This is a genomic window from Acrocarpospora catenulata (genome assembly GCF_018476525.1).
Classification (GTDB): domain Bacteria; phylum Actinomycetota; class Actinomycetes; order Streptosporangiales; family Streptosporangiaceae; genus Acrocarpospora; species Acrocarpospora catenulata.
The window spans coordinates 1-57,671 of record NZ_JAHCST010000029.1 but is presented as its reverse complement, the minus strand read 5'-3'; the positions used below and the strand labels follow the sequence as shown (position 1 = coordinate 57,671).

General features: G+C 70.7%; 49 protein-coding genes and 1 pseudogene (1 of these 50 running past the window's edge). 20 read left to right on the top strand and 30 right to left on the bottom strand.

Annotated elements, in window-relative coordinates:
* The 3 genes from KIP79_RS26515 to KIP79_RS26505 form a co-directional block, all read right to left on the bottom strand.
* Nucleotides 1-4,178 carry the 5' portion of an NAD-glutamate dehydrogenase gene (locus KIP79_RS26515; protein WP_214107635.1) on the bottom strand. The gene continues 688 nt to the left of window position 1, outside the view, so 4,178 of the gene's 4,866 nt are visible here — the first part of the coding sequence; it begins with the start codon at nt 4,176-4,178; its stop codon lies off the left edge, out of view.
* Between the two features lie 416 nt (nt 4,179-4,594).
* On the bottom strand, nt 4,595-4,789 hold the full coding sequence (locus KIP79_RS26510) for a zf-HC2 domain-containing protein (RefSeq protein ID WP_214107634.1): 195 nt from the start codon (nt 4,787-4,789) through the stop codon (nt 4,595-4,597).
* On the bottom strand, nt 4,789-5,358 hold the full coding sequence (locus tag KIP79_RS26505) for a sigma-70 family RNA polymerase sigma factor (RefSeq protein ID WP_443611860.1): 570 nt from the start codon (nt 5,356-5,358) through the stop codon (nt 4,789-4,791). The genes KIP79_RS26510 and KIP79_RS26505 overlap by 1 nt, the downstream gene beginning before the upstream one ends.
* A 137-nt stretch (nt 5,359-5,495) precedes the next feature.
* Between KIP79_RS26505 and KIP79_RS26500 the strand changes: the two genes are divergently transcribed.
* From KIP79_RS26500 to KIP79_RS26480, 5 genes are all read left to right on the top strand, one after another.
* Nucleotides 5,496-6,086, top strand: coding sequence for a DUF4142 domain-containing protein (locus tag KIP79_RS26500; protein WP_214107633.1), 591 nt, complete (start codon nt 5,496-5,498; stop codon nt 6,084-6,086).
* A 35-nt stretch (nt 6,087-6,121) separates the two neighbouring features.
* Nucleotides 6,122-7,414 carry a DUF1996 domain-containing protein gene (locus KIP79_RS26495; RefSeq protein WP_250213871.1) on the top strand — a complete coding sequence of 431 codons (1,293 nt, stop codon included), beginning with the start codon at nt 6,122-6,124 and terminating at the stop codon, nt 7,412-7,414.
* Between the two features lie 68 nt (nt 7,415-7,482).
* Entirely contained in the window at nt 7,483-8,268 is a 786-nt protein-coding gene (locus KIP79_RS26490; protein ID WP_214107632.1) for a hypothetical protein, read from the top strand.
* Nucleotides 8,265-9,722: an NADH-quinone oxidoreductase subunit NuoF family protein gene (locus KIP79_RS26485; protein WP_250213870.1), complete on the top strand. Its 1,458-nt coding sequence runs from the start codon at nt 8,265-8,267 to the stop codon at nt 9,720-9,722. The genes KIP79_RS26490 and KIP79_RS26485 overlap by 4 nt, the downstream gene beginning before the upstream one ends.
* 126 nt (nt 9,723-9,848) lie before the next feature.
* Nucleotides 9,849-11,312, top strand: a complete 1,464-nt coding sequence (locus tag KIP79_RS26480) for an FAD-binding oxidoreductase (RefSeq protein WP_214107631.1) — start codon at nt 9,849-9,851, stop codon at nt 11,310-11,312.
* Here the strand turns inward: KIP79_RS26480 and KIP79_RS26475 are convergent, their stop codons facing one another.
* The 12 genes and pseudogenes from KIP79_RS26475 to KIP79_RS26420 all read right to left on the bottom strand — a co-directional run bounded on the left by KIP79_RS26475 (nt 11,313) and on the right by KIP79_RS26420 (nt 23,151).
* Nucleotides 11,313-13,214 (bottom strand): P-loop NTPase, encoded by a 1,902-nt coding sequence (locus KIP79_RS26475; protein WP_214107630.1) that lies wholly within the window; start codon nt 13,212-13,214, stop codon nt 11,313-11,315.
* Between the two features lie 61 nt (nt 13,215-13,275).
* Complete coding sequence (locus KIP79_RS26470; RefSeq protein WP_214107629.1) at nt 13,276-15,168, bottom strand: acetoacetate--CoA ligase; 1,893 nt, start codon at nt 15,166-15,168, stop codon at nt 13,276-13,278.
* A 77-nt stretch (nt 15,169-15,245) separates the two neighbouring features.
* Nucleotides 15,246-16,001: an HAD family hydrolase gene (locus KIP79_RS26465; RefSeq protein WP_214107628.1), complete on the bottom strand. Its 756-nt coding sequence runs from the start codon at nt 15,999-16,001 to the stop codon at nt 15,246-15,248.
* 43 nt (nt 16,002-16,044) lie between these two features.
* The gene (locus KIP79_RS26460; RefSeq protein WP_214107627.1) at nt 16,045-16,677 is read right to left on the bottom strand and encodes an HAD family hydrolase; all 633 of its coding nucleotides are present in this window, start codon (nt 16,675-16,677) and stop codon (nt 16,045-16,047) included.
* A 13-nt stretch (nt 16,678-16,690) separates the two neighbouring features.
* Nucleotides 16,691-17,209, bottom strand: a complete 519-nt coding sequence (locus tag KIP79_RS26455) for a DUF6912 family protein (protein WP_214107626.1) — start codon at nt 17,207-17,209, stop codon at nt 16,691-16,693.
* A 64-nt stretch (nt 17,210-17,273) separates the two neighbouring features.
* Nucleotides 17,274-17,933 (bottom strand): HAD family hydrolase, encoded by a 660-nt coding sequence (locus KIP79_RS26450; RefSeq protein WP_308169900.1) that lies wholly within the window; start codon nt 17,931-17,933, stop codon nt 17,274-17,276.
* A 15-nt stretch (nt 17,934-17,948) separates the two neighbouring features.
* Complete coding sequence (gene nagZ / locus KIP79_RS26445) at nt 17,949-19,235, bottom strand: beta-N-acetylhexosaminidase (RefSeq protein ID WP_214107625.1); 1,287 nt, start codon at nt 19,233-19,235, stop codon at nt 17,949-17,951.
* Between the two features lie 100 nt (nt 19,236-19,335).
* Complete coding sequence (ptsP, locus tag KIP79_RS26440; RefSeq protein WP_214107624.1) at nt 19,336-21,021, bottom strand: phosphoenolpyruvate--protein phosphotransferase; 1,686 nt, start codon at nt 21,019-21,021, stop codon at nt 19,336-19,338.
* Nucleotide 21,022: 1 nt separating this feature from the next.
* Entirely contained in the window at nt 21,023-21,286 is a 264-nt protein-coding gene (locus KIP79_RS26435; RefSeq protein WP_214107623.1) for an HPr family phosphocarrier protein, read from the bottom strand.
* A gap of 63 nt (nt 21,287-21,349) precedes the next feature.
* On the bottom strand, nt 21,350-21,826 hold the full coding sequence (locus KIP79_RS26430; RefSeq protein WP_214107622.1) for a PTS sugar transporter subunit IIA: 477 nt from the start codon (nt 21,824-21,826) through the stop codon (nt 21,350-21,352).
* A 15-nt stretch (nt 21,827-21,841) separates the two neighbouring features.
* A pseudogene (locus tag KIP79_RS26425) lies at nt 21,842-22,081 on the bottom strand (PTS sugar transporter subunit IIB); the annotation flags it as partial.
* Nucleotides 22,082-22,113: 32 nt separating this feature from the next.
* Nucleotides 22,114-23,151, bottom strand: coding sequence for an SIS domain-containing protein (locus KIP79_RS26420; protein WP_214107620.1), 1,038 nt, complete (start codon nt 23,149-23,151; stop codon nt 22,114-22,116).
* A 106-nt stretch (nt 23,152-23,257) separates the two neighbouring features.
* Here KIP79_RS26420 and KIP79_RS26415 point away from each other — a divergent pair, with 106 nt between their 5' ends.
* The 3 genes from KIP79_RS26415 (at nt 23,258) to KIP79_RS26405 (ending at nt 25,978) form a co-directional block, all read left to right on the top strand.
* Complete coding sequence (locus KIP79_RS26415) at nt 23,258-23,995, top strand: GntR family transcriptional regulator (RefSeq protein WP_214107619.1); 738 nt, start codon at nt 23,258-23,260, stop codon at nt 23,993-23,995.
* 103 nt (nt 23,996-24,098) lie between these two features.
* Nucleotides 24,099-25,400 (top strand): PTS transporter subunit EIIC, encoded by a 1,302-nt coding sequence (locus tag KIP79_RS26410; protein WP_214107618.1) that lies wholly within the window; start codon nt 24,099-24,101, stop codon nt 25,398-25,400.
* 179 nt (nt 25,401-25,579) lie between these two features.
* Nucleotides 25,580-25,978, top strand: a complete 399-nt coding sequence (locus KIP79_RS26405; RefSeq protein ID WP_250213869.1) for an Rv3235 family protein — start codon at nt 25,580-25,582, stop codon at nt 25,976-25,978.
* Nucleotides 25,979-26,039: 61 nt separating this feature from the next.
* Here KIP79_RS26405 and secA read toward each other — a convergent pair whose 3' ends face one another.
* The gene (gene secA, locus KIP79_RS26400; protein ID WP_214107617.1) at nt 26,040-28,853 is read right to left on the bottom strand and encodes a preprotein translocase subunit SecA; all 2,814 of its coding nucleotides are present in this window, start codon (nt 28,851-28,853) and stop codon (nt 26,040-26,042) included.
* A 229-nt stretch (nt 28,854-29,082) separates the two neighbouring features.
* On the opposite strand from secA, the gene KIP79_RS26395 reads away from it, so the two are divergent.
* Both KIP79_RS26395 and KIP79_RS26390 read left to right on the top strand, forming a co-directional pair.
* The gene (locus KIP79_RS26395; RefSeq protein ID WP_214107616.1) at nt 29,083-29,376 is read left to right on the top strand and encodes an HGxxPAAW family protein; all 294 of its coding nucleotides are present in this window, start codon (nt 29,083-29,085) and stop codon (nt 29,374-29,376) included.
* A gap of 73 nt (nt 29,377-29,449) precedes the next feature.
* On the top strand, nt 29,450-30,658 hold the full coding sequence (locus KIP79_RS26390) for a winged helix-turn-helix domain-containing protein (RefSeq protein WP_308169899.1): 1,209 nt from the start codon (nt 29,450-29,452) through the stop codon (nt 30,656-30,658).
* A gap of 19 nt (nt 30,659-30,677) precedes the next feature.
* On the opposite strand, the gene KIP79_RS26385 is transcribed toward KIP79_RS26390, so the two are convergent.
* From KIP79_RS26385 to mtrA, 6 genes are all read right to left on the bottom strand, one after another.
* Nucleotides 30,678-31,391 (bottom strand): response regulator, encoded by a 714-nt coding sequence (locus tag KIP79_RS26385; protein ID WP_308169898.1) that lies wholly within the window; start codon nt 31,389-31,391, stop codon nt 30,678-30,680.
* Nucleotides 31,392-31,667: 276 nt separating this feature from the next.
* Nucleotides 31,668-32,330 carry a ribosome hibernation-promoting factor, HPF/YfiA family gene (gene hpf, locus KIP79_RS26380; protein WP_214107615.1) on the bottom strand — a complete coding sequence of 221 codons (663 nt, stop codon included), beginning with the start codon at nt 32,328-32,330 and terminating at the stop codon, nt 31,668-31,670.
* 570 nt (nt 32,331-32,900) lie between these two features.
* A complete protein-coding gene (locus tag KIP79_RS26375; RefSeq protein WP_214107614.1) occupies nt 32,901-33,590 on the bottom strand; it encodes a ComF family protein in 690 nt (229 codons plus the stop codon).
* 34 nt (nt 33,591-33,624) lie between these two features.
* The gene (locus tag KIP79_RS26370; RefSeq protein ID WP_214107613.1) at nt 33,625-35,373 is read right to left on the bottom strand and encodes an LpqB family beta-propeller domain-containing protein; all 1,749 of its coding nucleotides are present in this window, start codon (nt 35,371-35,373) and stop codon (nt 33,625-33,627) included.
* A complete protein-coding gene (gene mtrB / locus KIP79_RS26365; RefSeq protein ID WP_214107612.1) occupies nt 35,363-37,105 on the bottom strand; it encodes an MtrAB system histidine kinase MtrB in 1,743 nt (580 codons plus the stop codon). Before mtrB ends, KIP79_RS26370 begins: the two co-directional genes overlap by 11 nt.
* Nucleotides 37,106-37,125: 20 nt before the next feature.
* The gene (gene mtrA, locus KIP79_RS26360) at nt 37,126-37,803 is read right to left on the bottom strand and encodes an MtrAB system response regulator MtrA (RefSeq protein WP_155339034.1); all 678 of its coding nucleotides are present in this window, start codon (nt 37,801-37,803) and stop codon (nt 37,126-37,128) included.
* Nucleotides 37,804-38,128: 325 nt separating this feature from the next.
* On the opposite strand from mtrA, the gene KIP79_RS26355 reads away from it, so the two are divergent.
* The 5 genes from KIP79_RS26355 to KIP79_RS26335 are packed head-to-tail and all read left to right on the top strand — an operon-like array spanning nt 38,129 to nt 43,418.
* Entirely contained in the window at nt 38,129-39,394 is a 1,266-nt protein-coding gene (locus KIP79_RS26355; protein WP_214107611.1) for a DUF7847 domain-containing protein, read from the top strand.
* The gene (locus KIP79_RS26350; RefSeq protein WP_308169897.1) at nt 39,394-40,017 is read left to right on the top strand and encodes a DUF4129 domain-containing protein; all 624 of its coding nucleotides are present in this window, start codon (nt 39,394-39,396) and stop codon (nt 40,015-40,017) included. Before KIP79_RS26355 ends, KIP79_RS26350 begins: the two co-directional genes overlap by 1 nt.
* Nucleotides 40,014-41,138, top strand: a complete 1,125-nt coding sequence (locus tag KIP79_RS26345; RefSeq protein WP_214107610.1) for a DUF4350 domain-containing protein — start codon at nt 40,014-40,016, stop codon at nt 41,136-41,138. The genes KIP79_RS26350 and KIP79_RS26345 overlap by 4 nt, the downstream gene beginning before the upstream one ends.
* A complete protein-coding gene (locus tag KIP79_RS26340; protein WP_214107609.1) occupies nt 41,135-42,088 on the top strand; it encodes an AAA family ATPase in 954 nt (317 codons plus the stop codon). The genes KIP79_RS26345 and KIP79_RS26340 overlap by 4 nt, the downstream gene beginning before the upstream one ends.
* Nucleotides 42,089-42,095: 7 nt before the next feature.
* Nucleotides 42,096-43,418: a DUF58 domain-containing protein gene (locus KIP79_RS26335; RefSeq protein ID WP_214107608.1), complete on the top strand. Its 1,323-nt coding sequence runs from the start codon at nt 42,096-42,098 to the stop codon at nt 43,416-43,418.
* Nucleotides 43,419-43,435: 17 nt separating this feature from the next.
* Here the strand turns inward: KIP79_RS26335 and KIP79_RS26330 are convergent, their stop codons facing one another.
* Complete coding sequence (locus KIP79_RS26330; RefSeq protein WP_214107607.1) at nt 43,436-44,428, bottom strand: stage II sporulation protein M; 993 nt, start codon at nt 44,426-44,428, stop codon at nt 43,436-43,438.
* Nucleotides 44,429-44,455: 27 nt separating this feature from the next.
* On the opposite strand from KIP79_RS26330, the gene KIP79_RS26325 reads away from it, so the two are divergent.
* A complete protein-coding gene (locus KIP79_RS26325) occupies nt 44,456-45,325 on the top strand; it encodes an RDD family protein (RefSeq protein ID WP_214107606.1) in 870 nt (289 codons plus the stop codon).
* Between the two features lie 325 nt (nt 45,326-45,650).
* Here the strand turns inward: KIP79_RS26325 and KIP79_RS26320 are convergent, their stop codons facing one another.
* Complete coding sequence (locus tag KIP79_RS26320) at nt 45,651-47,054, bottom strand: LVIVD repeat-containing protein (RefSeq protein ID WP_214107605.1); 1,404 nt, start codon at nt 47,052-47,054, stop codon at nt 45,651-45,653.
* 487 nt (nt 47,055-47,541) lie between these two features.
* On the opposite strand from KIP79_RS26320, the gene KIP79_RS26315 reads away from it, so the two are divergent.
* From KIP79_RS26315 to KIP79_RS26305, 3 genes are all read left to right on the top strand, one after another.
* Nucleotides 47,542-48,156: a DUF305 domain-containing protein gene (locus KIP79_RS26315; RefSeq protein WP_308169896.1), complete on the top strand. Its 615-nt coding sequence runs from the start codon at nt 47,542-47,544 to the stop codon at nt 48,154-48,156.
* A 66-nt stretch (nt 48,157-48,222) separates the two neighbouring features.
* A complete protein-coding gene (locus tag KIP79_RS49655; protein WP_214107603.1) occupies nt 48,223-50,142 on the top strand; it encodes an alpha/beta hydrolase in 1,920 nt (639 codons plus the stop codon).
* Entirely contained in the window at nt 50,143-50,661 is a 519-nt protein-coding gene (locus KIP79_RS26305) for a hypothetical protein (RefSeq protein WP_214107602.1), read from the top strand. It begins immediately after the preceding gene.
* On the opposite strand, the gene KIP79_RS26300 is transcribed toward KIP79_RS26305, so the two are convergent.
* Both KIP79_RS26300 and ahcY read right to left on the bottom strand, forming a co-directional pair.
* Nucleotides 50,658-51,890: an adenosylhomocysteinase gene (locus tag KIP79_RS26300; RefSeq protein ID WP_308169895.1), complete on the bottom strand. Its 1,233-nt coding sequence runs from the start codon at nt 51,888-51,890 to the stop codon at nt 50,658-50,660. The genes KIP79_RS26305 and KIP79_RS26300 overlap by 4 nt on opposite strands.
* 25 nt (nt 51,891-51,915) lie before the next feature.
* Complete coding sequence (ahcY, locus tag KIP79_RS26295) at nt 51,916-53,343, bottom strand: adenosylhomocysteinase (protein WP_214107601.1); 1,428 nt, start codon at nt 53,341-53,343, stop codon at nt 51,916-51,918.
* Between the two features lie 160 nt (nt 53,344-53,503).
* Between ahcY and KIP79_RS26290 the strand changes: the two genes are divergently transcribed.
* Nucleotides 53,504-53,836, top strand: coding sequence for a MerR family transcriptional regulator (locus tag KIP79_RS26290; RefSeq protein WP_214107600.1), 333 nt, complete (start codon nt 53,504-53,506; stop codon nt 53,834-53,836).
* 9 nt (nt 53,837-53,845) lie between these two features.
* Here KIP79_RS26290 and KIP79_RS26285 read toward each other — a convergent pair whose 3' ends face one another.
* The 4 genes from KIP79_RS26285 to KIP79_RS26270 are packed head-to-tail and all read right to left on the bottom strand — an operon-like array spanning nt 53,846 to nt 57,450.
* Nucleotides 53,846-54,781 (bottom strand): cation diffusion facilitator family transporter, encoded by a 936-nt coding sequence (locus tag KIP79_RS26285; RefSeq protein WP_214107599.1) that lies wholly within the window; start codon nt 54,779-54,781, stop codon nt 53,846-53,848.
* A 34-nt stretch (nt 54,782-54,815) separates the two neighbouring features.
* Nucleotides 54,816-55,922 carry an SIS domain-containing protein gene (locus KIP79_RS26280; RefSeq protein WP_214107598.1) on the bottom strand — a complete coding sequence of 369 codons (1,107 nt, stop codon included), beginning with the start codon at nt 55,920-55,922 and terminating at the stop codon, nt 54,816-54,818.
* A gap of 5 nt (nt 55,923-55,927) precedes the next feature.
* Nucleotides 55,928-56,101: a Trm112 family protein gene (locus KIP79_RS26275; protein WP_214107597.1), complete on the bottom strand. Its 174-nt coding sequence runs from the start codon at nt 56,099-56,101 to the stop codon at nt 55,928-55,930.
* Entirely contained in the window at nt 56,098-57,450 is a 1,353-nt protein-coding gene (locus tag KIP79_RS26270) for a phosphomannomutase/phosphoglucomutase (protein WP_214107662.1), read from the bottom strand. The genes KIP79_RS26275 and KIP79_RS26270 overlap by 4 nt, the downstream gene beginning before the upstream one ends.
* Nucleotides 57,451-57,671: the final 221 nt, after the last annotated feature.

Sequence of the window (57,671 nt, the reverse complement as noted above, 5' to 3'; positions counted from 1 at the left end):
ACCTGGCCGTCCAGCGCCTCCACCTGCCGCCGGAAGGAGGCCAGGTCGAAGACCTCCCTGGCGACCAGGTAGGCGCGGGCGATGTCCGGCAGGGAGGCCCCGGTCTCCTCGATGAACCGGTAGACGAAGGTGGTCCCGCTGAAGTTGATCATGTCGTTCACCACGCCGGTGGTGATGATCTCCCGGCGCAGCGGGTGCGCGTCCATCGAGGTCCGGTACCGCTCGCGCAGCGCCGACGGGAAGTACGACACCAGCCAGCCACGCAGCGCCGGGTCGTCCGGCAGGTCGGAGGCGAGCAGCTCGCGGTCCGCCAGCAGCTTGGTGTAGGCGAGCACCACCGACAGCTCGGGCGAGGTGAGCCCGAGGCGGGCCTGCCGCCGCTCGGCCAGCGCCTTGTCCGAGGCCAGCGCCTCCAGCTCCCGGTCGATCAGCCCGGCCCGCTCCAGCCAGCGCAGGTACCTGGCGTGGATGTGCAGCATCTCCGGCGCCTGCTTGCGGGCCGCCGCCAGCACCACGTTCTGCGCGTGGTTGTCGCGCAGCACCAGCTCGGCCACCTCGTCGGTCATGTCGCGGAAGAGCTCGTTGCGCTGCTCGGCGGTGAGCTCGCCGTCCCGGACCACCTGGTTGAGCAGGATCTTGATGTTCACCTCGTGGTCGGAGGTGTCCACCCCGGCCGAGTTGTCGATGAAGTCGGTGTTGATCAGGCCGCCGCCGAGTGCGAACTCCACCCGGGCCCGCTGGGTGAAGCCCAGGTTGCCGCCCTCGCCGATCACCCGGCAGCGCAGGTCGGCGGCGTTGACCCGGAGCGCGTCGTTGGCCTTGTCGCCGACGTCGGCGTGCGACTCGGTGCTGGCCTTGGCGTAGGTCCCGATGCCCCCGTTCCAGAGCAGGTCCACCGGAGCCTTGAGGATGGCGCTGATCAGCTCGGTGGGGGTGAGCGCGGTGACCCCTTCGGGGATGCCGAGGGCCGCCCTGACCTGGAGGGAGATCGGCACGGACTTGGCGGTGCGCGGCCAGACACCGCCGCCCGCCGAGATCAGCTCCGGCGCGTAGTCCGCCCAGGAGCTGCGCGGCAGCGCGAACAGGCGGCGCCGCTCGGCGAAGCTCGCCGCGGCGTCGGGGTCGGGGTCGACGAACACGTGCCGGTGGTCGAAGGCGGCCAGCAGCCGGATGTGCGGGGAGAGCAGCATGCCGTTGCCGAACACGTCTCCGGACATGTCGCCGATGCCGGCCACGGTGAAATCGGTCGTCTGCACGTCCACGCCGAGTGTGCGGAAGTGGTACTTCACCGACTCCCAGGCGCCGCGCGCGGTGATGCCCATGGCCTTGTGGTCGTATCCGACCGAGCCGCCGGAGGCGAAGGCGTCGCCGAGCCAGAAGTTGTGCTCGGCGGCCACCTCGTTGGCGATGTCGGAGAAGGTGGCGGTGCCCTTGTCGGCGGCGACCACCAGGTAGGTGTCGTCGCCGTCGTGCCTGACCACGTCGGTCGGGGGCACGACCTGGCCGCCGACCAGGTTGTCGGTCAGGTCGAGCAGCCCGGAGATGAACTGCCGGTAGCAGGCGATGCCCTCGGCGAGCAGCTCGTCCCGCCCGCCGGCCGGCGGGCGCTTGACCACGAACCCGCCCTTGGAGCCGGTCGGCACGATCACGGTGTTCTTCACCATCTGCGCCTTGACCAGCCCGAGGATCTCGGTGCGGAAGTCCTCCATCCGGTCCGACCAGCGCAGCCCGCCCCTGGCCACCTGGCCGAACCGCAGGTGCACGCCCTCCACCCGGGGCGAGTAGACGAAGATCTCGAACTTGGGCCGGGGCGGCGGCAGCACGCTGATCGCCGTCGGGTCGAACTTCAGCGCCAGGTACGGCTTGCGCCGCCCTTCCGGCCGCTGGTAGTAGCTGGTCCGCAGGGTGGCGGTGATGGTCTCCAGGTAGGCCCGCAGGATCCGGTCCTCGTCCAGCGAGGCCACCTCGTCCAGGGAGGCCAGGATCTCCTCGCGGAGCGCCGCGCAGAGCTCCTCCCGCACGTCGGCCCCGCGCCCCGGGTCCAGCCGCGCCTCGAAGAGGCCGACCAGCAGCCGGGCCAGCCGCACGTTGCCCAGCAGCACCTTCTCGATGTACTCCTGGCTGAACGTGGTCCCGGCCTGGCGCAGGTACTTGGCGTACGCGCGGAGGATCTCGGCCTGCTCCCAGGTGAGCCCGGCGGCCAGCACCAGGGCGTTGAAGCCGTCGCACTCCACCTCGCCCCGCCAGAGCGCGGCGAAGGCGTCCTGGAAGAGCCGCTTGAAGTCGTCGGGGTCGACCTCCGCGGACGGGGCGCAGCGCAGGCCGAAGTCGTAGATCCAGGCGTCCTTGGTGGCGGGGTCGTTGTCCCGGTCCACCTCATGCGGTCGCTCGTCCACCACCTCCACGCCCATGCGCTGGAGCAGCGGCAGCACGTGGCTGAGCGAGACGGGGGCGCCCAGGCGGTAGAGCTTGAGGCGGCGTTCGCCCTCGGCGGCGCCCGCCGGCTCGTACAGGTTCATGGCGATCGCGTCGGGGTCGTCCTCGGAGAGCCCTTCGAGGACCGTCAGGTCGGCGACCGCGGTGGCCGGGAGGAAGTCGGCCTTGTAGCCCTCCGGGAAGGCCGTGAGGTAGCGGCGGACGAGGGCGGGGGCCTGCTCCTCCGGGCAGAGCTCGGCGATGGCGGCGGACAGGCCGTCCTCCCAGGAGCGCGTGGTGTCCGCGACCCTGGCCTCCAGCTCGTCCAGGTTCGCCGGGAGCGGGCCGAGCGGCCTGCCCCGTTCGCCGCGGACCACCACGTGCACGCGGGCCAGCGAGGACTCCCCGACCATGGCGCTGTAGTCCACGGTGGTGCCGCCCAGCGCCGTGCGCAGCAGCTCCTGCATGCGCAGCCGGACCTTGGTGGTGTACCGGTCCCGGGGCAGGTAGATCAGGCAGGAGATGTACCGGCCGTAGTCCTCGCGGCGGAGGAAGAGCCGGACCTGCCGCCGCTCGCGGAGCCGGAGCACGCCCAGCGCGATCGGCAGCAGCTCGTCCACCGAGATCTGGAAGAGCTCCGAACGCGGGTAGGTCTCCAGGATCTCGATCAGGTCCTTGCCGTCGTGGCTGTCCGGCGAGAGCTGGGCCCGGGTCAGCACCTCGGCCAGCTTCCTGCGGAGCACCGGGATGCGGGAGATCGACTCGTGGTAGGCCACGTAGGTGAACAGGCCCAGGAAGCGGCGCTCGCCGGTCACCTCGCCGTCCGGGCCGAACAGCTTGACCCCGACGTAGTCGAGGTAGGCGGGCCGGTAGACGGTGGCCGTGCTGTTGGCCTTGGTGATGATCAGGATCTGCTTCTCCCTGGCCTTGGCCCGCAGCTCGGGCGGCATGGCGGAGAAGCTGTCGGACCCCGGCCGGTCGGCGCGCAGCACGCCCAGGCCGGTGCCGGGCACGGCGGTGAGGGTGTCGTCGGCCTCCAGCCGGTACTCCCGGGAGCCGAGGAACAGGAAACGCTCGTCGGCCAGCCAGCGGAGCAGCTCCCCGCTCTCCTCCACCTCGGCGGGGTCCAGCGGCGGCGGGTTGCCGACCAGGTCGTCGGCGGTCATCAGGGCCAGCGCGGACATCTTGGAGCCGTCCTCGACGGCGTCCCGCACGTCCTCGAGCACCCGGGCCAGGTCGGCCTCCAGCCGGCCCAGCTCGGCGGGGTCGCCCTGCCGATCGATCTCGATGTGCATCCAGGACTCGGTCAGCACCAGACCGGTGACCTCGGCGTCCTCGGCGCCCAGCAGGCGCCCGGTCAGGTCCCGGCGGACCCGGAGCTGGGGGTGCACCACCAGGTGGATGCCGAGCTGGTGCCGCTCCAGCTCGGTGGTGACCGAGTCGAGCAGGTACGGCATGTCGTCGGTGACGATCTGGACCACCGAGTATCCGGGGTCCCAGCCGCTGGCCGCTAAGGTCGGTGTGAAGGCCCGGACCAGGGCCCGGCCGTGCGGCCGCACGGCGGCCAGGTCGCGGTGCGCCAGGGCGGGACCGCAGATGTTCACCGGGTCGCGGTCGCTCAGGTCGTCGGGCGGAACGTTGCGGTAGTACTCCCGCAGAACCGGGAACGTCTCCTCGACGTCTCCCGTGCCCTGGACGGTCACGCAGGCCGCGGCCGCGGTGCGGAGCAGATCATCCATCGCCTCAGCCGTGTCGAGCGGCATTTCGGAACTCACTCCCTTGTGAGGTGGTGCTGGGTCGAGACCGGGAGAGGAATGGTTGGGTAAGCGTTCCTACCCACTTCACCGACTGGGGAGACCGCGTCCGGGACGATGGCGTTTCCGTGCCCGCTCCAGCTCGCGCAGGAGAGGTGTGAACCAGAGCTCGTGGACCTGGTGCCAGGTGATGAAGGAGAGTTCGTCACTGGCCCCCGACTGGGGCTCCTGGTCGAAGAGCTGGGGCAGGCTTCGGTAGTCGCCATCGATTCAGCCGCGCGCCGTCCTCACCAGTGTCCGGCGAGTCGGTACGGCTCTTGCCTCGGACATCCCGAACTCCCTCGGCGGCGGGTGTCCCTCAGGTCCCCATTGACCTGGGTTCGCCACCGACCCCGATCCCATCCGAAATCCGGCCGGGCGTCAACTCACTGGCGGGTTCGGTGTGACTCGGACTTGACCTCGTCGAGCAGCCCTGGGAGCTCACGGAGCTCCTCAAGCTCGACCCGGCACTGGGCACACGCGGCGAGGTGGAGTTCGAAGCCCTGAACGTCTTCGAGGTCCAGCACCCCGAGGGCGTAGGCCGCCACGTCGTGGTGTGCGGACTCCCCGAAGACCGACATCAGTTGGCCACTCCCCTCTCTTTCAGAACCGCCCGCAGTGCACGCAACGCATAGTAGAGCCTGGACTTCACCGTACCCGGTGGTATCCCCAGTATCTCCGCCGCCTCGTTAACTGTGCGGTCCCGTAAGTATGTCTGTTCTATAACTTCCCTGTGATCTGGCGACAGGCCGCGTAACGCCTCGGCGACCACAATGGACGCCAGCGTGCGGTCGGCCGTGTCGGGGACGGCGATGCTGTCCGCCTCGGGGGGTTCCACCTCCCGGGGACGGACGCCTCGCCGGCGACGGCCGTCGATCACGATGCGGCGAGAGACGGTCAGGAGCCAGGCCCAGAGCAGCCCTCGCTCCCACGTCAGCTTCGGCGCGTTACGCCAAGCGCGCAGGAGCGTCTCCTGGACGACGTCCTCAGCCCACTGCAGGTCGTTGCCGGTCGTCTGCCTGACCTGACGGAGCAACGGACCACCGAACTCCTCATACAGCTCTCTGATCAGACGATCATCCCGATCAGGTTCGTCGTCGGGGTCCAGCCGCTCGAACCGGGTGTCGAGTTGTCGGCGCACGAGGCACATAGTGGCACCCGGCTTTGTGTGATGTACACAACTACCGTAACTCCAGTCATTTCTGACTATGCGCTGAAGGGCCCGAAAAATGAGCTGAACCGCCTCCCGGACACCCGCGTACCTCCCACCGAAAGAGAGGAGGCGCCATGCGGTTCCGGTTTGGGGAGCTCGTGGTGTTCGGAGTCTTCCTGTTCGCGGCGGCGGTGGCCGTCATCGTGGTGGTGCCGCAGAGTCAGGCGGCGCAACAGGAGGGCTGGACCCAGACGCGGTGGGGCCCGCTGGGTCCGGCCGACCGAGATCTGCTCATCAAGGTGCGGTGGGCAGGCCTCTGGGAGATCCCCGCCGGCCGCTGGGCGCAGGAGCGCTCGACGAACGCCAAGGTCAAGGAGACCGGCCAGCACCTGGTCAGAGATCACGCCCAGCTCGACGAGGACGTCCGCGCCGAGGCGCTGGAGCTCGGGGTCTCGCTGCCCGACGAACCCAACGCCGACCAGCAGCGCTGGCTCGGCGAGCTGTCCAGCACGACCGGCGCCCAGTTCGACCAGATCTTCGCCGACCGGCTGCGCGCCGCGCACGGCAAGGTCTTCTCGGCCATCGCCGCAGTTCGCGCGGGCACCAAGAACGACAAGATCCGCGACTTCGCCACGAAGGCCAATGCGGTCGTCCTCAAGCACATGACGCTGCTTGAGGAGACGGGCCTGGTGGACTACGCCGCGCTCCCCACCCCACTGCCTTAGCTAGTCAGTTCGTACTAGTTCCAAGAGGAGAATCCATGCGAAAACGCTCTATAGCGGTCGCTGGCGTCCTACTGGCGGGGTCGCTCGCCGGGCTTCCCGGGTCCCCCATCCCCATCCTCGCCGGGCCCGCCTTCGCCAACGAGCAGTTCGGGCCCGTGCTCAGCGACTTCGTCGACATCCGGCGGGTTCCGCCGGGGAACACCGGCGTCCGCGCCGGTCGCGGTTCGTTCACCTCGCAGTGCGGCCGCAACCAGAACGGGCATCGCAACTCCGACAACCACATCGTGGCCCCCGGCGTGACCAACGGAGCCCACCACGTGCACGACTACGTGGGCAACCTGACCACCAACGGGTTCTCCACCGACCAGAGCCTGGCGGCAGGCGGGACCACCTGCCGGTTCGGCGACAAGTCCGCGTACTTCTGGCCGGTGATCCGGAGCAGGCCTGACCTCCTCCAGGAGCTCAACCAGCAGCAACAGCAGAACCGGCGCAACCAGCAACAGAACCAGCAGCAGCAGAACCAGCAGCAGAACAACAACCAGAACCAGCAACAGGGCCAACAGCAGGGCCAGCAACAGAACCAGCAGAACCAGCAGGGCCAGCAACAGAACCAGCAAGGCCAGCAAGGCCAGCAGGGTCAGCAGCAGGACCCCAACCTTCAGGACCAGCAGAACAACCAGAACAACCAGCAGAACCAGCAGCAGGGGCAGCAGCAGAACCCCGTCAACCCGACGCCGTCGCAGGAGCCCCAGCAGATCCGGCCGCCGGCCCCCGGTGAGGACGGTTCCGAGCTCGGCGGGGCCGCCGACGGCAACATCGGCACCATCCTGCGCCCGCGCCAGGTCGTGCTGGAGTTCCGCGGCAACCGGGCCAGCCGGGTGGTGGCCATGCCCAGGTTCCTCCGCCTGATCACCGGTGACGCCAAGGCGGCCACCAACGGCGGCGCCAACGCCCGGGCCATGTGGAGCTGCACCGGCTTCACCAACCGGTTCACCACCCAGTACCCGCTCTGCCCACGCGGCAGCCTGCTCCTGCGCGTCCTGGACTTCCCCAGCTGCTGGGACGGTCAGAACACCGACAGCGCCAACCACCGCACGCACGTGGTGTTCCCCGACGGGAACGGCGCCTGCCCGTCCGGCACCCAGGCGGTCCCGCAGCTGCGCATGACCCTGGTGTACCAGGTGCCGCAGGGTCCCTCGTTCGCGGTGGACGCCTTCCCCGAACAACGGCACAGCCCGATCACCGACCACGCGGACTTCCACAACGTGATGTCCAACCAGCTCATGAACTTCGTGGTCCAGTGCATCAACCGCGGACGCCGCTGCTGACGTCAACGGTTCGGCACGCCCCGAGCCCCAGCACCCCCCAAACAAGAGTCCCCCTCCCGGAGGAACGAGTGTCCAAAAGACGGGCTCACCGCCGTGCCGGCACCCCGCTCAACCTGCAGAACAGGGCCGTCCGGATCTCCCTGGGCACCCTGGTGATAATCGTCATGCTCGGTTCCCTGCTCGCCGCCAGAAGCGGGCTGAGCGCCGGGCTGATGCTCGCGGCGCAGGAGTTCCTGACCTTCTACGCCGGTGTGTTCTCCCTGGTCGCCCTCACCGCCACGGTCGGCCTGGGCCTGCTCGCCTCCGAACGAGTGATCATGTCCATCCCCTGGCGGGTGCGCGCCCAGCTCGTGCACCGCGCGGCCGCGCTCGTCGGGGTGGGGTTCCTGATCACCCACATCGGGATGAAGCTCGCCGCCGGACTGGTCCCCCCCTGGGGATCGGTGCTCCCCACGACGAACCTGGCCATCGGGGCGGGGGCCATCGCCTCCGACCTGATGATCGTGGTCGTCGCCACCGGCGTGATGCGCGGCCGGTTCGCGCAGGCCGAGCGCCCCTGGCTCTGGCGCGGCCTGCACGACCTGGCCTACCTGGCCTGGCCCGTGTCGATACTGCACGGCCTGGCCGCCGGCCGTACCCCGGCCGAATGGGTCACCTGGTGTTACGTCGGCTGCCTCGTGGCGGTCGGCACCGCACTCCTCCTCCGGGTCGTGGCCTCGCTCCGCCCTGCGGCGAGCATGGCCGAGGACCTGGAAGACCTCCCGATGCCCGAAGTGGCGCCGCAGTCGGTGCCTGAACCGATCAGCATCGTGGGCCGCGAACGCACCTCCTCCAAACTCCGGAGAGTCGTATGATCCCCTACCGCGTCTCCAAGATCCGCAGAATGGGTCCGGCCCGGCTCACCGCCGGGCTGGACGACCACCGTCGTCTCGACCTGGACGCCCACTACAGCGTGCACCGGCAGCTGGACGGCGAGACGGTGGACTCGCTCATCTCGCTCGCGGAGGAGGTGGACCTGCGCGGCCGCGGCGGGGCCGCCTTCCCCTTCGCCCGCAAGCTGCGCGCGGTCGCCGCGCACACCCGAACCTCCGACACGGTGGTGCTGGTCAACGCCGCGGAGGGCGAGCCGGCCAGCATGAAGGACAAGATGCTGCTGACCCGCTCGCCGCACCTGGTGCTGGAGGGCGCGCTGCTGGCGGCCAGCGCGCTGGACTCCAAGGAGGTGGTGGTGGCCACCCCCGCCGGGGAGCTGGCCGAGGGCTCCATGCTGGCCGCCGTCGCCGAGCGCGGCCTGACCGGGTACGTCCGGGTGGTCGGCATCCAGGAGCGGTTCATCTCCGGCGAGGGCGGCGCCCTGGTCAAGGCTGTCAACGGCGAGCTGGGCATGCCGTCCGGGCGGAAGGTCAGGTCCAGCGACAGCGGGGTGAACGGGCTGCCCACGCTGCTCTCCAACACCGAGACGTTCGCGCAGCTGGCGCTGCTGGCCGAGCTCGGGCCGCAGGAGTACGCGTCGGTGGGCACCGCGCAGGAGCCGGGCACCATCCTGCTCAGCGTGAGCGGCTCGGTGGTGGCCCCCTCGGTGGTGGAGGTCACCCCCGGCCTGCCGCTGGCCGCGGTGCTGGACCTGTGCGAGGCCAACGTGGGCGACGGCCTGCTGGTCGGCGGCTACCACGGCAAGTGGCTGAGCGCGGCGGACGCCTACGGCGCGATCGTGTCCCGCCGGGGCATGTCCCAGTCGGGCGGGGAGCTGGGCGCGGGCATCATCGTCCCGCTGGGCCCGGACACCTGCCCGCTCGGCGAGACGGTCCGGGTGGCCGCCTACCTGGCCGCGCAGTCGGCCGGCCAGTGCGGCCCCTGCCGGATCGGCCTGCCGTCGCTGGCCAGGGCGCTGGCCGAGCTGACCGTGGGCACCCAGGGCGCGCTGGACCTGGTGCAGCAGGCGGCCACCGCGGTACGCGGCCGGGGCGCCTGCTTCCACCCGGACGGAACCTCCAGGTTCGTGCTCTCCGCGCTGGAGGCGTTCAAGGACGACGTGGAGGAGCACCGGCTGAACGGCACCTGCGGGCGGCCGGTCAAGGAAGTGCTGCCGCTGCCCATCGTGGACTCCACCGACGTCCGGCTGGTGGTGGACTGGACCCGCTGCCAGGGTCACGGCCTCTGCGCGCACCTGGTTCCCGAACTCGTGAAACTGGACCACCATGGCTATCCCGTGTTCATCGACAGCCCGGTCCCGGCCTGGGCCAAGAGCGAGGCCCAGCGCGCGGTGGAGATGTGCCCGGCCCTGGCCCTGCGCATCGGACAACGATGATCTGACCCGACGCTCCAACCAAAACCCCATATCGCGCGTCTCATGGGATAGCTCCACTCTCGGGGAGAGACCATGCGATACCCACCTTCACCTCCCACCCTGCTAGGGCGGCGGGGTTTTCTGGCGTTGGCGGCCCCGGTCGGCCTGGCCGCCATCGCCGGACCATCTCTGACTTCGGCAACAGCCACGGCACCGGACTGGCGCGCGCTCGGCCGCGGCCTGGACGGCCGGCTCGTCCGCCCGTCGGACGCCGTGTACGACCGGGCGCGCCGCCTGTTCAACCCGGCCTTCGACAAGATCCGGCCGGCCGGGATCGCGTACTGCGCGAGCCCGGCCGACGTGGCCGAGTGCGTCTCCTTCGCCCGCCGGTACGCCCTGCCCATCACCGCCCGCTCCGGCGGGCACAGCTACGCGGGCTGGTCCACCGGCACCGGCCTGGTGGTGGACGTCTCCCCGATGGCCACCGTCCGGTACGCGGCACCCCCGCCCACCGGCAGCGCCTTCGCGACGGGCCTGGCCACCGTCGGCGCCGGCGCCAAGCTCGTGGACGTGTACGCCAAGCTCGCCAAGTCCGGCGTGAGCATCCCGGCCGGTTCCTGCCCGAGCGTCGGCGTGGCCGGGCTCACCCTGGGCGGCGGCATCGGCGTGGTCTCCCGCCAGTACGGCCTGACCTGCGACGCCCTCACCGAGCTGCGCATGGTCACGGCGGACGGCAGGCAACTGGTCTGCTCGCCCACCAGCAACCCCGACCTGTTCTGGGCGTCCAGGGGCGGCGGTGGCGGAAATTTCGGCATAGCGACCTCGTTCACCTTCCGCACCCACCCCATCCGCGAGGTCACCGTCTTCTTCCTGCACTGGCCGTGGTCCCGGGCGGCCGCCGTGCTCCACGCCTGGCAGGCGTGGGCGCCCACGGCCCCGGCCGCGCTCTGGTCCAACCTGCACCTGAGCCACGACCCGGACCTGGACGTGACCGTCGGCGGGCTGTACCTGGGCTCCAAGTCGGCCTGCGAGCGCCAGTTACAACGGCTGGCCGACCGGGTCGGCCGCGACCCGGCCAGCCGGTACGTGCGGCAGACGCCGTACCAGCAGGCCATGATGATCATGGCGGGGTGCTCGTCCTACTCGGTCTCCCAGTGCCACCGCCCCGGGTCGTTACCGGGCGAGACCGGCGACGGCAAGCTGGTGCGGGACACCTTCAGCGCCAAGTCGCACTTCGCGTACGCGCCGCTCACGGACGCCGGGATCACCGCCCTGTTATCCCAGGTCGCCAAGTCCGGGCGGCACACCGTGCTGCTGGACGCCTTCGGCGGCGCGATCGCCAGGGTGGCCCCGGACGCCACCGCCTTCCCGCACCGCAAGGCCCTCTACAGCGTGCAGTACTACGCGCACTTCGCCCAGGCCAAGGCGTGGACCCGGGCCGCGCACGCGGCGATGCGCCCGTTCTTCGGCGACCACGCCTACGTCAACTACGTCGACCCGGAGCTGACCGGCTGGCGGCAGCAGTACTACGGCGCCAACGCCGCCCGGCTGGCCCGGGTGAAGGCCGCCTACGATCCCGGACGGCTGTTCCAGCTCCCGCAGAGTGTGTGATCAGCGTGCCCGCCGCCAGAGCAGCTCGGTGAACCGGGCCTCGGCGGCGGCCAGGTGCCGCCGGTAGGTGGTGGTGGGCAGCCCGAGCAGGTCGGCCGCGTCGGCCTGGGTTCTGGCCGGGCGCAGGAACGTGTGGTGCAGGGCCCGGTACACCTTCAGGTCCCGTGGCGAGGCGGCCAGCTGGGCGGCCACCTCCTCGAAGACAGCCCGCAGCCCGGTCGCCGGATCGCCCTCGGGCAGCGTCAGCATGCCGAGCAAGGGCGAGTCGCGCAGCCCATCGGCCCGGCCGTAGGCGCGCAGCGCGTCCCGGACCGCCTGCCCGAACTCCTCCTCCGACAGTGCACGGCGCGGCACCGTGACCGGCTCGATCAGCGCGTCCCGCTCGGCCAGCCGGGTCACCCAGACCTCCGGCGGCACCGCCCGCCAGTCGTGCTCGAACACCGCGAAAGTCTGCTCCCCCACGGTGAAGTCGGCCTCCGGCGCGCGGTGGAAGCCCACGTGCGCGCACCCCTGCTCCCACGGCTCGGCCTCGGCGAAGGTGAGCAGCGTGCGCCCGGGGACGTCCTCGGTCAGGTACGAGCGGAACAGATGGGTGGTGATGAACAGCTGGACCGGGGAGGGCTCCTGGTAGTGGCGGCCGTCCATCCAGAACCGCACCATCCGGGTGTGCCCGGGGGCGAGGTCCCGGGTGGCCGGGTCCTCCGGATCGGCGGCCACGTCGATGAGCAGGTAGAAGCCGACCGCCGTGCCGTCGGCGTCCCTGATCACGGTGGGCGGCTGCCGGGCCAGCCAGCGCTCGCAGAGCCGGGCCGACTCCTCGCCCTCGTGCTTGCGCACCCAGGAGACGACGGTGCCCAGCTCGGCGCCGGTGGGCCGGTCCGCGGACAGGCCGCTGGTCTGCGGGTAGCCGGTGACGAACGGGCCCAGCACCGAGGTGGCCCGGTGCAGGTAGACGTAATCCAGCAGCACCGGGGGCCCGGCCGCGAAAAAGCTGCGCCGGTAGTAGGCGGCGGCCCGGCGGCGGATCTCGGCGCAGCCGTCCGGGTCCCGCCAGCCGAGTTCGGCGGCCAGCGCGTCCCTGGCCAGGTCGTGCGGGAACAGGCCGCGGGAGCCGTACTCGACGATGGACAGGCCGCGCAGCCAGGCGAACAGCTCGCTCGCGTCGTCCAGGCCGAGCAGGGCCGCCAGCAGGGGTTCGGTGGTGGCCAGCACCAGCGCGCAGGCCTCCAGGGCCTGGCGGTGCAGGGAACTGGGCACGGTCTCCACGAAGCCGCGCAGCAGCTCGCCCAGCACCTCCTGAGCGGAGACGGCGGAGAAGCGGCGCTGCGCGGAGACGTCGGCGACCAGGGCCAGCGCCAGCGGGTGGCCCCGGGTGAACTCCAGCGCGGCGGCCCGCTCCTCCTCGGGCACGCCGCGCGCGGCCAGCAGCGCCAGACCGTCCTCGTGGCCGAGGTTGCCGAGCGGGAGAATGCGGACCAGCTCCCGCCAGCCGGGGTCGGCCCGCCAGACCGGGTCGGGCCGGTCCCGCCCCGCGATGACCACGGCCGCGTCCCCTGGCAGGCGTGGGATGAGCTCCTGGCGGAGCCGCCGGGCCAGGCCTGGCACCTGCTCGACGGCGTCCACCAGCAGGACCAGGCCAGGCCTGTCGGCCAGGAGTTCCGGGTCACGGGAGTCCGGGTCGTGGCCGTCCAGCCAGGCGATCGGGCGGCCGGCCTGCCCCGCCTGCCAGGCGTACCGGTGCAGCAGCGCCGTCTTGCCCACCCCGCCCGCGCCGTGCACGAGCAGGATCTGGGTCGCGCTGCCCGGGTCCAGCAGGTCGTGGAAGGCCGCCAGCTCGCGCCGCCGCCCGACGAAGCCCCGCTGCCGCGCCGCGTCGAGCCGGTCGCCCAGACGTGTGGACATGACACCTCACTCCGTTGCGAGGGCCCCGCACCGGATTGTGCGCCCGCCCCCGGGTCGCCGGCTAGGGCGCCGCCCGGAAGTGACTGAGGACCTCTGGATTGGCCATCGCGTCCGGATTGGCCGCCTTCTCGACCGGTACGCCGAGCAGGATCTTCCGCACCGGGACCTCCAGCTTTTTACCGGAAAGGGTGCGGGGGATGCCGGGGACCTCGATGATCTCGTCGGGCACGTGGCGGGGCGACAGCTCGCTCCGCAGGGTGGTGCGGAGCCGGGCGATGAGGGACTCCTCCAGGTTCGCGCCCTCGGCCATGGTGACATAGAGCAGCAGGCGCCCCTCCTGGCCGAGCTGCCCGGTGTCGATGACCAGGCTGTCGGCCACCTCCTCGAAGCGTTCGACCACCCGGTAGAACTCGCTGGTGCCCATCCGCACGCCGCCCCGGTTGAGGGTGGAGTCGGACCTGCCGTAGATCACGCAGCCGCCGTCGGGCAGGATCTTGATCCAGTCCCCGTGCCGCCAGATGCCCGGATAGTCGGCGAAGTACGACTCGTGGTAGCGGGTGCCGTCCGGGTCGTTCCAGAACATGACCGGCATCGACGGCATCGGCTGGGTGAGCACCAGCTCCCCGACCTCGTCGATCACCGGCCGCCCCTCGGGGTCGTACGCCTCGACCTTGGCCCCCAGGCACCGGCAGGTGATCACCCCGGCCCGGATCGGCAGCGTCGGCACCGGCCCCACGAAGCCCGTGCACACGTCGGTGCCCCCCGAGAAGGAGCCCAGCTGCACGTCCGGCTTGACCGTCGAGTAGATCCAGGCGAACCCCTCCGGCGGCAGCGGCGACCCCGTGGACCCCATGCCGCGCAGCCGGTCCAGGCCGGACGGACGCACGTCCGCCTTCATCGAGGCCACGATGTATGGCGCGCCGGTGCCGAAGTAGGTGACGCCCTCCTCGGCGGCCACCCGCCAAAGCGCGTCGGTGCCGGGATGGGCGGCGGAGCCGTCGTACAGCACCACGGTGGCGCCCGCCAGCAGGCCGCCGACCAGGTAGTTCCACATCATCCAGCCGGTGGTGGTGTACCAGAAGAACACCTCGCCGGGGCCCAGGTCCATGTGGAAGGAGAGCGCCTTGAGGTGTTCGAGGACCACACCGCCGTGGCCGTGCACGATCGGCTTGGGCAGGCCGGTGGTGCCGGAGGAGTACAGGATCCAGAGCGGATGCCCGAACGGGACCGGTTCGAAGACCGGCTCGGCGGACTCGGCGCGCAGTTCCTCCCAGCCGGGGCCGCCGAGCCAGACGGTGGTGGCGTTCAGCGGGGCGGCGATGTCGGCCACGACGTTCCGGCGGTCGAAATACTTGCCGCCGTAGCGGTAGCCCTCCACCGCGAACAGGACCTTGGGTTCGATCTGGGTGAACCGGTCGATCACACTGGGGGCCCCGAAGTCGGGCGAGCAGGAGGACCAGATCGCGCCGAGACCGGCGGTGGCCAGGAAGGCGATCAGCGCCTCCGGGATGTTGGGCACATAGGCGGCCACCCGGTCGCCCGGGCCGACGCCGAGCCGTACCAGACCGGCCTGCACCCGGCCCACCTCGGCGCGCAGCTCGCCCACCGTGTAGGTGCGCCGCTCGCCCGTCTCGTCGCGGAAGATCACGGCGAGGCGGTCGGCGTCGCCGCGCAGCGCGTTCTCCGCGTAGTTGAGCGTCGAACCGGCGAACCACTCGGCCCCGGGCATCGACCCGGTGAGCACCGGCCCGTCCGCCCGGGAGCCGATCACCTCGAAGTAGTCCCAGATGGAGGTCCAGAACTCGGCCGGCTCGTCCACCGACCACTGCCACAGCTCGTGGTAGTCGCCGGTCCGGCCCAGCCACTCCTGGTACCGCGTGATCTTCGCAGCCTGCACGGTCTCCGCCGTGGGCGCCCAGAGGGGGGCGCCTTCCGCAACGCCTTCTTCAAGCATGGCCCCATCCTTCAACCTGCTCATCCTGCACCGGACAGCGGGCTCGAAGATAGCGCGAAGCCGCAGGTCGGGACAGATCAGCGGTTTGCTGGGGTGGTCAGGCGGGCCACCGCGGCGACCACCTCGGAGGGGTTGGTCAGGTCGGGGAGCACGATGTCGGCCCCGGCCTCCAGGAGCTCGCTCTCCCGGGAGCGGCCGGAGGCGACCGCGATCATGGCGGCTCCGGCGATCTTGGCGGCCTGCACGTCGCGGGTGGAGTCGCCGATCAGCACGGTGTTGCCGATGTCGAAACGGTGACCGTACTTCTCCTTGGTCCGGCCCTGGGCGACCTGGAGCAGGGTGGCCTTGGGGTAGACCTCCTCGCCGTACCCGCCGACCTCGAAGTCCACCCACTTGGTGAGGCCGAAGGCGGCCAGTTTGTGCACGGCGTTGGTCTTGATCGTCCCGGTCAGCACCGACTGCACCACGCCGTCCAGCCGGGACACCGCCTTCAGCGCGTCCTTGGCGCCGGGCATCATCCTGCCCTCCTTGTCCAGGCGCCGCCGCTTGTCGGCGAAGGCCACCGCGAGCGCGTCGATGAACCTGGGCAGGTGGTAGTCCTCGACCTGGATGCCGTTGATGGCCAGGGTCTCGAAGATGATCTCCGAGTCCGGCCGCCCCATCGCGACGGCCAGCTTGACCAGCGGCCGTCCGGTGACCATGCGGAAGGCGTCGGCGTACGCGTCACGGGTGACGATGGTGACGTCGACCAGCGTGAGGTCGATGTTCCAGAGAACGAGGCGGCGGTTAATCGTGGCCTCCGGGGGGAGCGGGGAATCCCAGGGTACGGCCATCGCCCCCAGGTTGCCCCATCCGATGCCGGATGGTTTGCCCTGATTAGATGTGCTCCAGTGCCGTGGCCAGCGAGTCCACCACCGGAACGCCTTCCTGTTCCAGTTCCGCCCGCCGGGTCATGCCACCCGTGTAGAGGATCGCCCGCGCCCCTACGTGCTTGGCCGCGTGCGCGTCGTCCACGCTGTCGCCGATCAGCACCACGTTGGCCGGATCCAGGTCCAGCGCCCGCAGGTGGGCCACCAGGTGTTCGGCCTTCGGCCCGCCGGAGCCCGAGCGCAGCCCGTCCACCCTGGCGAAGTGCCCGGCGATCCCGAACTCGCCCACCTTGGGAACCAGCCGTTCGTGTTGCCACATCGACAGCAGGGACTGGGTGCGCCCGGACCGCTCCCAGGCCAGCAGGCTGTCCCTGGCGCCCTGGGCCAGCTGGCAGGCGAGCATCAGCTGGTGGTAGTGCTCGTGGAAGCCGTGGTCGAGGTGCTCCCACTCGCCCTCGTTGAGCGGCCGGCCCATGATGCGTTCGTAGGCCACCCAGATCGGCCGGGTGTAGACCGCCCGGAACCCCTCCAGGTCGAAAGGGCCCAGCCCGTACGGCCGGAAGACCTCGTTGGTGGCGTCCACGACGGCGTCGGTGTCGTGAAAGAGCGTGCCGTTCCAGTCCCAAACAATGTGCGTCATAGCGCAGCACAGTCTAGCCGGGCGGCTCTTCCAGCAGATCGGGGATCTCCTGGGTGGCGTACCAGAGCAGTTCGTGCCCGTCCGCGCCGTCCACCGTGAACTGGGCGTCGTCGTCGCCCGCGTCGGCGGCCGGCAGCGCGGCGACGGCCTCGGCGATCTCCAGGGCCGCGGCCGCTTCGTCCACGTGCACCGAGGCCAGGTCGGCCAGCGGCACCGAGGCCAGCAGCCGGACCCGCCCCCGGTCGTCCAGGTCGGGACTGACCAGCACCGCCGTGTCCGGGACCTCGGCGGCCACCACCACCCGGCGGGCGGGGACGGCGACGCCGTCGGCCACGTCGGCGGCGAGCATGCGCAGGGAGGCCTTGGCCGCCTCGCTCAGCGCCACGTACTCCAGTTCCTCGGTGTCCCCCGAGGCGTACCACTCGACCAGCGCGGGCGTCACCGCGAAACCGGTCAGCGGGGCCGGGCCCAGCTCCCCCGTCGCCACCGCCCTGGCCAGGGCCGGCAGCGTGCTCGGCAGGTAGACACGCATGGGATCCCCAAAGTGAGTGCTCGGAAGGCCTGATCGCCTCACGAGTGTGCCAGCACCACAGGGGTTACGGCGAGAACCCCGGTCGCAGCGGCGTTCCCAGCAGGCGTTCCAGCTCGGTGATGGTGGCGTCGGCGTGGGTGTGGTGCAGCCCGGCGATGCCCAGGCTCCGGGCGGCCGTGACGTTGGCCTCGATGTCGTCGATGAACACGCACTGCTCGGGGGCGAGCGCGACCAGGCCGAGCGCGTGCGCGAAGATGCGCGGCTCGGGCTTGCGCATGCCCACCTCGCCGGAGATCACCACATGGTCGAAGATCTCGTCCCAGCCCTGGCGCGGGTAGTGGTTGCCCCAGGAGTTGGAGAGCAGACAGGTGGTGAGCCCGGCGGCGCGGGCCCGGCGGAGCATCTCGTACATCGTCTCGACCGGGCGGAACCGGGCGAACATCCGGGTCAGCAGCCCGTCGGCGATCGGCCTGCCGCCGTCCAGCGTGACCAGCCGGGCGGCCAGCTCCTCTTCGAAGACGGCCGCCGTGATCTCGCCGCGTTCCAGCGCGTGGATGGTGTTCTCGCCGTCGCGGACACCCTCGTAGGCGTGCAGGATCAGATCCCGCATCACCTCGCGGTAGGTGACCGCGTCGATGCGGTCGTCCTTCAGCCACTCCTCGATGGAGTCGGCCATGCTGGTGGTGAGCACCCCAGCCCAGTCGATCAGCACGCCCTTCAGCACGGTCCTCAGCGTAGGTCACCCCGTGTCGGCGGTCACCGCGCGGGCGACTTTGGCGTGTTCGGGAGTTCTGACCAGGGTGGCGGCCTTGCTGGGGTCGGGGAAGAAGTCCTTGGCGTACAGGCCGCGTTTGGTCTTCATGGCCAGGATGCGGCGGACCGACTGGTTCAGCCGGCTGGCGGAGATGCGCCCGGACTCCACCGCGTCCACCACCGCCTGGTACGCCTTCGGGAAGTCGGGTGGCATCAGCAGGATGTCGGCCCCGGCCAGCACGGCCCGCACGGCCACCTCGCCGTCGCCGTACTTCTTCCGCACGCCGTCCATGTTGAGCGCGTCGGTGATGATCACGCCCTTGAAGCCGAGTTCCTCGCGGAGCAGGCCGGTGAGCACCTTCCGGGAGAGGGTGGCGGGGTCGCCGGAGGAGTCGAGTTTGGGCATCACGATGTGGGCGCTCATGATCGCGTCCACGCCGCTCTTGATGGCGGCCCGGAAGGGGGGCGCGTCCAGACGCTCCCACTGCGCCCGGGTGTGGTGGATGACCGGCAGCGCGGTGTGGCTGTCGGTGGCGGTGTCGCCGTGGCCGGGGAAGTGCTTGGCGGTGGCGGCGATCCCGCTCTGGTGGAAGCCCTTGACGGCGGCGCTCACCATGTCGGCCACCAGTTTGGGCCTGGCGCCGTACGCGCGCGGGCCGATCACCGGGTTGCGCGGGTTCACGTTCACGTCCGCGACCGGCGCGAAGTCCAGCGAGATGCCGAGGGCGCGCAGTTCCTCGCCGGTCGCCCGGGCCACGATGCGGGCTTTGTCCGGGTCGCCGGTGTCGCCGATGGTCTTGGCGCCCGGCAGCTTGGTGATCACGTCGCCGAGCCGGGAGACCAGGCCGTTCTCCTGGTCCACGCCGATCAGCAGCGGCGTCTTCGGGGAGGCGGCGCGCAGCCCCGCGGTCAGCCGGGCCAGCTGGCGGGCGTCGACGATGTTGCCGGTGCCCGGGAAGAGGATCATGCCGCCCAGCTGGTACTTCTTGATCACCTGGGCGGGGGTGGCGACGCCGTACCTGGCCTGGTTCTCCTGGTGGGCGGTGTCGACGCGGGAGCCGTACAGGACGGGCATGAAGAGCTGGCCGACCTTCTCGCGCAGGCTCATCCCGGTCAGGGGGTCCGCGGCGGCGGTGGCCTGGACCACGGCGGTGGACGGCGCGGCGGACGGCGTGGCCGGTGGAGCGGCGGTCGGCGTCATCGCCGAGGGGGTGGAGCAGGCCGCCACGGCAAGCAATGCGCCTACGGAAGCGGCCCTTCGGTGCCCGAGCATCCCATCACCGTAGCCTTCCAGGCCCCTCCGTGATGGTGCGTGCGGCTCCTCTCCCAGGAGAATCACCCGGAAGAGGACCCGCACGCGAGTCTCAGGGGCCTCAAAGGCCTAGTTCGGCGAGGCCGGGCAGCGCGCCGCGGGCCGCGTCCTTGGCCTGGGTCGCGGTGGTCGCGCCCCGGGCCGCGACGGCGGCGGCACGGCACTGCTCCACAGTATGCCGCGCCAGTGCCGCGCGGACCCAGGGCAACGCGGGAGCGCCCATCGACAGCGAGGTCACCCCGAGCCCGGTCAGCACGCAGGCGAGCACCGGGTCGGCCGCCGCCTCGCCGCAGACCCCGCAGGGTTTGCCCGCCGCCGCCGCGCCCTCGGCGGCCAGCGCGATCAGGTCGAGCACCGCGGGATGCCACGGGTCCTGGAGCTCGGCGACGGCACTGACCTGGCGGTCGGCGGCCAGCGTGTACTGGGTGAGGTCGTTGGTGCCGATGGAGAAGAAGTCCACGGCGGCGGCCAGGTCGCGGGCCCGGAGCGCGGCCGAGGGCACCTCGATCATGATCCCGGCGGTGGCCAGCCCGGCCTGGTGGCACGCCTCGGCGAACCAGGCCGCCTCCTCGACGGTGGCGACCATGGGGGCCATCACGTACGGCAAGGCGGTGGTGCCCGTCACGGCCCGGGCCAGCGCCCCCAACTGGCTCGCCATCATGTCCGGATATCTGCGGAACATTCGGAGCCCCCGCTCGCCCAGCGCCGGATTGGGCTCCTCGCCCGGCGGCGGCAGGAAGGCCAGCGGCTTGTCGGCCCCCGCGTCCAGCGTGCGCACCACCACCCGGCCCCCGGGGAACGCCTCGAACACCGCGCGGTAGGCGGCCTCCTGCTCGACCTCTGACGGCGCCTCCGCCCGGTCCAGGAACAGGAACTCGGTGCGGTACAGCCCGACCCCCTCCGCGCCGTGCGCCAGCGCCGCCGCCAGGTCGCGCGGCCCGCCGATGTTGGCCAGCAGCGGCACCGCGAACCCGTCCGCCGTGGCCCCCGGCCCGGTCGTGGCCGTCAGCGCCGCCTGCCGGGCCGCCGCCGCGCCGAGCACCGCGTCCACCCGCTCCCGCGCGGGCTCCACGGTGACCGTGCCGGCGGCCCCGTCCACCAGCACCCGGTCACCGGCCACCAGCCCGGTCGCCCCGGCGCACCCGACCACCGCGGGCACCCCCATCGCCCGGGCCAGGATCGCGGTGTGGCTGGTCGGCCCGCCCTCCTCGGTGACGAACGCGGCCACCAGGTCCCGGTTAAGCACGGCCGTGTCGGCGGGCGCCAGATCCCGCGCCACCAGCACGTACGGCTCCGCCGCGTGTTCCGGCACCCCGGGCATCGGCAGCCCGGTGAGCACCGCGATGGTCCGGTCCCGGATGTCGTCCAGGTCGGCCACCCGCTCCGCCAGGTACCCCCCGACGGCGGCCAGCAGCTCCCGGTACCGGCCGAACGCCTCGAACACCGCGCGCGGCCCGGCCGTGCCCGTGTCGACCAGTTCCGCCACCCCGACCTCCAGGCCGGGGTCGCGGGCCATCATGGCCTGCGCGGAGAGCACGTCCCGGGCGGTGCCCCCGGCGCGTTCGCCGCGCGCCTCCAGGTCGTCGGCCACCCGGGCCAGCGCGGCGGTGGCCCGCTTCTTCTCGGCCACCGCGTCCCCGTCGTGCCGCTGTCCGGCGGGCGGTTCGGGGATGGCCCCGGCCAGCAGGTACACCGGGCCGTACCCGGCGCCGGGGCTCACGCCTGAGCCGCGCAGCACGGCGCCCATGTCAGGGCACCGAGACGATCTCGACGAGCTGGTCCAGGACCGCTTCCGCCCCGTCCCCCTCGGCGCTGATCACGATCGTGTCGCCGTACCGGACGTCCAGCGCGAGCACCGACAGGATGCTCCTGGCGCTCGCCACCCGCCCGTCCCCGCCCACCTTCCGCACCGTGACGTCGACCGGCGCCCGGGTCGCGGTCTGTACGAACGTCGCGGCGGGGCGGGCGTGCAGGCCCACCTCGGACTCGACGGTGACCTTGCGTTCGGCCACGGCGCACTCCCCTCTGGGTGGCTGGTCCAGACCAACCTTTGTCGCAGCTTGTCCCGTATTTACTTATACATCCCGGGAACGGTCTGGACCGGTTTCTGTCCACTGGAAGAGCTCGTCCCCGGCCCGTACCTCACCCTCGGCGACCGGGCCGACCGCGCCGGACGTGGCGTCCAGGGCCACCACCGGGCAGAGCGGGGAGCGGCCCCCCGCCTCCACCATGCCCGGGTCCCAGGCCACCACCGGCTGCCCCGCCCGGACCATCTCGCCCTCGGTGGCCAGCAGCTCGAAGCCGGCCCCCTTCAGTTGCACCGTGTCGATGCCCAGGTGCACCAGCACCCCGCGCCCGTCGCCGCCCACCACCACGTACGCGTGCGGGTGCAGCTTGACCAGCCGTCCGGCGATCGGGGCCAGCGCCCTGCCGGGCCGCCTGGGCGGGTCGATGGCCGCGCCCGGGCCCACCATCGCCTGCGAGAACACCGGATCGGGCACGGCCGAGAGGGGGACGACCGCGCCGTCCACCGGGGCGAGCACCGTCGTCACCTACATCCCCCGAAATCAGCCGATGAGGTCCTCGATGTCGCTGGCGATGACATCCGCCTGCGGGCCGACGATGACCTGCACCACGTTGCCCGCGGCCATCACCCCGTGCGCTCCCGCCGCCCGCAGCGCCCGCTGGTCGACCCGGGAGGCGTCCCGCACCTCGGTCCGCAACCGGGTGACGCACGGCTCGATCTCGATGATGTTCTCCGCACCACCGAGCCCAGCGATGATCGCCCGCGCATCCGCCACCATCTCGACCTCCTCGTTACGGTTCCGTGATCGGAACCCTAGTCGGTCTGGGTGACCTTGTTCAGGCCTCGCGGCGAGTCAGGATCCACGCCAAGCCGCCGGGCCAGCGCCTCAGTGAGCAACTGGCCTGGCACGATCAGGCCGAGCGGCGCGACCCACTCCGGCAGGTCGGGGCCGTTCAGCGCGGCCGTGGCCACCGCCGCCAGCCGCCCGCCGCCGCCCACCCCGTACGCGGCGGCCCCGGCGCCGGTCACCCGCTCGGCCAGCGCGACCAGGCCGGGCAGCGTGGGCCCATCCCCGGCCGCGACCAGGATGGCGGGGGTGTCGGCGTCCACCACCGCGATCGGCCCGTGCAGCAGGTCGGCGTAGGACAGGCCCATGGCGTGCAGGTAGCACGCCTCCTTCAGCTTGAGCGCCAGCTCCAGCGCGGTGGAGAAGGCCAGGCCACGCCCGGAGACCACCACGCCCGGCTTGTCCGCCAGGCCCTCCACCAGCGCGTCCAGGTCGCCGGGGTTCTCGATCAGCTTCTCCACCGCGTCCGGCACCCGGTCCAGGTCACTGGCCGGCACGTCGGCGCCCAGGCCCAGCGCGAGCACCGCCATCGCGGCCAGCTGGGTGGTGTAGGTCTTGGTGGCCGGGACCGCCTTCTCCTCCCCCGCCACCGTGCACAGCGCCAGGTCGGCGGCCTGCGCCAGCGGGCTCTGGTCGCCGCCGTTGGTGATCGCCACGGTACGGGCGCCGCAGTCCTTGGCCCATTCCAGGGTCTCCACGATCTCCTCGGTCCGCCCCGACTGGGAGACCGCCACCGCCAGCACCCCGTCCAGATCCAGCCGCCGCCGGTAGGTGGTCGCGATGGAGGGTGCGCCCAGCGCGCACATGCGCCCGGCGTGTGCCTCCACGAGGTAGCGGCCGTACACTGCGGCGTTGTCGGAGGTGCCGCGCGCGATGAAGAGCAGTTGCCGGGTCCGGTCCGCCAGCGCCCGTACCTCCCCCGTCCGGGGGAGCAGGGCGTCCAGGGTGGCCCGGAGGGCGGCGGGCTGCTCGGCGATCTCGCTACGCATCTTCGTCGTCGTCATCAGGCATTCCCGTGGTCGGTCCGTACGTTGACAGGTTTTCCCGGCCTGTGGTCTAGTCCGGACTAGACCAGTACGAACCATACCTAATGCGAGAGGGGAGGCAACAGTGGCCCAGATCGACCCGGACAGCCCGGTGCCGAAGTATTTCCAGCTCCGGGAGATTCTGCTCGATCTGATCGAGAGCAACGAGCTCCCGATCGGCGCGGCGATCCCCTCGGAACGCGAGCTCTGCCAGCGCTTCGGCCTGTCCCGGATGACGGTGCGGCAGGCCGTGGATCACCTGGTCTCCGAGGGACGGCTGCACCGCGTCCCCGGCAAGGGCACCTTCGTCGCCCGGCCCAAGATCGAGCTGGCCCTCCAGCTCACCTCGTTCAGCGACGACATGCGAGCCCGCGGTCTGGCGCCCGGCTCCCGCGACCTGGACCGCCGCGTGGTCCGGGCCAGCGCCCACCTGGCCAGGGAGCTCGGCATCCCGCCCGGCGACGCGGTGCACTTCATCGAGCGGCTCCGCACTGCCGACGGCGAGCCGCTCTGCATCGAACGGGCGCACATCCCGGTGGCCCTGGCGCCCGACCTGGACACCTACGACCTGTCGGGCCGTTCCCTCTACGCGCTGCTGGAGTCCCGGTACGGCCTGGTGCTGGACGCGGGCGAGCTGACCATCGACGCCGGCATCGCCGACCCGAGCGACGCCGACCTGCTCAAGCTCCCCCGCGGCGGGGCCGTGCTGCTGCTCCAGCGCCGCTCCTACACCGGCGGCACCTGCGCGGAACTCGGCGTCTCCACCTACCGCGCGGACCGCTACCAGCTGCGTACCCTTTTGGAGCCACGGCGGGCTCAATGAGAAAGGCGTGAGCTGGACAGCCACCGCGGCGAGTCGCCTGGTCGGAGGTGATGTGGCTGTTCATGGAACGGTTTTCTCATTGATAGTCAGCGGAGGACCACCGATGACCACGACGCGGGTAGCCGGACTGGTGAACGTGTTACAGCGGCTCGGCCGGTCGCTGATGTTGCCGATCGCGGTGCTCCCGGCCGCCGCCCTGCTGCTCCGCTTCGGCCAGCCCGACATGCTGGGCGCCAACGGCCCGGCCCCGGGCGGCCTGGCCGACGTGCCGGGGTTCGGGTGGATGGCCAACGTGGCCAAAGTGCTGGCCAACGCCGGTGACGTGCTCTTCGCCGCGCTGCCGCTGCTGTTCGCGGTCGGTGTGGCGGCCGGGTTCGCCCGCAGGTCCGACGCCTCCACGGCGGTGGCCGCCCTGGTCGGCTACCTCATCTTCGACCGCGTGTCCAAGGGCCTGTTCTTCGACGCCCCCGCCGCCGACGTGGTGCACCAGCGGGTCACCCAGACCGTCGTCGGCCCGGACGGCGTCCCGACCCAGGTGATCAACTGGTCGGCCGGGAACCCGACCGGGGTGCTCGGCGGCATCCTCATCGGCCTGACGGCCGCCCTGCTCTGGCAGCGGTACCACCGCATCCAGCTTCCGGCCTGGCTGGCCTTCTTCGGCGGACGGCGCTTCGTCCCGATCGTCACCGCCTTCGCGGCCGTGGTGCTCGGCGTGGTCTTCGGCCTGATCTGGCCGCCCATCGGGGAGGTCATCAACGACTTCGGCTCCTGGCTGGCCGAGCACAACGAGGTCGGCGCCGGCGTGTACGGCCTCGCCAACCGCCTGCTCATCCCGCTCGGCCTGCACCACATCATCAACTCCATCGTCTGGTTCCAGGTCCCCGGCTGCACGGTCGGCGGCGCCCAGTTCACCGGCGACCTGACCTGCTACCTGCAGGGCGCGGACGGCGCCGGATCCTTCATGGCCGGGTTCTTCCCGGTCATGATGTTCGGCCTGCCCGCCGCCGCCGTCGCCATCTGGCGGGCCGCCCCCGCGCACCGGCGCCGCACCGTGGGCGGCATCATGATCTCGGCGGCCCTGGTCTCCTTCGTCACCGGCATCACCGAGCCGATCGAGTTCGCCTTCATCTTCGTGGCGCCGGTGCTCTTCGCCGTGCACGCGATCCTGACCGGGGTGTCGATGGCCCTGGTGGCGGCGCTCGGCGGGCGGCTGGGGTTCGGCTTCTCCGCCGGGGTCACCGACGCGCTGCTCAACCTCGGAAAGGACAACACCCACCGCTTCTGGCTCATCATGGGCATCGGCCTGGTGTACGCGGTGCTCTACTACGTGATCTTCAGTTTCCTGATCCGGCGACTGAACATCATGACGCCCGGCCGCGAACCGGAACCGGACGTGGACCTGTGACATTGGGCCCGCCTTCGGCAGGCCGGCCCGGCCTGGCGAGGGGATTGCGGCCGACCGGTAACCGGATGCTGGGGTTCCAGTCCGGGGCGAATCACCGTAAAAGGCCGACAGCCGTATCCGGGCGGCGGGCCGGAACCTCTGGGTAGGCGTCCGACTGTCCTACCCCTCCCGGAGACGCGATGTACGACCTTCCCCCCGTCCATGGCTCGCTGGCCCTCGCCCACCGACCCGTACGGGCCCGCGGCCCGCTCATCCTCGGCAGCACAGGGAACGCGCCCGAGGAGCGGCGGCTGCGCTGGCTGGGACAGGCGCTGGCCGAGATCCTGGCCGGGCGGCGACCGCCCGAGTCGGTGCAGGAACGGCTGACCGAGCGGGCCTACGCGGAACTGGTCCGGGCCGGAAAGATGATCGACACCAGCCGCCCGCCCCTGGCCGGGCCGCCGCACGTGCAGTCCCCGCGCGAGGGCGCGATCGAAATGTGCCTCCTGGTCCACTGCGGCCACCGCAGCCGGGTACTCGCCGTCCGCCTGGAGCGGTACGGCGTGCAGTGGCTGGTCACCGACGTGGAGACGGCCTGAGGAACGCCGGAGGGCCCCCGCGCGGTGCAGGGGCCCCTCGGATTACTTCGTATTACTTCGGTTACGCGTTGGCGTGCTTCGGGTCGCCGTGGCAGCGCTTGAACTTCTTGCCGGACCCGCACGGGCAGGGCGCGTTCCGCTCCACGTTGCCGTAGGCGGCCCGCTGCTCCGGCGTCGAGCGCACCCGGCTGACCTCGACCTCGCCACCCTCACCGGGCGCGGAGTAGATCATCTCGGTCGGCCGGGACGGCTGGCGGAGCGCCCTGGCGATGATCGAACTTGTTTCGGCCACCGCCTGGTCGGCCTCGTTCGGCTCGGCCCCGGCCTCGTAGCTGATCGGGTTCTCCTGCACCTCGACCTGGAGGTTGAACAGCCAGCGGGTCGACTCCTCCTTGATGCCGTCCAGCATCGCGGAGAACATCTCGAAGCCCTCACGCTGGTACTCGATCAGCGGGTCCTTCTGGGCGTAGGCCCGCATGCCGATGCCCTCCTGGAGATAGTCCATCTCGTAGAGGTGCTCGCGCCACTTCCGGTCGATCACCGAGAGGATGACCCGGCGCTCCAGCTCCCGCATGACCTGGGAGCTGAGCTCGGCCTCCCTGCGGTCGTAGGCGGCCAGCGCGTCGGCCTTCATCCGGGTGCCGATGAACACGGGGTCCAGGTCGTCGCGGGAGCCGCCGGCCTCCTCGACCAGCTGCTCCACGGTGATGCCGACCGGGTAGAGCTCGCCGTAGGCCTTCCAGAGCTTGTCCAGGTCCCACTCTTCGGCGAAGCCCTCGCTGGTGGCGGCCTTCGCGTACCCGTCCACCACGTCGGACACGAAGGTGCGGACCTGCTCGTGCAGGTCGGCGCCCTCCAGCACGGCCTGGCGCTCGGCGTAGATCACCTTGCGCTGGCGGTTCATGACCTCGTCGTACTTGAGGACGTTCTTGCGGATCTCGAAGTTCTGCTGCTCGACCTGGTGCTGCGCGGAGGCGATGGCCTTGGAGACGATGCCGGACTCGATGGGCTGGTCGTCCGGGATGTTCAGCCGAGTCATGATCATTTCGACCCTGGCCGAGTTGAACAGCCGCATCAGGTCGTCCTCAAGGGACAGGTAGAAGCGGGACTCGCCGGGGTCGCCCTGGCGGCCGGACCGGCCGCGGAGCTGGTTGTCGATGCGCCGCGACTCGTGCCGCTCGGTGCCCAGCACGTAGAGCCCGCCGATCTCGACGACCTCCTCGTGCTCGGCCTTGACCGCCGCCCTGGCCTTCTCCAGAGCCTCCGGCCAGGCCTTCTCGTACTCGTCGGGGGTCTCCACCGGGTCCAGACCGCGCTGGCGCAGCTCGACGTCGGCGCGGAACTCGGGGTTGCCGCCGAGCATGATGTCGGTGCCTCGACCGGCCATGTTGGTGGCCACGGTGACCGCGCTCTTCCGCCCGGCCTCGGCGATGATCGCCGCCTCTCGGGCGTGGTTCTTCGCGTTCAGCACCTCGTGCCGGATGCCCTGGTGCTTCAGCATGCGGGACAGCCGCTCGGACTTCTCCACGCTGGTGGTGCCGACCAGGACCGGCTGGCCCTTCTCGAACCTGACCTTGATGTCGTCCACACAGGCCTGGAACTTGGCGTCCTCGGTCTTGTAGACCACGTCGGCCTGGTCCTTACGGATCATCGGCCGGTTGGTCGGGACCGGGACCACGCCCAGCTTGTAGGTCTGGTGGAACTCGTTGGCCTCGGTGGCCGCGGTGCCGGTCATGCCGGAGAGCTTGGAGTAGAGGCGGAAGTAGTTCTGCAGGGTGATCGTGGCGAGCGTCTGGTTCTCGTCCTTGATCTTCACTGCTTCCTTGGCCTCGATGGCCTGGTGCATGCCCTCGTTGTAGCGGCGGCCGTGCAGCACGCGCCCGGTGAACTCATCGACGATCAGGACCTCGCCGTCGACGACGATGTAGTCCTTGTCCTTCTTGAACAGTTCCTTGGCCTTCAGGGCATTGTTCAGGAACTGCACCAGGTGGGTGTGCTCCGGCTTGTACAGGTTGTCGATGCCGAGCAGGTCCTCGACCTTCTCGACGCCCGTCTCCAGGATGCCGACCGTGCGCTTCTTCTCGTCGACGACGTAGTCGCCGGTGCTCTCCTCGCCGTCCTTGCCCTCGGCGCCTCGGCGGAGCCTCGGCACGATCTTGGCGAACTCCGTGTACCACTTCCCGGACTGCTCGCCGGGGCCGGAGATGATCAGCGGGGTCCTGGCCTCGTCGATGAGGATGGAGTCGACCTCGTCCACGATGGCGAAGTTGTGGCCGCGCTGCACGCACTCCTCGATGGAGCCGGCCATGTTGTCGCGCAGGTAGTCGAAGCCGAACTCGTTGTTGGTGCCGTAGGTGATGTCCGCGTTGTACTGCTTGCGCCGCTCGTCCGGCGGCATGTTGGCGAGGATCACCCCGACTTCCAGCCCGAGGAAGCGGTGCACCCGGCCCATCGTCTCGGCGTCGCGCTTGGCCAGGTAGTCGTTGACGGTGACCACGTGCACGCCGTTGCCGGACAGGGCGTTCAGGTAGGCCGGGAGCGTACAGGTCAGGGTCTTGCCCTCACCGGTGCGCATCTCGGAGATGTTGCCCATGTGCAGGTTGGCGCCGCCCATGAGCTGCACGTCGAAGTGCCGCTGACCGAGCACCCGGCGGGCGGCTTCGCGGACCGTCGCGAACGCCTCGGGAAGCAGGTCGTCCAGGGTCTCACCCTTGGCGTAACGCTCCCTGTACTCTTCGGTCAGCGCGCGCAGCTCGGCGTCGGAGAGGCTCTTGAAGTCCTCCTCGATGGAGTTGACCTGCTCGGCGAGGCGCTTGAGCTTACGCAGAGTCTTTCCTTCGCCGGCCCGAAGGATCTTGTCGAGAATGGCTGCCACTTTTAGTAAAGCTCCTCGCAGGTCTACCCCGGCGCATCCACCGTGGTTTGAGGACGAGACATACTTCCCCACGGCCATGGTAGGCCGTTCTGCCACCTGGCACAGCCACCCAAGAACAGGCGGGAGCGGCGCGGCGGGCAAGGGGGCATGTCGATAGGCTCAACTCTGACAAACGTTCGAGCGAGGCCCCCGGTTCCGGTCCGAGGGCGAGTCGGGTAGGTAGGCGGCAATGGCAGACACGACACACCAGAGTCACGCGGGCAGCCCGACGTCCTGGCTGGCGGTCTCGGTCATCCTGATCGGTTTCATCGTCGGCGGCGTGGCGCTGACCGGCCTCGGCGGCGGCGTGAACTGGCTGATGTTCTGGATCGGGGCCGGGATCAGCGCGGTGGGCGGCCTGCTGGCGCTGGTCTTCGACATCTTCTCCGACGTCATCGTGGACGCCCCGCGCGTGCTGGCGGCCAAGGAGCACCACTCGCCGGTGGAGCACAAGGACGTCACGCAGCGGGCGCTGGAGGCCTGACCCCCCGTTGGGCGTGAACCGGTGATTAACCGGCGTAGCCGTTTTGTCGGTGGCTGCCTCTAGCATCGGCGCTGTGACGGATACGGTTCAGGACCTCACGGCCGACGAGGCCCGGCGGCTCATCCTCCGCGCCCAGGGTTTCCTGGGTGTGGAAGGCCGTCGTGGCGGCGCCCCCGCCATGCTTCGCCGCCTGGGCGCGGTGCAGTTGGACACCATCTCGGTGCTGGCCCGCTCCCACGAGCTGGTGGCCTACGCGCGGCTCGGCCCGATCGGCCGCGACCGGGTGGAGCGCGCCTACTGGGGCGGCGACGCCTTCGAGTACTGGTGCCACGCCGCCTGCGTCCTCCCGATCGACCACTGGCCGCAGTACGGCTTCCGCCGCCGCGAGTTCCGCGAGCGCAGATACCGCTGGCACGAGGTCCCGCCCACGGTGGACAAGGTGCTGGAGCGGGTGCGCGCCGAGGGCCCGGTGACCACCACCGACATCGGCGGCGCCAAGAACGGCGGCCCCTGGTGGGACTGGTCCGACTCCAAGATCGCCATCGAGTTCCTGCTCGACATCGGCGAGGTGGTCTGCGTCAAACGGGTCGGCTGGCGGCGCGTCTACGACCTGGCCGAGCGCGTCGTCCCCGCCGAGTTGCTGGCCGCCGAGCCTGACGACGCCGAGTGCGTGACCCGGATGGTCCAGGTGGCCGGGCGCTCCCTGGCCGTGGCCACCCGAGCCGACCTGGTCGACTACACGCGGGTCCGGGCCAAGCACGCCGCCCTGCTGGACGAGGCCCTGCTGAGCGGCGCCGCCGGGCTGGTCCCGGTGCACGTGGCGGGCTGGCCGCCCGCCAAGTCGGTGCGCGGGACCCCGGTGCCGGTCACCGGCGCGCACGGCAGGGGCCACGCCCCGAACGCCTGGGCTGACCCGGCCGCGCTGGCCGCGGGCGAGCCCCGGGGGCGGCACCGCACCACGCTGCTGTCGCCGTTCGACTCCCTCATCTGGGACCGGGCCAGGACCGAGCGCGTCTTCCACATGACCCACCGGCTGGAGGCGTACGTGCCGAAGCCCAAGCGGGTGCACGGATACTTCGCCATGCCGGTGCTGTCCGGCGGGAAACTGGTGGCCCGGGTGGACCCGGCCAGGGAGAACGGCACGCTGGTCGCCCGGCAGGTCACCCTGGAGCCCGGGACCAGGAACAACGACGCCAAGAACCTGGACGCGGTGCACCTCGCCCTGCAGGAGGCGGCCTCCTGGGTCGGGTGCACCGACATCCGGATCGAGCGGGTGGTCTGATCAGGCCCTGGGCGATCTCCTAGGTGATCTCCAGCAGGCGCTCCCGGACCGCGTACACCACGGCCTCCATCCGGGAGTGCAGCTGGAGCTTCTCCAGGATGTTGCGGACGTGGTTTTTGACCGTGTTCTCCGAGATGAACAGTTCCTTGGCGATCTCGCGGTTGTTCATGCCCTTGGCGACCAGGCGGAGCACTTCCATCTCGCGGTCGGTGAGCCGGGGCACCGGCAGCTGGGGCGGCCGCTCGGCCTCCTTCCGGCTGATGCTGGCGAACTCGGTGATCAGCTTGGTGGCCATCGCGGGGTTGATGAAGGACTGGCCGCCGTGCACGCCGCGCACCGCGTCCGGCACCTCGTCGATCTGCACGTCCTTGAGCAGGTAGCCGGTGGCGCCGGCCTTGAACGCCTCGAAGAGGTCCTCCTCCTCGTCGCTCGCGGTGAGCATGATGATCCTGGCGCTCGGCATGCTCTCCTTGATGCCGCGGGTGGCCTGGATGCCGTCCCGCCGGGGCATGCGCACGTCCATCAACACGACGTCGGGCAGCAGGCGCTCGGCGAGCTCGACCGCCTCCTGGCCGTCACCCGCCTCGCCCACGACCTCGATGTCCGGCTCGGCGGCCAGGGCAAGCTCAAGGCTGCGCCGGATCAACGAATGATCGTCGACGATCAGCACACGGATGGGTTCACCACGACCAGCGGAGCGGGGCGTCTCGTCTCGCTCGCTGCGCTCACTCACAGTTTGTTCCTCCCCACGGGGGACCAGGGACGCCGGATCGCCATCATTACACGCTTGTTCGAAATTGGGGGTGACACTTGCCGCGCCTCCGACACCGTCTTACCGTGCCCGTGCCGCCCAATGTCGCGGCCCGGCCGCGCCGGTGTCTGGACTGAGTGGAGGGAGCGCCAGCGACCGGAGGGAGGGAAGACACCGGCTGCGAAGCGGCCGGGCCCGGCCCGCCGGAGGCGGGCCAAATGTCACAGCGGGCCCGCCGTGCCGGAGGCGCGGCCGATGTCACGGTTCGACTAGGCGGAGTACGCCGTAGTCGTAGCCGCGGCGGCGGTAGACCACGCTGGGCTGGCCGCATTCCTTGTCACGGAAAAGGAAGAAGTCGTGGCCGACCAGTTCCATCTCCAGGAGGGCCTGGTCGATGGTGATCGGGTCGGACTGGTGGAACTTCTCCCGGACCACCAGCGGGCCGTCGCCGTCCTGTTCGATCGGGATGACGGGCTCGGTGTATCCGTTGGTGGACCTGCGTGGCGGTACGTGCTCGTACGTCGCTTCGGGTTCGGCGGAGGCGGTAAGGGTTTCCTGGTTCACGTCGGCGAGGACCGCGGTCAGTTCGGCCACGGACGGGGGGCAGTTCTTGCCGTGATGGATCTTGCGCCGGTCGCTGATCCGGCGTAGGCGGGACTCCAGCTTTCCGAGGGCCATGTCGAGGGCGGAGAACCGGTCGTCGGCCGCCGCCTCGGCCCGGATCGCCGGGCCCTTGCAATGGATGGTGAGTTCCACCCGTTCGCGTTGATCGCTCAGTCGCGGGTTACGCTCTTTGGACACCTCCACATCCACGCGGATGAGTTTGTTGTCCAGACGCTCGATTCTGGCCAGCTTGGATGTCACGTGATCCCGGAAACGGTCACTCACTCCGGTGTGCCGTCCCTTGACGATGATGTCCACGCAAAGCCCCCCTTCGCCTCTCGACTGACATGAAGGAGCACCCGTCCGGCCGACCTGGTCTTCGTCCCCACATCCGCCTGCTGAGGGGTTCGCGGCTCTTTGCCACTACTGCCCTTCTCTTCTGGCGGGGGACATCTGGACCCCCGGGAAGGCAGGACTTACCTCTAAGCCGCACCGTGATCGGTCGACCAAGAGTCGCCTTACGTGGGCCGTTTCGCCTGCGGCTGGCATCGGCTAGCCAGGCCGAATCCCGGGCCACACCCACGCTTGCGGGGGGCACGGAAAACGGTCCGGTGCAACCACGGACCCGAACGGGTGCCATGTCCTGAACGCTAGTCGCTGCCGGGCCGAATGTCAGCCGCGAGCTCCGCCAAAAGATCACGTTCGGTGATTTTCCGTGCCGAAGCCGGGGGTGATCGATTGGGTGTCAGGGGAGGTCATTCGGCTTACCGAACGGTGTTCGTGCATGCTGAGCAGGGCTGGGGCACCGGCCAGGACATGGAGGTGTGACCCTGCGGCCAGGCCGTTATTTAATTGTTCCTTTACTCAATGTGACTTTTCGCATTCTGATCATCCCGGGCGTGTCGCGTTGCGGACACGCGCCCCAGACCGTTCTTTCGCCGTGGCCGCCACGGTGATCGCGAGCGGGACCGCGACCCCCGCCGCGCGCAGCGCCGCCGCAGCCGCGGCCAGCGTCGCCCCTGTGGTGACCACGTCGTCCACCAGGACGGCCACCGCCGGGCGCGGCGGCTCTCCCGCGAGCACATAGGCCCCGGCCAGGTTCGCGGCCCGCTCCGGCGCGCTCAGCCCCGCCTGGTCGGCCACCCGCCGCCGCTGCCGCACCACCGGCGCCAGGACGACCGGCCACCCCGCCAGATCCCGTACGGCCGCCGCCGCCATCCGCCGCACCGGATCATGACCACGGCGGCGCAGAGCCGCGCCGGAACTGGGCACCGGCACCAGCAGAACGGGGCTGCGCGGCGTCAGGGCAGCCCGCAGGGTCGCCGCCAGGCACGCCCCGAGGGCGGGGGCCAGGGCGGTCCGGCCGTGCTCCTTGTGCGCGAGCAGCAGGCGCCGGGCCACCCCCGCGTACGCGGCCCCGGACCAGACCTCGGGCAGCCCGGGCGGCGGGTGCTCCGGGAGCCGGGGCGACGGCACGCCGCGCAGCCGGGCCGTACAGGACGGGCAGACCAGAACGCCGGGGCGGCCACAGCCGGCGCAGCGCGGCGGCAGGAGCAGGTCGAGCAGGGCGGCGAGCACCCGCACAGCATGCCGACCGCCACCGACAGAAGGCTCAGCCCAGCGGGTAGAGCGCGTACGTGACGCCCGACTTGATGGGTGTCGCCCACTTGGTGCCGTCGGAGGAGCGGAGCGCACCGTCCTCGTCGGCGGCCAGGATCTGGCCGGGGGCCGCGCTCATCGAGTTGACCCGCTGGTCCACGCTGGGCGTGTCCGGCCCGTCCCCGTCCGCGATGGAGTACACCAGCAGCGACTGCTGCTTGGCCTTCTCGGTCAGCACCAGCAGCGTGCTGTCGTCCTGCCAGGCGATGTCCACGATGGTCCGGTCCTGCTCGGGCGGCACCAGTTCCTCCAGGCCGCCCATCCGGTAGTCGCCGAGCCGGACGATGACGCCGATCTGCACGCTCTCCCCGGCGCCGCTGTCGGCCACCACCGCGGCCCGCACGCCGTTCCTGGCCACCCGGAACGCCTTCACCCTGGCGGCGTCCAGGCCGGGGGCGCTGACGGGGAACGCCTGGCCCTCGCGGGCCCGCCACACCCGGGATCCCCCCTCGGGGAGCTGTTCCACCGACCAGAGCTCGCCGTACCGGTCCCAGGAGGGCGGGGTGAGCCGGTCGCCGGTGATCCAGCGCTGCCACTGGCTGCCGTTGGCCAGGTCGGCCACCCAGATACCGGGTTCGGGGCGGAGCGCGGCCACCCGGTTGTACGGGATCTCGGCGATCGCCGGGTGGTCGAAGGCCTGGTTGGGCTGGCCGGCCGCGCCCGGCACCGGCAGCGACTCCTCCCAGGTCCTGCCCTGCTTCATCAGCGTGCCGTTGTGCACGAAGTAGGCGAGCGCCTCGTGCGGCAGCACCGCGGGGTCGAAGGCGGTGTACTCGCGCTGCTGGAACGGCAGGCCGCCGCCGGGGAACGGCTCCCCGTTCACGGTGATCACGATCGGCAGCTGGGCCACCGCCGCGAACGTCCAGGCCAGCTGGGCCTTCAGCACCCGCAGGCGCTCCGGGTAGGCGGACAGCTGGGCGAGCTCGCCGGTGAAGTCCATGACCACCGCGTCGTCCTCGACCCGGATGCCGCGCAGCTTGGTGTTCTTCGGGAACATGTTCTGCACGCCGTCGGCCAGCGGCGCGCTGGGGCCCAGCAGCAGCCGCCGGATCAGCGACTCGGCGAACCCCCGGCCGGGGTCGATGGCCAGCCGCACCCGGTCGGTGACCAGACCGGCGCCGGTCACGTCCGGGTAGTAGAGGTCCACCGACCGGTACGCCCTGGCCAGGTCGGCCGGGCGGAGCAGCAGGCCCGGCGGGGGCGTGGCGATGCGCCACTGGCCGTTCAGCTTGACCAGCGTGATGTTGTCCACCAGCGGCGCCCCCTCGGAGTCGGCGGGAGCGCTCAGGTACCGGCCCTGCGGGTCGATGGTGGCGATGCGCTTGCCCTTGATGGGCAGCACGAACTCGGCCACGTCCGCCTCGGGCAGGTTGGTCACCCCGAACCTGCAGTCGCAGACCACCGCGTCGGTCTCGGCCGGATTCCACTTCGCCTGCGCCTCGGGGGTAAGGTACTGCTTGGCGATCTTCTGGCTGGTGGCGTCGAAGCCGGTCATCGCCGCCTGGAAGCCCTGCACGATCTCCACGGGAGTGGCGCCCTGCTTGGGCGGCGAGACGATCACCCGCACGTACGGCTGGCTCATCGGATCGCTGCCGGCGTCCTCCTTGCCGACCGTCGTCGGGTTGCCGCTGGAGGGCACGATCGTGCAGGCCGAGGCGGCGCTGAGCGCGACCAGTCCCGTGACGAACCGCCTAGTCCCCATCGAACCCCCCCGATTCGCCCGCCGCGGCTGACAGCACCGGGGTCACCTGCCCGCGCCAGGACCGGCGCATCTCCACTTCCGGCGGCACCAGCGGCAGCGGCGAGCCCTTCAGCTCCGTCCCCGCCAGGCGCGGCAGCGAGAGCCGGAACTGGGTGCCCTCGCCGGGGGCGCCCCACGCCTGGAGCCAGCCGCCGTGCAGGATCGCGTCCTCGCGGGAGATGGCCAGGCCCAGACCGGTGCCGCCGATGGTCCTGGCCCGGGACGGGTCGGCCCGCCAGAACCGGTCGAAGACCATGTTCTCCTCGCCCTGCCGCAGGCCCACTCCGTGGTCCCGGACCGCGATGGCCACCGCGTCCCGGTCGGCGCCGAGGATGACCGCGATGTCCTTGCCCTCGCCGTGCTCGATCGCGTTGAAGAGCAGGTTCCGCAGGATGCGCTCCACCCGGCGGGTGTCGCACTCGGCCATGCAGGGCTCGTTGGGCAGCCGCAGCTCGAACCGGGTGGCGTGCCGCTCGGCCAGCGCCTCGGAGTCGCCGACCGCGCGGAGCACCACGTCCCGCATGTCCACCGACTCCAGGTCCAGGGTGGCGGCGCCCGCGTCGTACCGGCTGATCTCCAGCAGGTCGGCCAGCATGGACTCGAAGCGCTCCAGCTGGTTCTGCATCAGCTCGGCCGAGCGGGCCGCCATCGGGTCGAAGTCCTCCCTGGCCTCGTAGAGCAGGTCGGCGGCCATCCGCACGGTGGTGAGCGGGGTGCGCAGCTCGTGCGAGACGTCGGACACGAACTGGCGCTGCACCTGGGAGAGCTCCTCCAGTTGGTGGATCTTGACGGCCAGGTTGGCGGCCATCTCGTTGAAGCTGGTGGCCAGCCGGGCCAGGTCGTCCTCGCCGCGTACCTTCAGGCGTTCCTCCAGGCGGCCGGAGGCCAGGCGTTCCGCGGCCTGGCGGGTCAGCCGTACGGGGGTGACGACCTGGCGGGTGACCAGGGAGGCGATGGCGGCCAGCAGCAGCACCAGGCCGGCTCCGACGATGACCAGCAGCTGGAGCACCGAGGACAGGGTCTCCTCCTCTTCCTGGAGCGGGAAGAGGTGGTAGATCTCGTAGACCCCGTCGCTGCCGTAGACCAGAGAGCCGACCGCGAAGCCGATCTGGGCGGGCCTGGCGTTGTCCAGGTAGCGCAGCACGGTGGGCTGCCGGGTGATCTCCCTGGTCTGCTTGAGGTCCCGGCGGAGCTTCTCCGGCACGCTGCTGGCGTCGATGTTGCCGGTGGCCCGGTCCTGGCCGACCAGGCGGTCGTTCCTGATGACCACGTTGTACCGGGAGCCGGCCCGCTCGGCCAGGTCCCTGGCGGCCAGCTCCACCGGGGTCATGGTCAGCGCGACCTGGTCCTTGGGCACGTCGTTCTGGGAGACCGAGAAGTATCCGGCGACGCTGGACACGTTCGCCTTGGCCTCGGCGGTGGCCGCCCGCACCCGCCCGGCGATCATGGCGTCGGTGATCGACTGGAAGAGGAAGACGCCCAGCACGGCCACCACGACCATCGAGATGACCAGCGTGCTGGTGACCACCCGCAGCTGGAGCGAGCGCCGGTAGGCGCCGCGCAGCCGCCCGGCCAGCCGCCGGGCCCGCCGCCGCACGCCGCGCGCGATCTGCCGCGGGGTACGGCGCTTCTTCACGCGCGGCTTGGCGGCGGAGCCCGGAGGGTTCCGCCGCGTCGCCGTGGGGGATGGCATGGGGGTACGGCCGGTACGGCTTAGGCGGGGCCGGCCTTGTACCCGACGCCGCGCACGGTCACCACGATCTCCGGGTGCTCGGGATCCTTCTCGATCTTGGCGCGGAGCCGCTGCACGTGCACGTTGACCAGCCGGGTGTCGGCCGCATGCCGGTAACCCCAGACCTGCTCGAGCAGCACCTCCCGGGTGAACACCTGGCGGGGCTTGCGGGCCAGCGCGACCAGCAGGTCGAACTCCAGCGGGGTGAGGTTGATGGTCTCGTCCAGCCGCTTCACCGAGTGGCCCGCCACGTCGATGGTGATGTCGCCGATCTGCAGGATCTCGGGGGTCGGCTCGTCGGTGCGGCGCAGCCGGGCCCGCACCCGGGCGACCAGTTCCTTCGGCTTGAACGGCTTGACGATGTAGTCGTCGGCGCCGGACTCCAGGCCGAGCACCACGTCGATGGTGTCGCTCTTGGCGGTGAGCATCACGATCGGCACCCCGGACTCGGCGCGGATGCGGCGGCACACGTCGATGCCGTCGGCGCCGGGCAGCATCAGGTCGAGAAGGACCAGGTCCGGCCGGGTGTCGCGGAAGGCGTCGAGCGCCTTGTCACCGTCTGAGACGAACGACGGCTCGAACCCCTCCCCGCGCAACACGATGCCGAGCATCTCGGCGAGAGCGGCATCGTCGTCGACGACCAGCACGCGTCCTTTCATGGCCCCTCATTCGTTACTCAGCGCAGATCGGGAGATCGGGAGATATCGGCGGATATATCGGGATTATCGGAAGGTTACCCGCGACCACCCCGTGGGCGATACGCGACCAGGACAGTGGGTGGAGTTTAGGCGCATGTGAGGGAACGCGCGATGATCTGACCAGATAAGGCCGAGTTCCTGGAAACTCCATGGTGTGGTCACGTTCCAAGTCTGCGCTGGAGCGACCGGATTCTGCCATCCCCGGGCCAAGGAACCTGCGGGATTTACCCAGGGAATCCCCAGGGCAGGGACGCCGCTGAGCCGTACATCGTGCCAGGATTAGGACATGACAGACGGCCCAGGTCCCTACGAGCCCCCGGTCCCGCCGCCCGGCTGGGCGGCCCAGCAGCCTCCCCCGTACGGCACACCGGCGCACTGGGCCGCCCCCGGTCAGCAGCCGCCCCCGCCGCCCGCCCCGCCCGGGCAGTACTACGGCTACAACCCCTACAACCCTTACGGCAACCCGTACGGGGGGATGAAGCCGGGCATCATCCCGCTCCGCCCGCTCCAGCTGGGCGACATGTACAACGGCGCGGTCCAGGCCATCCGGTCCAACCCGCGGGCCACCCTGGGCCTGGCCGCCGCCGTGGTCACCATCTCCGAGCTGGTCGCCCTGGCCATCCAGCTGCCGCTACTCCAGCCACTGCTGGGGCGGCTGACCGACCCGTCCTTCATCCAACAGGGCAACGCCGAGGACCTGATCGCCCCGCTCTTCGGCTTCCTGGGTGGCACCCTGCTCGGCGCGGTGCTCTCGGTGATCGCGACGGTGGTGCTGACCGGCATGCTCACCAGCGTGGTGGGCCGTGCGGTGTTCGGCGAGTCGATCACGATCGGCGAGGCCTGGCGGCAGACCCGGAGCCGGGTGCTGCCGCTGCTCGGCCTGGGCCTGCTGCAGACCCTCATGATGCTCGCCGTCATCCTCATCCCGGTCGTGCTGATCGCCGTACTGGCAGCGTCCACGTCCGGCCCGGCGGTGGTGCTGGTCGGCTTCCTGCTGACGGTCGGCGCGGCCATCACTGCGATCTTCCTCTACGTCAAGATGAGCCTGGCCGGGCCCGCGGTGGTCCTGGAACGGATCGGCGTGTTCGCCGCGATCGGGCGTTCGTTCCGGCTGGTCAGCGGAGACTTCTTCCGGGTGTTCGGCATCCTGCTGCTGACCGCGGTGATCGTCTTCTTCATCTCGCTGGCGGTGAGCGCGCCCTTCTCGGTCTTCAGCTCCTTCGGCAGCACGACTCCCGACAGCCTGGACGGGGGCTTCGTGATGTCGATGGTGCTCGGCACGCTCGGCGCCATCATCGCCGGAACCATCACCAGTCCGTTCTCGGCCGCCGTCAACGCGCTGCTGTACGCCGACCGCCGGATGCGCGCGGAGGCCTTCGACCTGGTGCTGCAGACCGAGGCGGTGGAGCGCCAGCGGGGCGGGCAGCCCACCGGGCCACTGGACCTCTGGCACCCGGCGTACGGCTCAGGGGCGCCCAGGGGATACCAGCAGCCCCCGCAGTACGGCTCCCCCGGATACGAGCCGCCGCCCCCGGGCCCCTGGCAGCAGTAGTGATCGTCTTCTCCGACGTCCCGGTCGAGATCGGCCGGGAGGCGGCCAGAGACGCGGCCATCCGGGAGTTGGCCGACTCCATCTACCCGAAGGAGTCGTGGCTGGACCGGCTGAGCGACCGGTTCTGGAGCTGGCTGAACGACCTGATCAACTCGGCCGCCGGGCTGGACGGGGGCTGGCTGGCGCTGGCCGTGCTGGGGCTGATCCTGCTGGCTCTTGCCCTCCTGCTGCTCCGCGCCGCCAGGAAGGCCACCCGTGCGGCGGGCGAGGCGGGCGCACTCTACGGGGAACGGCGCGCGAGCGCCGCCGAGCACCGGGCCGCCGCCGAGCGGCACGCCGCCGCCGGGGAGTGGGCGCCCGCCATCCGGGAACGGCTCCGGGCCATCGCGCGTGACCTGGAGGATCGGGCCGTGGTGGAACCGCTGCCCGGCCGTACCGCGGCGGAGTTCGGGGCCGAGGCCGGGGCTGCGCTGCCGGAGTTCGGCGGCGCGCTGGCCGCCGCGGCCCGGCTCTTCGACGACGTGACCTACGGCGACCTGCCCGGCACCGCCGACGGGTACGCCACGCTGGCCGCGCTGGACGAGCGGCTGCGCACGGCCCGGCCGGTCCCGGTGGTGTCGTGAGCACGCCGGTCTCCCCCCGGGTCAGGGACCGCTGGCGGACCTGGCGCGCCCCGCTGGCCGTGCTCGCCCTGATGCTGCTGCTGGCCACGGTGATCGTGCTGCTCGGCCGGCCCCGCCCTGGCGGCTATCTGGACGCCGAGGCCACCACCCCGCAGGGCGCGCACGCGCTGGTGGCCCTGCTGGGGAACGAGGGCGTCGTCGTCGAGCAGGTCCGCACGGTGGACGAGGCGCGCGCCGTCGCCGACCCCGGCACGCTGCTGGTGGTCGCCCGTACCGAGTACCTGAGCGGCGCGGACCTGCTCGCCCAGATCGCCGCGCTGCCCGGGGACCGGCTGCTGGTGGAGCCGCTGACCGAGGCCCTGGAGGCGCTGGCCCCCGGCGTGACCGCGGGCGACTACCAGTCCAGCACGGTCCGCGTGCCCGGCTGCGGCCTGCGGGCGGCCACCCTGGCGGGGAGCGCGCTGACCGGCGGGGAAGGCTACCAGGCCACCGGCGCCACCACCTGCTACGAGGGCACGCTGCTGCGCCACCAGCGGGACGGGCGCACGGTCACCGTGCTCGGCTCCGGCGAGTTCCTGAGCAACGCCCGGCTGGCCGAGGACGGCAACGCCGCGCTGGCCATGAACCTCACCGGCGCCCATCCCCGGGTGGTGTGGTTCGTCCCGGTCAGCGTGCAGGGCACCGGCGAGGGCACCGCCACCCTCGGGGAGCTCATCCCCGGCCGGGTCTCCTGGGCGGTGCTGGCCCTCGTCCTGGCCGTCGTCCTGGTCGCCCTCTGGCAGGGCCGCCGCCTGGGCCCGGTGGTGACAGAACGCCTCCCGGTGGTGGTCCGCGCCGCCGAGACCGCCGAGGGCCGCGGCCGCCTCTACCGGGCCCGCCGCGCCCGCGACCGGGCCGGCCACGCGCTGCGCGCCGCCGCCCTGAACCGGCTGGTCCCCCGCCTCGGGCTCACCGCCACCGCCACCCCCGACGCGATCGTCTCGGCGGTGGCGGCCAGGATCGGGCAGGATGCCGGGCAGATCCGTGCCATCCTGTACGGCTCCGCCCCCGCCGACGACGCCCGGCTGGTCGCGCTGGCCCGCAATCTCGACATCATCGAAAGGCAGGTACGAGACTCGTGACGACACCTGACGGCTCCCGGGAGGCGCTGGCGGCGCTCCGCGCGGAGGTCGCCAAGGCGGTGGTCGGGCAGGACGCCGTCGTCACCGGCCTGGTGATCGCCCTGCTCTGCCGGGGGCACGTGCTGCTTGAGGGCGTGCCGGGGGTGGCCAAGACCCTGCTGGTGCGCACCCTGGCCGCCGCTCTCTCGATGGACTTCAAGCGGGTGCAGTTCACCCCGGACCTGATGCCGGGCGACATCACCGGTTCGCTGGTGTACGACGCGAAGACCGCCGCGTTCGAGTTCCATGAGGGCCCGGTCTTCGCCAACCTGCTGCTCGCCGACGAGATCAACCGCACCCCGCCGAAGACCCAGGCCGCGCTCCTGGAGGCGATGGAGGAGCGCCAGGTGAGCGTGGAGGGCACACCTCGACCGCTGCCCGACCCGTTCATCGTGGCCGCCACTCAGAACCCGATCGAGTACGAGGGCACCTACCAGCTGCCCGAGGCCCAGCTGGACCGGTTCCTGCTCAAGCTGACCGTGCCGCTGCCCCCGCGCGACCAGGAGATCGCCGTGCTGGACCGGCACGCCCGCGGCTTCGACCCGCGCGACCTGACCGAGATCAAGCCGGTGGCCACCGCCGCCGATCTGGCGGCCGGGCGGCAGGCGGTCAGCCAGGTGCACGTCGGACCCGAGGTGCTCGGCTACATCGTGGACATCGCCCGGGCCACCCGCCAGTCGCCCGCGCTCCAGCTGGGCGTCTCGCCGCGCGGTGCCACCGCGCTGCTGGCCGCCGCGCGGGCCTGGGGGTGGCTGTCCGGCCGGTCGTACGTGACGCCCGACGACGTCAAGGCGCTGGCCCGGCCGGCCCTGCGGCACCGCATCCAGCTGCGTCCGGAGGCGGAGCTGGAGGGCGCCACCCCGGACGGGCTGTTGGAGGGCGTCCTGGCGGCCGTCCCGGTCCCCCGGTGAGGCTCGCGTGGCGCTGACCGGGCGGGCCGGGCTGATCGCGCTGGTCGGCGTGGTGCTGGTCCTGCTCGCGCCCCGGCCCGGGCTGGCCTTCGCGCTGCTGGTGCTGGTGCTGGTGGTGCTGGTCGCGGTGGACCTGGCGCTGGCCGGGAGCGTACGGCTGCTGCGCTTCCAGCGGCTCGGCGACCGGGCGGCTCGGCTGGGCGAGACCGTCGAGGTGACCCTGCTGGTGGAGAACCCCGGCCCCCGCCGGGTCCGGGGGCGGCTGCGGGACGCCTGGGCGCCCAGCATGCGGGCGGTCCCCCGGGAGCACACGCTGGACGTGCCCGCCGGGGAGCGGCGGCGGATCGTGACCACGCTCCGGCCGCTGCGCCGGGGCGACCACCGGGCGGCCACGGTGACCGTACGGGCGGTGGGGCCGCTGGGTGTCGCGGCGCGCCAGGGCGGGCACCAGGCGCCCTGGACGGTCCGGGTGCTGCCGCCGTTCCTGAGCCGCCGCCACCTGCCGTCCCGGCTGGCCCGGCTGCGCGAGCTGGACGGCCACAACCCCGTGCTGGTACGCGGCCAGGGCACCGAGTTCGACTCGCTGCGGGAGTACGTGGCGGGCGACGACGTGCGCTCCATCGACTGGCGGGCCACCGCGCGGCGGAGCGAGGTGGTGGTGCGCACCTGGCGTCCCGAGCGGGACCGGCGGGTGCTGATCGTGCTGGACACCGGGCGGACCTCGGCGGGCCGGGTGGGCGTGGACCCGACCTCCGGCGACCCGGCCGGGTGGCCGCGCCTGGACTGGTCGATGGACGCCGCGCTGCTGCTGGCCGCGCTGGCCGCCCGGGCCGGCGACCGGGTGGACTTCCTGGCCCACGACCGCGCGGTGCGGGCCTGGGTGTCCGGGACCTCCCGTACCGAGGTGCTGGCCGCGCTGGTGAACGCGATGGCCCCGCTGGAGGCCGAGCTGGTGGAGGCGGACGCGCCCGGCATGGTGGCCGCGGTGCTGGCCCAGGCCCGGCGCCGCTGCCTGGTGGTGCTGCTCACCGACCTCAACCCCGCCGCCCTGGAGGAGGGCCTGCTGCCCGTGCTGCCCCAGCTGGCCGGGCGGCACCAGGTGCTGCTCGCGGCGGTCGCCGACCCCCGGGTGGCCGAACTGGCCGCCCGCCGGGACTCGGCCGAGCAGGTCTACGACGCCGCGGCGGCGGAACGGCTCCGCGCCGACCGGCACCGCATCACCGCCCGCCTCCGGCGGCACGGCGTCGAGGTCGTGGACGCCCTCCCGGAGGACGCCGCCCCAGCCCTCGCCGACGCCTACCTGGCTCTGAAAGCGGCAGGACGCCTCTAACTCATCTCGCCTCTGGCTCAGCTCGCGGGAGCGTAGTCGGGGGCGTCCTCGATGTCGCCGATCTCGCCCGCCCTGGCCGCCCGGCGGCCGAGCACGATCACGTACGTCAGGAAGACCGCCTCAGCCAGCACCCCGATGCCGATCCTGGCCCAGGTCGGCAACGACGACGGGGTGACCAGCGCCTCGATCAGACCGGCCACCAGCAGCACCACGACCAGGCCGATGACCACGGTCATCACAGCCCGGCCCTGCTCGGCCAGCACCTGGCCGCGCGGCCGGTGCCCGGGGGCCACCACCGCCCAGCCGACCTTCATCCCGGCCCCCGCCGCCAGGAAGACGGCGGTCAGCTCCAGCAGCCCGTGCGGCGTGATCAGGCCGAAGAACACGTCCGCCCGGCCGGCGTCGATCATCAGGCCACCGATGAGCCCCACGTTGGCGGCGTTCTGGAAGAGGATGTACGGGATCGGCAGCCCCATCAGCGCCGAGAACACCACGCACTGCGCCGCCACCCAGGCGTTGTTCACCCAGACCAGGGCGGCGAACGAGCCCGCCGGGTTCTCGCTGTAGTAGTCGGCGAAGTCGTGGTCGACCAGCTGCCTGATCTCCTCGGGGGTGGCCAGCGCCGTCCGCACCGCGGGATCGCCGATCACCCAGGCCGCGATGAGCACCGCGACCGCCGTGGAGGCCACCGCCGCGCCCAGCCACCACCGCCAGGACCGGTAGGCCACCACCGGGAAGGAGACCGTCCAGAACCGCAGGAACTCCCGCCAGGCGGGCGCGTGCGCCCCCGTCACCACCGTCCGGGCCCTGGCGACCAGCACCGAGAGCCGCCCGACCAGCTGGGGGTCGCGGGAGGCCGAGCGCACGATGGACAGGTGGGTGGCCACCCGCTGGTAGAGCTCCACCAGCTCGTCGATCTCGGCGCCGTCGAGCCCGCGCCGCCGCCGTACCAGGTGCTCCAGGCGGTCCCAGGTGGGCTGGTGTGCGGTGACGAATGCGTCGATGTCCACGATCGGGAGCCTAGTAGGGTTCGGGATGTGTCCGATGTGGTGACCGGCGACGCCGTCGTGGTCGATGTCCAGATCGCCCAGCTGCCCATCCGGGCCGGGGCGCGGCTGATCGACGGGCTCATCCAGGTCGCGCTGCTGCTGGCCGGGGGCTTCGGGCTCGCCATGATCGGCGGGCAGCTGGATCCGGACACGGCCATCCTGAACGCCCTGGTGATCCTAATGATCGTGCTGGTCACGGTGGGCTACCCGCTGGTCTTCGAGGCGCTCACCCGGGGGCGTACGCCGGGGAAGATGGCGCTCGGCCTGCGCGTCGTCGCCGACGACGGGGGTCCGGAACGGTTCCGGCAGGCGCTCTACCGGGCGCTGTCGGGTTCGGTGGAGATCTACATCCTCAGCGCCGCCCCCGCCGTGATCTGCTCGCTGCTGCACCCCAGGGGCAAACGCCTCGGCGACGTCTTCGCCGGCACGGTGGTGATCAGCGAGCGTGGACCGCGCCGGACCGCGCCGCCGCCGGTGATGCCGCCGATGCTGGCGGCCTGGGCCGCCACTCTGGAACTGTCCGGGTTGACCGAGGAACTGGCCGCGATGGCCCGGCAGTACCTGGCCCGCCTGCCCCAGCTCAACCCCGCCGCCCAGTACGAGATGGGCCGCCGCATCGCCGCCCAGGTCGCCACTGTGGTCGCCCCGCCGCCCCCACCGGGCGTGCCGCCACACCTGTACCTGGCCGCGGTCCTGGCCGAACGCCGCCACCGCGAGTCGGCCCGACTGGCCCAGGCGATGCGCGCCACCGCCGCCCCCGCTGTGGAGCCCTACCAGCCGCCTCCGGCCCCTGCCCCTACCCCCGCCCCGGAGTCCGCGCCGGGTGTCACCCCAGGCGGCTTCGCGCCGCCCGCCTAGGAGGCGGGTACGTCCGGCGCGCAGAGGGAGGTGACGCACCGGGCGCACCCGCCCGGAACGCATCCGGTTCAGGTGACTGGCCTTGGTAAGGAACCGGACGCGGGTAAATGGGGTTCCAGCCAGTCGTACTCGCGGAGCGGGCCACCGGCAACCCGGTGCGTCCCACCCAACCCGACAGGAGCATGGCTGTCACCACCTGGTTACGGAACCGTTGACTCCGTGCCGCCGGTCAGTGATAGCGGCCCGGCACGGAATCATCACATGATCGACATGAGACGCGGAAGGCCCTCGCCCCTCGCGGGGACGAGGGCCGCCGCTAACGGCTTCAGCCGCCAGGCTGCCCGTTGCCCTTCTCCTTGTAGGAGGGCTGGGTCTGGACATTGAAGATGTCCATCTTGACGCTGTTGGCCTGGTTGGTACGCGGGTCATTGATCTTCAGGACGTCGAGTCCCTTGGAGAACTCGGACCCGTAGATGTAACCGTTGTAGTAGTAGGCCGACCAGTAACCGTCGAACAGGGTCGCACCGGGACCGCGCTCGAAGTAGCCGATCTCGTGCGGGTTGGTCGAGTCGGTGAAGTCCCAGATCGAGACGCCACCCTGGTACCAGGCCTGAACCATGATGTCGCGGTTCTTCACCGGGATCAGCGAGCCGTTGTGGGCCACGCAGTTCTCGGTGTCGGCCTGGTGACGACCGATCTTGTAGTAGCTCTTGAAGGACATCTTGTTGTTGGCGACGTCGTAGATGGCGTTCGCGCCGCGGTTCGGCCCGATCGCCTCGTTGCAGGTGGCCGCGCTGCCGCCACCCAGCTCGTCGGTGAAGATGACCTTGCTGCCGTCGTTGTTGAAGGTCGCCGAGTGCCAGAACGCGAAGTTCTCGTCATCCCGAACGGTGTCGATGACGACCGGGGCCTCCGGGTTGCTGATGTCCATCAGGATGCCGTCGCCCATGCAGGCACCCGCCGCGAGACCCTTCTCGGGGTAGGCGGTGATGTCGTGGCAGCCCGAGGTGGCCGAGGTCCGGTACGGGTACGGGAGGCTCTCGCCCGGGTTACCGCCGTCCGGGAACAGGACCGGGGTGGCGATCACCGAGGCGGCCGTCGGGTTGTCCAGCGGCACCTTCACGATCGAGATCAGGTCGTGCGGCGGCTGGCAGTCCGGGAAGGACGCCGACGGGCTGTAGGACGAGATGTAGAGGTAGACGTTCTCGCCCGCCTTGTCCGGGATCAGCGTGTGGGTGTGCGACCCACAGTTGGTCTCCACGGACTTGATGTACTTCGGGTTCGCCTTGTCGCTGACGTCGAAGATGCGGATGCCCTCCCAGGAGGACTTGACCGCAGCCGACTGGGCGACGCTGGAGCAGGAGTCGTCGTTACGCGAGGAGTCCACGGAACCGAACAGCAGGTTGCCGTAGACGGACATGTCCATCTGCGAGCCCGGACAGAACACCGAGCTGACGATCTCCGGCTTCTTCGGGTTCTTGATGTTGTAGGTGGTGAAACCGTTGTAGTTACCCACGAAGGCGTAGTCGCCCTGGAAGGCGATGTCGGTCTGGATGTTGCCGGACACGGCCTCGGCGCGTGGCAGGTTGGCAACGTGGGTGACGTTGTCACTCATGTCGATGGCGCCAGGGGCAAGGACGTCAGCCTGTGCCGGTGTGGTGGATAACGCGAGCGCACCCGCCGCACCGACAACCGCAAGCAGACGACCAACCCTGCGGAGGGGGGACATTCAGGGAACCTCCGGTAGAAAAGGTTGCAAACGAACAGATCGTCACTTTTCCACAGGTGGTCCGACAACCCGGCAAGGTGTCACATATTTCTGACGACATGTCGCTTTACTGTCACACCGTCAGGAACGTAGGTTCGCACAGACCACGCGAGAGGGGATACGGGTGCGCACGGCACTCCACACCACAACCCAGCACACCGGCACCGGCCGCACAGGCGCAGCCTCCCTGCTTTTCGGACACGCACTATCAGCCTTCCTGCACGTCCGACCAGCGTGGACGGCCTCCCCTGGCGCATGCGGGACACCTCTCCCGGACGCCGACCGAACACGTGTGGACTCCGGCCCAGCACGTGTGACGGCCTTGCCCGACTCCGGCCGGTCACGTGAGGCAGCCTTGCCGGAATCCGGTCGGGCACGTGAGGCAGCGTTGCCCGACTCCGGCCGACCGCGGGTGGTAGCGCTCCCAGGAGCCCGCCGGTGGCGTGTGGTGTTAGTCACACTGGCGGCAGGTGCCGGGCTCTTCGCGACCGGCTGCACCTCGACCGAGGAGCCTCCCCGGGTGACCTCCACCGCGCCGGTGATCGTTCCGGGCAAGCCCGGCGAGCCCGCCAAGACCCTCGGCCCGGGCGACCCCATCCCCGCCATTCCCTCGCCCACCGTCAACGCCACCGACGTCCGCTACGTCCAGGACATGATCGTCCACCACCGCCAGGCCCTGGAGATGGCCTCCCTCGCCCCCGACCGCGCCAAGTCCACCCGCCTCAAGAGCCTCGCCGACCGCATCTACGACGCCCAGGGCCCCGAAATCAAGGTCATGACCACCTGGCTCCAAACAGAGGGCCTCCCCGAACCAGACCACCACGCCGACCACGCCACCATGCCCGGCATGGCCACCCAGTCCCAGATGACCTCCCTCCGCACCGCCACCGGCTCCGACTTCGACCACCTCTTCCTCACCCTGATGATCGCCCACCACCAGGGCGCCATCACCATGGCGGAAAACCAAATGATCAACGGCTCCCACGAGCAGGTCCTCAGATGGGCAAACGACGTCATAGCCGAACAGAGCGCCGAAATCCGCCGCCTGCAAGAAATGCTGTGATTTAGCGCCATAACACTTCGGTATAGAGGTTGCCGAGCACTCTAGGGTGTGCCACTGTAACTCCCCGTGGCGGACGAGACGGCCGGGCTGGAGGCTGCCCTCTCACGGGTGATCTGGCTGGCGGACGAACATGTCACCGTACTGGACTCCTGCATGCGCTACATGGCCGCCCACTCCTGGGTCGGCGGCGGAGCAGGCCCCTTCACCCAAGCCCTGACCGAGCGGCGAACCCGCATGCAGTCGGCCTTCCAGACAGCGGCCGACCAGATCGCCGACCGTCTCCGCACCCTGGGCGGCCAGCCCCTTCCCGTCCCCCGTTTCGCCGCCACCATCACCATCCCGGCCAATGCCGCGAATGGTTTCGCCGGCATGGACGTCGAAGCCATGACCCGCCTCGTCCAGGATCTCGACCGCGCCGGAAAGTCCCTGGCCGAGGCCGCGCAACGCCTTTCCGTGGAGTCGATGACCGCCTGTGTCTCCCCCACCCCGGTGCACCAGGTCGCCGAAGTCGCGACCTGGGCCACCACACAGGTCCCCGACCTGAGAAGACGTCTGTCCACCCTGCAGCAGGAGCCCCAGGGCCTGGCCTCCCCGGCCCTGACCGCCTTCGGCCTGTTCGGCGCCTTCGCCCCCGACCCCCACGGCACCGCCAAACTCCTGACCGCCGCCGCCAATTACGACACCACGGCCTTCACCAAACTCCAGCACCTCCAACGCACCGGTCAGGACCCCGAACTCGCCGCCCGAATCAACGCCTGGTGGCGCCAACTCCCTCCGGACAGACAAGCGGCACTGCTCACTGGCCGCCCCCACGAAATCGGCAGCCTCAACGGCATCCCCGCCGCCACCCGGGACCTCGCCAACCGCCGCTATCTGGCCGAACAACACGCCGCCGTCACCAAGCGCCTGGCAGAATTACAGAAATCGTCGAAGGAAGCGGCAGCGGAAATCGAGGAGCTCGAACTGCAACTCCGCCAGATGAACGCCGTCAACAAAAGCCTCGCCCTCGGCGGCGTCAATGGTGTGCCCCCCGCGCTACTGCTCAGCATCGGCCTCGCTGGCCTGAACGGCCAGAGCGACCTGGGTCGGACCGCCATCTCCTATGGCAATCCCGACACCGCCGACAACATCGTCACCTCCGTACCCGGCACAGGCACGAAGCTCGATGGCTTCGCCTCCGATGCCGCACGCGCCACCATAATGTGGCGGCAGGCCAACAGATCGGCGGGAGACAAGCAGGTCGCCTCGATCGCCTGGTTCGAATACGACGCCCCGCAGTGGGACTTCGGCCTGCTCAAGGCCGATCGCTCCGTGGCTTCTGTCAACATCGCCGTAACGGGCTCGGGGGCGCTCGCATCGTTCACCGACGGACTCCGGGCCACCCACCAGGTCGGGAAGGACCCCCTGTCAACCGTGCTCGGCCACAGCTACGGCTCCCTGCTCGTGGGAATCACTGCCAAGCGGAGAATCGGAACATTCGCCGACCAACTTGTCCTAGTCGGCAGTCCCGGCGTGGGGGCCGGAAGGGCCGACCAACTCGGTGTCGACCAGGTCTGGGTCGGCGAATCCCCTCAGGATCTGGTGGCCGACCTCGCCCACGTCCCGTACCGCAGCGAAACGGGACCCGGAGGAATTCTGTTCGCCGCCCAGAACCCCAGCGGTCCCTTTGGCACCGACCCCGGCGATCCCCGATTCGGAGCGCGTAAATTCACCGTCCAAGGAACCGACGGCGGGCTTCTCGCCACCGGGGCCGCGCACTCCAGTTACTGGAACACCGGTTCCTCATCCCTGGTGAACATCGGTTATCTCATCAGCGGCCACTACGAACTGGTGGAGGAAGTACTGCCACCATCCGTTCGCACCTCGACAGCCACACCCTCGCTGCTGCCGACTCCGCCCGTGCCCTCTCCGCGAGCCGACGTGCTTTCTCCTCCCATCCCGCCTTCGCCGTCACCTCAGGCGCCACCCACCCCGCCAGGAGGCTAGATGTTCCGGCAGATCAGATTGATCACCGCGGGGTTGCTTCTCATCGTTGGCTGTGCGCCGGGCACGACGGGACCTGGAGGAACCGTGAGAGGGTGGGACAAAACCATGACCAAGGCCCAGGCGCTCGCTCGCGTAGAACAACTGATCCAAGAGTTCGCAGTCGTCATCACGCCTGAAGCCAAGCTGGAGCTGTACCAACCCAGCCTCACCGACGATCCCTGTCTCGATCCCACGGATGGCGGCCCCGAAAACCGCATCATCGTCAGCCGCTCATACTTCGTCCGGAACATCCCGAAGGGCCAGGCCAAACAGATCGCCGACCGAATGAAGGCCTACTGGGAACAGCACGGCCACATCGTCGCGGGTGTGTCCACGAACGGCACGGTCATCACCGGGCGCACCCGACCGGATGACTTCCTCGTCGCCCTCAGCTGGACCGACTCCGATGTACCCATACTTGACGCGGCGTCCCCCTGCATCTGGCCGTTCGGGACGCCGGAGCCCTCGCCCTCGGTCTAGCTGCCCAGGCGCCAGGAGTGCAGGTAGGTCTCCTGGTCCGGGGTGAGGGTGTCGATGGTGACGCCGGTGGCGGCGAGTTTGAGGCTGGCCACCTCGGTGTCGATCTCCGGGGGAACGTCGTAGACGCCGGGGATCAGAGAGCTGTGGGAGCGGGCCAGCCAGGCGGTGGCCAGGGCCTGGGCGGAGAAGGACATGTCCATTACGGCGGCGGGGTGGCCTTCTGCGGCGGTGAGGTTGACCAGGCGGCCTTCGGCCAGGAGGAGGAGGCGGTGGCCGTTGACGAGGTATTCGTCCATGTTGGGGCGGATGCCGTACTGGACGGATTCGGCGAGGTCGGTGAGGGCGCGGACGTCGATTTCGACGTCGAAGTGGCCGGCGTTGGCGAGGATGGCGCCGTCTTTCATGACGGTGAAGTGTTCGGCGCGGATGACGTCGCGGTTGCCGGTGACGGTGATGAAGACGTCCCCGATCGACGCGGCTTCGGACATCGGGCGGACGTCGTAGCCCTGGAGGGCGGCGTCGAGGGCCTTGACGGGGTCGATCTCGGTGACGATGACGCGGGCGCCGAGACCCTTGGCGCGTTCGGCGACGCCGCGGCCGCAGTAGCCGAACCCGGCGACCACCACCGTACGGCCGGCGAGCAGGGTGTTGGTGGCGCGCATGATGCCGTCGAAGGTGGACTGACCGGTGCCGTACCGGTTGTCGAACATGCGCTTGGTCCGGGTGTCGTTCACCGCCACCATGGGGAACTTGAGCGCGCCTTCGGCGGCCATCTGGCGGAGCCGGATGATGCCGGTGGTGGTCTCCTCGCAGCCGCCGAGCACCGTGATCTCCGGTCGTTCGGTGTGCAGGATGTTGACCAGGTCGCAGCCGTCGTCGAGCACCAGGTGCGGTTCGAGGTCGAGCGCCTGGTGGATGTGGCGGTAGTAGGTCTCGCGGTCCACACCCGCCCGGGCGTGGACCGCGATGCCGTACTCGACCAGGGCGGCCGCGACGTCGTCCTGGGTGGAGAGCGGGTTGGAGGCGGCCAGCGCGAGCTGCGCGCCGCCCGCCCGCAACGTCCCGAGCAGCACCGCCGTCTCGGCCGTGACGTGCAGGCAGGCCGCGATGCGCAGCCCGTCGAAGGGCAGTTCGGCGGCGAACCGGGCGCCGATCGCCGTCAGCACCGGCATGGAGCGTGACGCCCAGCCGATCCGGCGTTCTCCCGCGTCGGCGAGCGTCACGTCCACGAACTCCCCCGCACTTGCCTTGCTGTCAGTACCGGTAGTGATCCGGCTTGTACGGCCCCTCGACGTCCACGCCGATGTACTCCGCCTGCTTCTTGGTCAGCGTGGTCAGCTTGACACCGAGCGCGTCCAGGTGGAGGCGGGCGACCTTCTCGTCCAGGTGCTTGGGCAGAACGTACACCCCGATCGGGTACTGCTCGGTCTTGGTGAACAGCTCCATCTGGGCGATCACCTGGTTGGTGAAGGAGTTGGACATCACGAACGACGGGTGGCCGGTGGCGCAGCCCAGGTTCATCAGACGGCCCTCGGCCAGCACGATGATCTGGTGGCCGTCGGGGAAGGTCCAGGTGTGGACCTGGGGCTTGACCTCCTCCTTCACGATGCCCGGGATGCGCGCCAGGCCGGCCATGTCGATCTCGTTGTCGAAGTGGCCGATGTTGGAGACGATCGCGTTGTGCTTCATCTGGGCCATGTGGTCGGCGGTGATGATGCCGAAGTTGCCGGTGGAGGTGACGAAGATGTCGGCGATACCGACGACCTCCTCCAGGGTGGTCACCTGGTAGCCGTCCATGGCCGCCTGGAGCGCGCAGATCGGGTCGATCTCGGTCACGATCACCCGGGCGCCCTGGCCGCGCAGCGCGTCCGCGCAGCCCTTGCCGACGTCACCGTAGCCGCAGACCACGGCCACCTTGCCGCCGATCAGCACGTCGGTGGCCCGGTTGAGGCCGTCCAGCACCGAGTGGCGGCAGCCGTACTTGTTGTCGAACTTGGACTTGGTGACCGAGTCGTTGACGTTGATGGCCGGGAAGAGCAGCGTGCCGTTGTTGAACATCTCGTAGAGCCGGTGCACGCCGGTGGTGGTCTCCTCGGTGACGCCCTTGATCTCAGCGGCGATCTTCGTCCACCGCTTCTCGTCGCCCACGGTACGGCGGAGCAGGTCGAGGATGACCCCCCACTCCTCGGGGTCGTCCTCGGCGGCGGTCGGCACGACGCCGGCCTTCTCGAACTCGGCGCCCTTGTGCACCAGCAGGGTGGCGTCCCCGCCGTCGTCCAGGATCATGTTCGGGCCGGTGCCGTCCGGCCAGTTGAGCGCCTGCTCAGTGCACCACCAGTACTCTTCGAGGGTCTCCCCCTTCCAGGCGAACACCGGTACGCCGTTGGGCTCCTCCACGGTGCCCTCGGGGCCGACGACGACCGCGGCGGCGGCGTGGTCCTGGGTGGAGAAGATGTTGCAGGACACCCAGCGCACGTCGGCGCCGAGCGCGACCAGCGTCTCGATGAGCACGGCGGTCTGGATGGTCATGTGCAGCGAGCCCATGATCTTCGCGCCCCGCAGCGGCTGGGCGGCGGCGAACTCGCGGCGGGTCGCCATCAGGCCCGGCATCTCGTGCTCCGCGAGTCGGATCTCCTTGCGGCCGAAGTCGGCCAGCGACAGGTCGGCGACCTTGAAGTCCATCTGGGATGTCCCCTCTCGTAACGACGCCTGCGAGTTTACGGTCCAACCACCCCATCCCGCCTACTCAGCAGCCGAAACCTCACACAAGAATGTAAGGATTGCGCCGAACCCTCTCCGGAGGGGCCACCATGGAGACCCGCCACAAAATAAGGAGACCGCGATGCGGATCACGGAGGCAGCCGCCCGCCTGGGCATGTCCCCCCGCATGCTCCGCTACCGCGAAGCCCTCGGCCTGCTCCCCCCGGTCCGCGAGCGCGGCTCCCACCGCCGCTTCGGCCCCGACGAACTGGCTGCCGTCACCCAGGCCGTCGACCTCGAACGCCGCTTCGACGTCTCCCCCGCCGAACTGGCCTTCGCCCTCCGCGCCCTGACCGACCCCACGGTCGCCCAGGCCATCCGCGACCTCGGCCTCAAGATAGGCAGAATCCAGGCCCCCCGCCGAGCCCTGGACTTCGAGAAGGAAAAGGCCCTCCGCCTTCTGCGCGGCCGCTGACCGGTCCCGTCAGGCCGTGCCGTTGGGGGATACGGACGTGCGGTCGAGGTCGGGTTCCAGGTAGATGACGCGGGCGATGGGAACCTGGGTGCGGATGCGCTGTTCGGCCTCGTCGATGCCGCGGGCCACCTCGGCGGCGGTGTCGTCGTGCGCTACGGCGATCTTGGCGGCGACGAGGAGTTCCTCCGGGCCGAGGTGGAGAGTGCGCATGTGGATGATGCGGGTGACCTCGGGAGCGGATTCGAGGGCGGCGCGGATCCGGGCTTCCATCTCGGGGCCGGCGCCCTCGCCGATCAGGAGGGACTTGGTCTCGATGGCGAGCACGACGGCGATGATGGCCAGCAGGACGCCGATCATGAGGGTGCCGATGCCGTCCCAGACGCCGTCGCCGGTGACCACGGCCATGGTGACGCCGAAGAGGGCGAAGATGAGGCCGAGCAGGGCGCCGAGGTCCTCCAGGAGCACCACGGGGAGTTCGGGGGCCTTGGCGTGGCGGATGAAGGACCACCAGGACTGCGAGCCGCGCACGTGGTTGGACTCGATGATGGCGGTGCGGAAGGAGAACGACTCGGCGATGATCGCGAAGATCAGGACGCCGAAGGCCCAGCCGGGGGCGGAGATGTCCTCCGGGTGGGAGATCTTGTGATAGCCCTCGTAGAGGGAGAAGACGGCGCCGATGGTGAACAGCACCACGGCGACCACGAAGGCGTAGAAGTAGCGCTCCCGGCCGTAGCCGAAGGGATGTTCCGCGGTGCGGTCGCGGGCCGCGCGTTTGCCGCCGACCAGGAGCAGGGCCTGGTTGCCCGAGTCGGCCACCGAGTGCACCGACTCGGCGAGCATGGACGACGACCCCGTGAACAGGAACGCCACGAACTTCGCCACCGCGATCGCCAGATTCGCCGCCAAAGCCGCGATGATCGCCTTGGTACCGCCACCCGCGCTCACCCGAACACTCCCTCAGAACTCGACCAGGGAGATCCTATTGGCCAATCCGGGTCTTCAGTTCGGTAATGGCCGATACCGGAGCAGGATCGATGCCGTACCCGAGGGCGAGATAGACGGCCGCGTAGTCCAGCAGGCAGATCAGCGTGGCCAGGCGCTCCAGTGGATGCAGTCCCTCGGCCGCGATCTCGGAGACCGGGACGCCGCGGTCCTGGGCCAGCCGCAGCGAGACCTGACGGCGGCGGGCGACGGCCGGGTGCTCCTCGGTGTCGCGCAGGATGACCAGGCGGAGCGACCGGGACGGGGAGTCGGCGAAGATGTCGCGCTGCGCGAGCGGCCCGTCCAGGGCGCCGATCTGGTTGTGCCCGGTCTCCGGGATCTCCCCCCAGAGGGCGGGGTAGCGGGCGTTCTCACCCAGCTGGCAGGCCAGCCGGTACGCGGCGACCATGGTCAACTGGGAGGTCCCCCAGACCATCGGGATGCTCTCGGCGAGTTCCTCGGCCAGCGTCTTGCCGGGGTTGATGAACGACTCGCTGGACGGCCGGCACCGGTGCGCCACCTCCTCCAGCCGTTTGGCCACACTCTCGAACAACCCGGCGTCGGCCTGGGCGAGGCCGAGCGAGGCGGCGGCCACGATGAGCGGCACCGCCAGGCTCCAGAGCGTGGTCCGCTGCTGCCCGACGGGCACCACCGGCACGAACGGCGACCCGGTCTGGGTGGCCAGCGCGGCCAGCGGGGAGGACCGCCCGCCGACGGCGAGCAGCCGGCAGCCGCGCCGGGCCGCCTCGGCGGCCAGCGCCAGGGTCTCCTCGGTGTCGCCGTTGCGGGACACCGCCATCACCAGGTCGGCGGCGCCCACCCAGCCGGGCAGCCGGTAACCGCGCACGGTGCTGATCGGCACCGGCGCGCCGGGCCCGCAGACCGCCGCCAGCACGTCCCCGGCGATGCCGGAGGCGCCCATCCCGGCCACCACGATGGCCCGGGGCCGCCCGTCGGCGGCCACCACGCCGGCCGACGCCTCCACCGCCGACCGGTACGCGGTGCGCACCTGGGCGCCCGAGGAGGCGACCGCGGGAAGCAGGCCCGAGGGGTCCCCGGCGGCCAGGTAGGCCTGGTCGTCGAGCTTCTCAGGCTGCCATTCCATGGGAGTCAGGCCTTCCGCGCCTCGTCTACGAGGAGCACGGGAATGTCGTCGCGCACCGGGTAGACGAGACCGCACGACTCGGACGTGCAGGCCAGCTCCTCGCTCTCCGCCTCCACCCGGAGCGGGGACTTGCACGAGGGGCAGGCCAGAATGTCCAGCAGCCAATCGTCGATCTTCAAATCCCTCGAACCTCTCTCAGCACCTCGTCGCGCACCGCCGCCATCGTGTCCGCGTCCGCGCCCTCGGCGTTCAGCCGGAGCAGCGGCTCGGTGTTCGACGGGCGCAGGTTGAACCACCAGTTGGGACCGGTCACCGTGAGACCGTCCAGTTCATCGAACCTAACACCGTCCCGGGACGCGAACACCGCGCGTACCCGGTCGGTGGCGGCGGCCTGGTCGGCCACCTCGCTGTTGATCTCGCCGGAGGCCGCGTACCGGGCGTATCCGGCGAGCAGCTCCGACAGCGGGCGGTCCTGGCCCCCCAGCGCGGCCAGCACGTGCAGCGCGGCGAGCAGGCCGGAGTCGGCGTACCAGAAGTCGCGGAAGTAGTAGTGCGCGGAGTGCTCGCCGCCGAAGACCGCCCCCGTACGGGCCATCTCGGCCTTGATGAAGGAGTGGCCGACGCGGGTGCGCGCCGGGACCCCGCCGTGCTCGCGGACGATCTCCGGCACCCCGGCGGAGGTGATCAGGTTGTGGATGATCGTGGCGCCGGGGTGCTTGGCCAGCTCGCGTGCGGCGACCAGCGCGGTGATCGTGGACGGCGAGACCGACTCGCCGCGCTCGTCCACCACCCAGCACCGGTCGGCGTCCCCGTCGAAGGCCAGTCCGGCGTCGGCCCCGTGCGCCACCACGGCCGCCCGCAGGTCGCTCAGGTTCTCCAGGACGAGGGGATTGGCCTCGTGGTTGGGGAAGGTCCCGTCCAGCTCGAAGTAGAGCGGCACCAGCTCGATCGGCAGCCCCGCGAACGCCTCGGGCACGGTCAGCCCGGCCATGCCGTTGCCGGCGTCGGCGACCACCTTGAGCGGCCGCAGCCCGGACAGGTCGACCAGCGACTTCAGATGGTCGGCGTACCCGCGCACCAGGTTCTTCTCGGTGACGGCACCGGTCGGCGCGGGCAGCGGCGTGCCCAGCAGCCGCGCGGCAAGGTCTCTGATCTCGACCAGCCCCGTGTCGCCGCTGATCGGCACCGCCCCCGCACGGCACATCTTCATGCCGTTGTACCTGGCCGGGTTGTGGCTGGCGGTGAACATGACCCCGGGCAGCCCCAGGCTGCCGCTGGCGTAGTAGAGCAGATCGGTGGACCCGAGCCCGGCATCGATCACATCGGCCCCACGCGCGGTGGCCCCACGCGCGAAAGCGGCCGACAAAGGCCCGGACGACTCTCTCATATCCCGCGCCACCACCAGCGCAGATGCCCGGGTCACCTCAACGAAGGCGGCCCCCACCGCAGCGGCGATCTCCTCATCGAACTCATCCGGCACGACACCCCGAACGTCATACGCCTTGAAGATCTTGGCGAGATCGCCCAACTCCAGCCCCATTCCCGTGAGTACTCTCCCGAGCCTATCGGCCACACCCAGTCCACGCGGTATTTGTCACCCCAACCCCGGCAATCGACCCCCGTAGTCGTATGTGGGGTTTGCCCGGCCGCGCCGGTGTCTGGACTGAACGTAGGGAGCGCAGCGACCGGAGAGAGGGAAGACGCCGGCTGAGAGCGGCCGGGCCGCCGTGCCGGAGGCGCGGCCAATGT

Excerpts from the sequence above, each read along its gene's own strand:
- KIP79_RS26485 (WP_250213870.1), top strand. The coding sequence starts at position 8,265 with ATGATCCCCTACCGCGTCTCCAAGATCCGCAGAATGGGTCCGGCCCGG.
- KIP79_RS26495 (WP_250213871.1), top strand. The coding sequence starts at position 6,122 with ATGCGAAAACGCTCTATAGCGGTCGCTGGCGTCCTACTGGCGGGGTCG.
- KIP79_RS26500 (WP_214107633.1), top strand. The coding sequence starts at position 5,496 with ATGCGGTTCCGGTTTGGGGAGCTCGTGGTGTTCGGAGTCTTCCTGTTC.
- KIP79_RS26505 (WP_443611860.1), bottom strand. The coding sequence starts at position 5,358 with ATGTGCCTCGTGCGCCGACAACTCGACACCCGGTTCGAGCGGCTGGAC.
- KIP79_RS26410 (WP_214107618.1), top strand. The coding sequence starts at position 24,099 with ATGACCACGACGCGGGTAGCCGGACTGGTGAACGTGTTACAGCGGCTC.
- KIP79_RS26460 (WP_214107627.1), bottom strand. The coding sequence starts at position 16,677 with ATGACGCACATTGTTTGGGACTGGAACGGCACGCTCTTTCACGACACC.
- KIP79_RS26320 (WP_214107605.1), bottom strand. The coding sequence starts at position 47,054 with ATGTCCCCCCTCCGCAGGGTTGGTCGTCTGCTTGCGGTTGTCGGTGCG.
- KIP79_RS26305 (WP_214107602.1), top strand. The coding sequence starts at position 50,143 with ATGTTCCGGCAGATCAGATTGATCACCGCGGGGTTGCTTCTCATCGTT.
- KIP79_RS26465 (WP_214107628.1), bottom strand. The coding sequence starts at position 16,001 with ATGGCCGTACCCTGGGATTCCCCGCTCCCCCCGGAGGCCACGATTAAC.
- nagZ (WP_214107625.1), bottom strand. The coding sequence starts at position 19,235 with ATGCTCGGGCACCGAAGGGCCGCTTCCGTAGGCGCATTGCTTGCCGTG.
- KIP79_RS26280 (WP_214107598.1), bottom strand. The coding sequence starts at position 55,922 with ATGGAATGGCAGCCTGAGAAGCTCGACGACCAGGCCTACCTGGCCGCC.
- KIP79_RS26475 (WP_214107630.1), bottom strand. The coding sequence starts at position 13,214 with ATGTCCACACGTCTGGGCGACCGGCTCGACGCGGCGCGGCAGCGGGGC.
- KIP79_RS26455 (WP_214107626.1), bottom strand. The coding sequence starts at position 17,209 with ATGCGTGTCTACCTGCCGAGCACGCTGCCGGCCCTGGCCAGGGCGGTG.
- KIP79_RS26355 (WP_214107611.1), top strand. The coding sequence starts at position 38,129 with ATGACAGACGGCCCAGGTCCCTACGAGCCCCCGGTCCCGCCGCCCGGC.
- ptsP (WP_214107624.1), bottom strand. The coding sequence starts at position 21,021 with ATGGGCGCCGTGCTGCGCGGCTCAGGCGTGAGCCCCGGCGCCGGGTAC.
- KIP79_RS26470 (WP_214107629.1), bottom strand. The coding sequence starts at position 15,168 with ATGCTTGAAGAAGGCGTTGCGGAAGGCGCCCCCCTCTGGGCGCCCACG.
- KIP79_RS26290 (WP_214107600.1), top strand. The coding sequence starts at position 53,504 with ATGCGGATCACGGAGGCAGCCGCCCGCCTGGGCATGTCCCCCCGCATG.
- ahcY (WP_214107601.1), bottom strand. The coding sequence starts at position 53,343 with ATGGACTTCAAGGTCGCCGACCTGTCGCTGGCCGACTTCGGCCGCAAG.
- KIP79_RS26395 (WP_214107616.1), top strand. The coding sequence starts at position 29,083 with ATGGCAGACACGACACACCAGAGTCACGCGGGCAGCCCGACGTCCTGG.
- mtrA (WP_155339034.1), bottom strand. The coding sequence starts at position 37,803 with ATGAAAGGACGCGTGCTGGTCGTCGACGACGATGCCGCTCTCGCCGAG.
- KIP79_RS26370 (WP_214107613.1), bottom strand. The coding sequence starts at position 35,373 with ATGGGGACTAGGCGGTTCGTCACGGGACTGGTCGCGCTCAGCGCCGCC.
- KIP79_RS26510 (WP_214107634.1), bottom strand. The coding sequence starts at position 4,789 with ATGTCGGTCTTCGGGGAGTCCGCACACCACGACGTGGCGGCCTACGCC.
- KIP79_RS26420 (WP_214107620.1), bottom strand. The coding sequence starts at position 23,151 with ATGACGACGACGAAGATGCGTAGCGAGATCGCCGAGCAGCCCGCCGCC.
- KIP79_RS26405 (WP_250213869.1), top strand. The coding sequence starts at position 25,580 with ATGTACGACCTTCCCCCCGTCCATGGCTCGCTGGCCCTCGCCCACCGA.
- mtrB (WP_214107612.1), bottom strand. The coding sequence starts at position 37,105 with ATGCCATCCCCCACGGCGACGCGGCGGAACCCTCCGGGCTCCGCCGCC.